The organism is Empedobacter sp. UBA7248 (assembly GCF_002472945.1).
GTDB classification, from domain to species: domain Bacteria; phylum Bacteroidota; class Bacteroidia; order Flavobacteriales; family Weeksellaceae; genus Empedobacter; species Empedobacter falsenii_C.
In genome coordinates this window covers 429,451-487,121 of record NZ_DKSU01000005.1, presented here as the reverse complement: position 1 = coordinate 487,121, position 57,671 = coordinate 429,451, and the positions used below count along the sequence as shown (strand labels likewise).

The following is a 57,671-nucleotide window of genomic DNA, read 5'->3' as shown; positions in this document are numbered from 1 at the left end:
ACTTTTTTATGAGCAAAAAAGTAATCAAAAAACTCTTGGCTGTAAACCTCACGACTAAAAATGTTCTCATTCCACTAAAGATTTTAAAAACCCTACGGGCTAAAATCTTTTTTACGTTGCATTCAACCATTTTCTTAACGCGTGAGTTTTAATGCCGTTTTCTTAATTCTTTTTCAAATACATAATACATAATACATAATACATAATACATAATACATTTCCACTATGGCAATAAAAAAATACCAAGAATAAAATTCTATTTCTAAAACCTTATTCTCGGTAATGACTAAACAAACAGTAGATAGAACTGAGATTATATGCTTGTTATAACACCTCGTGTTTCCCTAAATAGGAACTGGTACTAGCTTGTGTTCTTTTTTCTGTGTTGAGGTAAATCCACACATCAACTTCTTTGTTTTGGTAGGGAGTAGGTAAATTAACGCTTGCTACAAGGGTATCACGTGTCGCAATTTCTTCGGAGATGTAGAAACTATTCAGTTCCTCACAATAGCAAACCACGTTTACAAGATCCGTTTCTTTCGCATTCCCTTGCCCTGAGTTGTCTTCCCAACTAAAACTAAATGTACCAGCAGTTGTAGCATCAATCTCTGGAAGCTGAAAATCTAACAATTCGCCTTTGGTAATGAGAACACGTGCAACGATGATAACAGGTAAGTCTAGCACCATTTCTACAGCATTGGTTAGGGTATAAGACGTAGCATTGTTAAAACGTGATTGTTTACCTGCTTTATTCCCAAAATACCTGTTTTGGATAGAACGCAATGGTTGTAAAAAATCAATAGTTTTCCTAAACTTTACCCGTTGGATTAATTGCTCCTCTGTAGGTGCTTTTTTTGATGCTTTTGGTAGACTTCGGATAATATCCTTTCCACGCCAGTTGACACCAATCACTGTTCCTACTTTTCCTGAGAATCCGCCAAGGATTCCTTTTTTAATTTCGGCCATAATCTTAATTTTTTATGTTATGTAGCAGCAAGTTAGTGGAATAATGCATTGGTTTTAAAGTTTGCAAGATACCATGTCTAGTATAGACCATTAATGACCGCTATTGTCCATTTTTGTCCGGTATGGAGGAGAGATGAAAAAAGACAGAAAACACAACTTTCCTTTATTAGAACGGGTTTGAAGCAAAAATGATAAAACTAGAAATAGGGTTTGTTCGAGTGTTGTTCGAGTGTCCTTCGACAACGGTTCGGAAAAAGGGGTGTTTTGTCGAACAACGGTCGAACAAGTGTCGAAGGATTGTCGAACAAAATAGGGGTGAAGTGAAGGAAAAATAAATAGGTTTTTATTTGAAACGGAAGTTTATATCTTTCAAGTACATTTATTTATTTAAATACTTTTTCATAATACTCAATACATTTTTGAGAGATTGTTCAGTAATTAAAATGGTTGACTTTTCTATCATTCTAGTTGTAAAATCATCACAACAAGCAATAATTCTAAATCCATCTTTTGTTTCAATAAACTTTGGACTTTCATTGTGATCAGAACATTTTTCTAATTCAATAATATCTTTAATAAATTCGTAGTTAATTTTATCCATGGTAGAGAGCTTTTATAAAATTATTTAATTTATTATTTTTTATCTTTTAAGTTAATCCCATTATAATTTTAAAAATTGTGAGATATTATAAATTTTAACTTTACTTGATTCGAATAAAATTATACAGTTCATCATAAAAAAACATCAACTCATCATTTTATTTTTGAACATTATAAAGATCGCTAATATTTTTGAATCAAAATAATTAACATATAATTAAATCACAATGAAAAAATTTGTAAATATCATTAAGTTTATATTCATATCAATTTTAAGCATTTTTATACTTGTATTTATTTACTTTTTTATAAGTAATAAATTGTTTTTAGAATCAAAAAATGAGAGTAATTTGTCATATTTAGCTCAAAATAAAACTGACGTTACAAATTCAATTGATGAAAAACTATTTGATAATGATTTTTATAAATCAAAGGTTTTTCTGCTAGGCGAAATTCATGGATATGCAGATAATCAAAAATTAGATAAAGAGCTACTTTTTTTCTTAAATAGAAAGTTAGGTGTGAGATATTACATAGCAGAAATGGATAGCATAACAGCAAAAAAAATAAATATTTTTTTGGAGGATAGTTTGAAAGATATGGAAATATTAAAAGAAGTAGTATTAGCAATAAAGAAAAGAATACCACAACAGTCTAGTCAAGAATTATTTGATAAATGGAGTGAAATATATGACTATAATCAAAAAATAGCAGATTCATTAAAAATAAAAGTAATTGGGATTGACAAAAATTTTGACGATAACTCAAAAGAGTCCAGAGATTTAGCAATGGCAAATAATTTTAAGAATACAATCAAAAAATTGAAACTTGAAAATGAAAAATTTTATGGTCTTTTTGGTTATTATCACGTTTTGCAAAATGCAACTGAAAATGGGAGAGGAACATTCGCTTCTGAATTAAAAAAATCAAATATTAAAACAACAAGTTTTGTTAGTTATACTATAGATAGTGAAATGTATATGCCAAAAAATCCTCAGTTTCTTACTCCAGAAAATGAAAAAATAGATTGGATAAATGCAGATGGTCCTTTACAATTGGTAAAAGGAATAAATGATCTAAAAGAATTAAGCAAGCCAAATACAATAACACTTTTTAAGTTAAATTCACAAAATTCGCCTTACAACAATTCGAAGTATTTAATCAATGTAAAATCTAGAATTTTTGGAGAAAATATAGTTCCTCAAAATGGTAGATTTACAACAGATTATTTTCAATATGTGTTTGTATTGAGAAATTCGCAGGCACTTACAAAAATGAAATAGAAACAAATTTTTAAAAAATGTTAGATACAAGATCATGACAAATAACGTTTATATTTGACTTTCGTTTTTTTGATACTCTCTCCAAATCATTTTTCATTTTACAATATTTTAATTTGCATTAAGGTTTCTCCAAAGGTCACATGAACTATTTAAAAAAACAACTAAAAGTTTATAATACATTTTATAATTCTAGCACAGCATGTAGCATGTAAATAAACAATTGGTATTTTGAATAAAAAAAGGCTGAATTCCTTAGTAGGATCAGCCTTGTATGATGTATTGAATAATATTTTAGTTTAAAAACATTTAGATGTTTACGTTACTATATTATTATTAAAGTTCAATTACATTCTTCTAACGTTAGTAGCCATAAGGCCTTTTTGCCCTTGCTCTACTGTAAAAATATGTATATTCATCCTAGAGCAAATTTCTATAAAATGGACACACCCAATTGATAATTTAAGGTTAATTTTAAATCAACTCTTAATTATATTTGAAAAAAGGTTCAACTGTAATACAGTCAAATCCATTTGAAATATCATAATATAAAATTCTGAATAGCTTTTAAGCGTAATTTTTTACATTTTGAATATAATTTCTCACATCGTTTATAAAATTTGTAGATAAAAAAGAACCTTGTATACATTCTTTTTTATTTATCTCATTACACAATACAATTTCTTTTAATTCATGATTCAAATTAAAAACCGCTTCTATTGCTAATAAGTTAAGTTCTACAGTATAATTAGCATCATCTATTTGAGTTTTATTTATAGCTTTACTTAAATCAAATTGAGATTTTTGATATTTATTAATATAATATATTAAATTATCTAATTCATCATTAATTCTTCCAGTTGTCATAATTATTTTTTTAAAAGGTACACTATTATAATTAAACTTTCTATTTTATGTCTAATTATAACATAAATGGAAACATATTTTAATAAATTCAAAAAAGTAGAGAAGGACATTAATCTCATTCTATACTTTCTCACTTCAAATAATCATCATAAATGAAGGATTTTATAATTCGAAAAGTTTAATTAGACTCTTTTCAAAAAGCTTTTCTTTATCTTCAATTAACAATCTTATTTGGCTTAAGTTTTATTTTAAAAACAATTAAAGTATTTTATTTAACAAAATAGGAGATAAGTGAAAGAAAATAAATAGGTTTTTATTTGAAACAGTAGTTGAGAATATAAAAAAACATCTATCCTAAATTTTAGGATAGATGTTTTGCAAAAACAAATTAAGATTTGGCGTAATACAATTTGAATAATAGTAGAATTATTATAAACCAAAACATTAAAAAGAGTGGATAATATAACAAGAATGAACTATCGATATAACTCATAATAAATGTTATGATTCCTACAATGGAATAATAATAGAGTCCTAATATAGCTCCTGAAATTCCTAAATGATCGGTATGATTTATTAAAGCATTACTCAAGCATACTGGTAGCATACAAGACAAACCAAAAAAGATGATAAATATGGAAATTAATAAGAAACTTATGACTAAGGTAGAATAAGATAAAAGGAATGAAATTGAAATCATATACAGAATAATCCCTAATAAGAAGATTAAATTGCCAGTGAAAAGGATTTGCTGATTTGTTTTCCTTATGCTCATCTTTTTGCAATATTTAGCACCAAAAAAACTAGCTAAAGCAACAATGCAACCTAAACAGCCATATTGAATCATGCTAAATTTAAAATACTCCATAAAAATAAATGGAGCTTCACCATAGTAACTAAAAATAATTCCATTTAGAATACCTATCAATCCTCCATAAATCCAAAAAACTTTATCATTTACAATCTTTTTTGTGATTTGTCTAAAACTTAGTTTAAGCTTCTTATCTTGTTGTAATGTCTCTTTTAAACAACAAGATGACCAAAATAATGCAACTGTTCCCAATAAAATCAACAAAACAAATACCATATACACATCCCATAACGAGGCTACAATACTTCCCAATAGTGGACCAATTGCGGGAGAAAAAGCTAAAACAGCTGATATAGTGCTGAAAACAGCTGTTCGCTCTTTGTTATTAAAAGTATCTCTTAAAATGGTTTGACTTACATTAGAACCAGCAGCAGCTCCTATGGCTTGAACAAAACGCGCAAATAGGAGAGCGTTAAAATTAGGAGATTGTAAGCAAAGATATGAACCAATGATATACAAGACTATTCCCGTTAGCATAGATGATTTTCTACCAATGATATCAGAGAGTATTCCCCAAAGTAAAACACCTATTGCAAAGCCTATAAAATAAATACTAAGTGTTTTTTGTATTTGATGATTAGATACTCCATAATCTGTTGCCAAAAATGTAAGAGAAGGAGTATAAATGGTTTCACTAATCTGTGGAAACCCAACTAAGAATATAATTAGCCAAATAAATGACTTATTTTGATTTTTCATTTTTATAAAAATTAGATAATATAAACCCTGTCGAATGCAATAAAAGCATCCGAATAATAAAAATTAGGCTCGAAATGTGAGCTTAAATAAGGGGTTTATCAACTAATTTTTAAATAGAAAAACATAATTCAATAAATGATTGAGGTTGCAAATATATGTTATTAAAAAGAATAAAAAAATTGTAAAAAGCTCTTATCAATACGAATAAGAGCTTTTAATTTATAATTTGATGCGTTCTAAAAATCGTCTTCAATAATTTCCTGCACAGTCCAATTTGTCCATCAATCAAACGAACTTTTATACCATGATGATGATAAGGCGCAGAAGTCAATAAATCTTTCACGATACCCTCAGTCAATTCGCCAGTTCGTTGATCCTTTTTCAATAAAAATTAAAATTTAGATTTTTTGATAACGGTTTTTTGTGTTTATGTGTAACCATAATTTATTGTGAGATGGTTGTTGTATGTTTAGAATAATATAACGAAAAAAGCTATATTTTGCTTCGTGAAAAAGAATGTTATATGCTATTTGAAAAATAGAAGCAACAATGAAAGACAAACTTAGAAAAGCTGTAGAAGACAAAGACAAACAAAAATTATTAAGTGTCTAAACTTTGACAATTTAAATAAGTTTGAAAGCAATTGTTTCGAGTATCTTGAAAAAGCCTTATATATGGTTTATAGTATTAAAGTTAAAGATATAGCCAATGCTTCCAATTTATGTAGTTTAAAGTTTTAGATACATAAATTTAGAAAATAGGAGTGTAATATTTTTATGGTTTTACATAATTGAATTCAAATACCTACTTGCTCTCAAAATAGGACGATAAACTCATAATACGTTCGTTATTTGCCGGGTTAATATATTTCAGGAACATGTGTTCGCTACTATGTCCGGTGGCTTCCATTAATAGGGGGGTTGGAATTTTTCCGTAAAAATTGCTTGCAAAACTTCTTCTTCCGATATGACTGCTGAGCAGTTGCCATTTTTCCAGTATTAGTTCTTCTACACGATGTCCCATTCGTTTTTTTCCTTTCATTGTACAGTTTAACTCAGCCACTTTTGCAACCAACCTTATCTCTTTGTTGTATTGCTGAATATACATTGTTTTTGGGAAAGAATTTTGATTTCTTTTGAGGATGTTCATGACAATAGGATGCAGAGGTAGAATGATCTCTTTTTTTGTTTTTTGCTGAATAAATTTAATACAGGTCTTTTCGTTAATTGTGATTAATTTTTCTTGGTTAAATGTAATGAAATCAGAAAAACGTTGTCCGGTATAACAGCTGATTAGTAACCAGTCTTTTGCAGCTTGTAAATTGTTCGGAACCTTTGTTTTCTTAATTGTTGTGATTTCCTCTTCATTGAGTGTTGTCATAGTTTTCTGTTGCTTTTCGCGTCGAATTTCAATCTCTCTGATGTGGGTTCTGATGCCTCTTCTTTCTGCAAAATTTAAAATAGTCTTGACAAAATGAATGGTACGATATAAGGTATTATCGCTGTATTTTTCTTCTCTTCCGAATTTTATAAATTCAGTAATAAAATAACTGTTAATAGTATCGACGTAAAGTCTTTGAGTAGCATATCCTTCAAAACGTTCCAATAACCTTAAAAAAACCATATATCGTTTATAGGTAGAATGACAAATAATATCCTTTCTGAAAGAAATATAATTTTCCATAAATCGCAAAAGCGCATTCTCAGGCAATTGTTTTTCCTTGTTAATGCAAACTTCTTTTATTTCTTTTGAAAGTTCTCTTTTAAGTGGAATTTTATTAAGATCTCGTTTAAATAGAATATGTTCTGTAACCTGTAATTTAATTTTATCCAGTTTTCTATTTAATTTCTTGAATTTTTTCAAATAAATATTACAAGGACGTTGCTTTAGAGCATCCCACTGATCTGGAGTAATGCGAAGAGAAGTTCTAAAAGTGTACTTTTTATTTTGGGATTGATCAATTAATGAAAGATGGATGTTTTTAACATCTCCATTATCCGGCAAGAAAAAATTAAATGTCATTCAATCAGATTTAATAAATTAATAATGAACGAATTTAACAAAAAAAAGTAGTCCTTATTAGACTACTTTTATACAAAGTTATTCTTTTTCTTTAAAAAAGCAAATTATTGAAAAATAATATTTTAGGAGGATTTATTAATTTTCATAAATTATTATTCAACCTTTAATTGCTTGTTAAATGATTATTTAATTGTAAATCAAAATTATAGTTTATTGTATTGTATATCAGTGTAATGTATAAATAGTCTAATAAGGACTATTTATATAACTATGACTAAACAATTTAAAATTATGAAAAAACATTTAATCCTATTTTTTTGTTTAATAGTATCGAATTTACTCTTCTCGCAAGTGGGAATTAATACTGATGAACCCAATGTGAATACATTGTTGCATGTTTCAGAAAAAATTAGACCAACAGATGCAGATTTAGACAATAAATTAAAAGGAATTATCATTCCAAGGTTAACGGAATCGGAAAGAGATAAATTAACTTATGAAAATCCGTTAGTTAATCCTAAAGTACTTAAATTATTTGCGACCGATAACAGTTTGATGATTTACAATACAACTGAGAATTGTTATAATTACTGGAATTATTTGGAACAAGAATGGAAAAGTTTGTGCGGAAAACTCGGAAAAGCAGTGTTTACATTTGATTGTCCTGCAGATGTTGCTGTATCAGGAACTTATATTGAAGGAAAAGAGCTAACTACTTCTAATTATTTATCCATTAAAGTAAATGTGACTAAACCTGGTGAGTACACGATTTCTGCTTCAACAGATAACGGATATAGTTTCTATACAACAGGAACTTTTTTAAATGAAGGATCATATACTGTATTGATTGCAGGGCAAGGAAATCCAGTAAACGTTGGGTTTAACGATTTAGCAATAGAAGCTAATGGAACAGAGGTTTCTTGTACGCCGGTCAAACAAGTGGAAGTATTAACTGCTGCCGGAACTTATACAATTGGTTGTAAAGAGATTAAAGTAAATGGTGTATATAAATCAGGTGTGGCTTTAACAGCTAGTAATACGATAACTGTTCCAGTAAATGTTACAGCAGCCGGTAGTTGGAGTATGCATACAAATACAGTAGACGGTATCTCGTTCAGCGGATCAGGAACATTTAGCGGATCAGGAACACAATATGTTACATTAAATGGTAAAGGAACCCCAACTTCAACTGTTACAAAAAGATTAACGCTAACGCATAACAGTGAAGGATTAGAAAATTCTAGCTGTCAATTTGATGTAAGGGTTGTTATACCAAAGAAAAGAATACTAGGTATTGGTACAGGTACAACATATGGATATAATATTTCTAATACAAGACCATCAAGAACATTAATTACAACAGATACAAACTACGGAACTTTACCTACAAGCATTGTCCCTTATGAGGGTTGGGATGAAATTATTAATGGATCAAACTCTCCGTCAGCAGCCCAATTACAAAATTGGTTATTGGGGTCTAATCCGGTAGATATTGTTGTCATAGGCTATTCATATAATATGGCTCAAGCAGAAGCAGATGTTTTTTTAGAATATCTTATAAAAGGAGGTGTGATGATTGTTCATTCAGAAGGAGCTTCCGGAAATCAGATTTTGATGCGAACTATTTTTAACGACCCAACACTTAATCAATCGACTACCGGAGGAACTGGTGATGGAAGAACTTATTTATTACCTATTTTCAATGATCCTGTTATAAATGGACCTTTTGGTGATTTGAGAGGTAAATTGTGGGGAGATGATGCGACTGATGCAGTTTACTTCACCAATTTGCCTTCAGGAGATATTATTCAATATTCAAACGCAATGAATGCCAATAACAATACAGGAGCTGTAGCGAATTCGGTAACGGCATTCCGTCATAAAACATTCAATTTTGTTTGGGTCGGTGAAGGAGGATTTACATCACAATCGGGTAATTCAGGAGATATGAATAGTAGTACGATATGTCCTTTTACATTAGACGCAAATGGTTTTCCGGTTGTTAAAACATCCTATGCTAGACCTGTCTATAATTCTGTATTCTTTGCCAATACAATGGCATGGGCTTTAACCCAAGCCGAGTTTCACGGAATTAATACGAAATAAATAATTCGTGTATGAATTACAAAGAAATCCATATTGGTACATTAATTAAGCAATTAGTTGCAGAAAATGGGATAGAATTATTCCGTATTTGTAACTTTATGAAATGTACATTAGAGGAAGTGGAAGAAATGTATAACATGAAAAGCACAGATACTGAGGTTTTATTAAAGTGGAGTAAGCTTTTAGAGTACGATTTCTTTCGCCTTTATTCACAACATTTGATTTTATATGCTCCAGTAGCAAATAGTAATTATACGGATAGAGATAGAGATAACAGTTCTTCTTTACCTAGGTTTCGCAAAAATATTTACACCAAAGAAGTGATTGATTATATACTAAATAAAATAGAAACGGGAGAAATGAAAACTACAGAAGTAATCGAACGTTATCATATTCCCAAGACCACTTTATATAAATGGATTAGCAAGTATAGAAATTCAATAAAATAAACTATTACTAATTACTAATAAACCTATTCTATTAACCATTAGCTACTAATCATTTTTATAATGATTAGTAGCTTTTTAAAAATTAAAAGATGATAAAGAGAATAAATTATAAGACACTTTATATAGACATTTTAAATGATCTTTATCCTTCAAAAATTTCAGTATGTCAAGAAATTCTGGATAAAAAAGCTTTAACCGTTTTGGATATCTTAGAATTAAATAAATTGATTTTCGGAGATGAGTATAAAAAGAATATTCAAATAAATCAAAAATTCAAATCTTATTCAAGGCATGATATTTTATTGATATTGGATTATCAGAAAAAACATCAATTAAATAATTCTCAATTAGCAAATCATTTTAAATTGAGCAGGAATACTATAACAAAATGGAAAAAGATATTTTATTAATTAAGAATTTTTTAAATCATTTGTTACGTAAACAGTAAAACACCTAAATCATTACTTTCTACACTTTGACACTCGTCTCCAAATCATATGACATTTTATAATTTTTTTTTTTTCTCAGAATCTTTATAATTTAAAGGTTTTGAGAAATCTAAATTCTATTTTTTAGAATTCTATAATCACAAATCTACTTCGAAATTCTTCCATTACTACTATAGCCATTTCTTTAGAGCTAAACGGATTTTGTCCTGTGATTAGATTTTTATCTATTACCACATTTGAAGTCATTGGGATACATGCTTTTTTTAGATTAGCTTTTCGCAAATTAATTTCTGCTTCGAGATTAAAAGGAACTTCTCTTTTTCGTCTGGCAATAGTTTCTTCAAACCAATTAAAACCTGTTATGTTTTTCCCTTCAATTAGATAATTCCCGTTGGATAATTTTACATTGAGTAAACCGCTTACACCATGACAAATTGCTGCAACTTTTCTACCACTTTCATAGTGATGAGTAATGATGTTTTGTAAGGTTTCATTATTTGGAAAATCATACATTGTGGCGTGACAACCTGCCAAATACACCAAATCGAAAGTTTTATTTTTTACATTTTCTAAAGATGAAGAAGCATTTAATTCCTTTATAAAATCAGCATTTTCGTAATAGTCTTTTGAGATTTTATCTAAAACTAAAGGTTTCAAGCTTTCAGGATCTATAGGTACTTTACCACCATTTGGACTTGCGATAGTAATCTCCCAAGCATTTTCTTTTAGGGAATGATAGATATGTGTGAGTTCACTCAACCATAAACCTGTTTCCAATTTACCACTTGCATACATGCTGACGTTGGTAACGATTAATAGTGCTTTTTTCATTGTTCGACCTTGATTGATTTTTATAGATATAAATTTCGTGTCAAAAAATTTTTTTAAAGTAGCTTAATCCAAGAAATGAGTAGCAGAATCTCTGATAATAAGAGATTAAAGTACTGTTAATTGAAAGATGCCCTGTATTCCAAAGGCGATAAAGTGCTGAACTTTTTGAACAAACGATGAAACGATTGCGGATGCTCAAAGCCCAATTGATAAGCAATTTCTGATACCGAAAGATGGGTGGTTGATAGCAATTCTTTTGCTTTTTCTATCACTCGATTCTGGATATGTTGTTGTGTAGTTTGTCCCGTTTGTACACGTAACATATCACTTAAATAATTAGAACTTAAGTTAAGCTTTTCTGCAAAGAATTGAACGGATGGAATACCATTTTCTATCAAATCATTTTTAAAATAATCATCTAATAGATTTTCCAATTTTGATAGTAAATCGTTGTTATTCTTTTTTCTAGTCAAGAATTGACGATTATAGAAACGGTCGCAATATTTGAGTAATAAATCGATATTAGAAACCAATAAATCTTGTGTAAAAGCATCCATATTGGTATTGATTTCGCTCTGAACATTCTCAATAATATCAAAAATAGATTTCTCTTCTTTTTCGGACAAAAACAAAGCTTCGTTGCTTGTATAAGAAAAATAGCCGTAATCTTTGATTTTAGCTGCCAAAGGATAAGATTGTAAAAAATCGGGATGTACCACCATCACAAAACCACGAACGCTATTGAGTAACACATCTTCAAATTGCAACACTTGATGTGGAGCGATGAAATACATAATTCCTTCATCAAAATCAAAATAATTTTGTCCATATTTACATTTGCCACCTGCACAATCTTTTTTAAGAGCAATGACGTAAAAATCTGTAGTAATCGTGCTCAAAATGGTTTCTGTATCCAATTTTACATCATCAAAATTGAAAACGCTAATCAACGGATTTGAAGGACTTTTCAAACCTAAAAACTGATGCAATGCGGTAATGGAGGCAATTCTTACAGGCGTTTTCATATTTTTTTCTGCTAAACGAAACATGGTAAATTTACATTATTTAAATTAAATATTTTGTTGATTTTTAATCTGTTCAATTCCTTTTCTATAGCTAGTCGATTCAAATTCAGGAAAGCGATTTCTGAATTTGGAATCATCAAAAATGTTGTCGTGTTCATACCTCGGTAATAATTCCTGCAGTTCTTTTAGTTTATCATTGAATTTTGCACCAATCTTAAACACAAATTTTGGAACAGTAGTATATTTCAATTTTTTACCATAAACATCCGAAGCCAAATCGATAAGTTGACGATAGGTAAGATGGGATGGATCAACAGGTAAATGCCAAGTTTGGTTATAAGCATCAGGGGTATTGCCAATTAAAGCAGTCGCTCTACTGGCATCTGGCGTCCAAATAAGACTTCTTTTCTTATCCGCACAAAGAGGAACTTTTAGCCTTTTTACGTTTTTTATATTATCGAAAATAAGCGTGTTGGTGATGCTTTGTGTTTTCCTTGGTCCATAAAATTCGGGAGCACGACATATCACCGCTTCCAAGTCGCCAGATACCATTTCTTTCAGTACCATTTCAGCCATATCTCTGCGTACTTTTCCTTTTCTGCCAATAGGTTCAAAAGGCGTATTTTCAGTTTGTATGCGATCATCTTGTGGATACATATATGTGTTATCGAAAAATACCAGTTTAGTCCTGTTGATTTTACAAGCTTCAATAACATTACTCAAAATCAAAGGAAATTGTTTTTCCCATAAATCGGAACTTATCGGAAGTCCCAACGTGAAATAAGCAATTTCACTGCCTTTTATCGCTTCAATCGCTTTTTTTTTGATAGATAAGTCCGCAGAAAAAACTTCGTCTGTATCGTTTACTTTTTGGGCATCTCTGCTTACAATTCTAATATTTGAAGTATAATTTCTTTTTAGTTCTCTTGCCAATTCTTCTCCAATTTGGCCATTGGCTCCTAATATTGTTTGCATTGTCATGTTTTTTATTTTTATAATACAAATTTCAGTAACAATTTATACAAAATAGTAACCCTTTTATGGTAAGTAGTAGCCAAATCTCGGTTTTAATATTCTATTTAGATTTTTTGTTTGTGTGCATATTCTAATACCATTCTCTTAACTTTTCATATAATTAAAATTGCTTTTGTAATAAATAGTTTAAAGTCGATATACGATTTGCAGACGAGCTTCAATCCATTGTAATGAGCGTAAAAAAGATTAGTGAGCGATAGCAAGTCATTTAGTATTTTTAGTGAGTAAAATGAAGATTGAACGACGAAAATCGCAGTCTTGACGTTTTGTAATTACACACTACGTAGATCAGACTTTACATTAAGGTGAAACAGTTTAAAGAAAATGTCATTTCTATGTTGACCGAACTTATCGAAAAATCTTTAATCAATTTTTTCAGTTAAAAGAATATAAAATATAAAAACTTAGAAATGAATGAAATTCTGAAAAAAGAAATGATTTAGTAAGCAAAAAATTCAAAAGAAAATAAAATTATTGAGATTATGAAGGACAATTTTTCAGCTGATGTATAACTGTTTTTAGATAAATGATCTTAAAAAATTTCTATTCAATCATAATATTGAATAGTTTAACTACTTTTGTGTTCTGATCTTTACAAGATATTGTACAAGTAACAGTGTTAATTATGAATAAGAGAGATTTTAAAGATAAAGTATATACAGAATTGTCAAAGGTAGCTAAGGCAATGTCTAATCCCATTCGATTAGAGATTATTGATTTATTGGGTCAAGGACCATTTACGGTAGAGCAGATTGCTAATTATATAGGACAGTCTATTGCAAATACTTCCCAACATTTACAGCATTTAAAAAATGCTAAATTAGTACAAATTAATAAGAAGGGAAACTATATCAACTATTCCCTTAGTAGTGAGAATGTATATCATACCTGGATTTCTTTGAGAGAATTGGGAATTAATTCCAATGCAGAAGTTGAAAAAGTGATACAAGATTTTCGTAGTAGACAAAGTGTAGATTTACAGGCAATTGATGCAGAAACATTAAAAAGAATGATTGACAAGGATGAAGTTATTTTACTTGATGTAAGACCAGAAGAAGAATATGAAAGAGGTCATATCTATAAAGCTTTATCAAAACCTATTGATCGATTAGATGATTCATTGAAAGATTTATCTAATGAAAAAATGTTAGTAGCCTATTGTAGAGGCCCATTTTGTGTCTTTGCAGATGAAGCTGTCGCACTGCTTCAAAAAAAGGGATATCATGCCGTGAGATTAGAGGAAGGATATCCCGAATGGGCATTAAAAGGATTACCTGTTGATTCTTTATAAAGGGAAATTAATGTAGAATTTAAAGCGTTTCATTTTTTATGAAACGCTTTTTTTATTTAAATAACTGATAATCAATATGGGTGTAAATTACCACTCAACTATTCAATATATTTATTGAATAGTTGAGTGAAGTATGTATATTTGTATCGAAGTAAAAAACGATTTAATATGAAAAATCAAGAAATAAAAGTAGAAGATCTTCAAAAGATGTTTGAACATGGAGAAAAAGTAACGGTATTAGATGTAAGACCTATGGAGCAAAGAAATGAATGGCAAATTGCGGATAGTATTCATAAAGATGTTTACAAAGGTCTTGTATCAGGAGATACAACCGTCTTTGACCAAGATAATTTTGATAAAGATATACCGATTGTCACCGTATGTACTGCAGGAAAAACAAGTTTAATTGCAGCAGAATTACTACAAAATAAAGGTTTTGATGCGTTGTCTTTACATGGAGGCATGAAAGCTTGGAATTATGCTTGGAATACAGCTAGAGTAGAAGCAGATGGTGTTACTGTATTGCAAGTAAGAAGGGTTGCAAAGGGATGTATTTCTTATATGGTTGCCTCGGAAGGAGAAGCTATTGTAGTTGATGCATCACTGGATCCGAGTGTTTATATCGGTTTAGCGCAAAAAAATGGTTGGATAATTAAATATGCGATGGATACTCATGTTCATGCCGATTATATTTCTAGAACTATTGATTTAGTACAAGCTACTCATGCAAAACATTTGTTCACTGAAGGGGCTGATGTTGCTTATTCTTTTACTGCTTTACAAGATGGTCAACAGATTCGCGTTGGAAAAGCATTTATTCTGGCTATTCACACCCCTGGTCACACGCCAGAGAGTATCTCTTATTTAGTTGGTAATCAATTTTTATTAACAGGAGATACCTTATTTACCAATGGTGTTGGTCGTCCTGATTTAAAAGCTGATCAAGAGCAAGCCTTGAAAAAAGCAGATGAATTATTTACATCTTTAGAAAAGATAAAGCAGTTACCAAGTGAGATTTTAATATTGCCAGCACATACATCTAGTGCTATTGTTTTTGATCAAGTTTTAATAGCCGATACAATAGTAAATCTTTTTGCAAGTATTGAATTACTTCAATTATCAAGAGAAGAATTCATTTCGCAAACAATACAACGTATTCCAGCTACTCCACCTAATTACATAGAAATTGCTACGCTAAATAAAAGCGGAAGCTATCAAGATATAGATCCAGCAGATTTAGAGGCAGGTGCTAATAGATGTTCAGTTTCTTAATCCGTTTAACGAAAAGATTAAATTCTAAATGCTCAAAATAATTTTATAGAGTAAAAATACAATGGAAAGTATAAAGTTAGGTTTAAAAGAAAACTGGAAACAATTTACCTTATTGGTTCTAGTGAATATGATGGTTGGGGGAATGGTTGGATTAGAGCGAACTGTAGTTCCTTTAGTAGGAACAGATGAGTTTCACATTCAATCGGATGTTGTTGTTTTTTCCTTTATCATCGCCTTTGGAGTAGTAAAAGCATGTACTAATTTAATTTCTGGTGTTTTAGCAGATAAGTATACACGAAAAAAGGTATTGATTTGGGGTTGGTTCATCGGTTTACCCGTTCCGTTTTTACTAGCCTATGGTCCCTCATGGAATTGGATTTTATTTGCTAATATTTTATTAGGGGTTAGCCAAGGATTGGCTTGGTCTATGACAGTCAATATGAAGATTGACCTTGTGGGAAGTAAAAGTAGAGGGTTGGCGATGGGACTTAATGAGGCTGCAGGATATGGAGCAGTAGGATTCACCGCTTTGTTAACTGGTTTTATTGCCTCTCGTTATGGGCTTCGTCCAGAACCCTTTTATTTAGGAATAGCTTATACTATTATAGGGTTGATACTTTCCATTTTTGTTGTTAGAGATACTCGAAAATATGCTCAATTAGAAGCAACATTAATAAAACAAACCAATTCAGGTGAAGAATCACGCAAGCCTAATTTGTGGTGGGTTTTTAAGGAAACATCCTTTAAAAATAAAAATCTATTTTCAATTTCTCAGGCTGGGTTAATTAACAATTTAAATGATGGAATGTCTTGGGGCGTGTTTCCTCTACTTTTTATGTCTATGGGAGTAGGATTGGAAGGAGTTGGGTGGATTAAGGCCGTTTATCCTGTTGTATGGGGTGTGGGGCAAATTGTAACAGGTCCTTTAACCGATAAGTGGGGAAGAAAACCGCTAATTGTTTGGGGAATGTTTGTTCAAGTACTAGGTCACATCATTATTGGTTTAACAATATTTGATCCTTTAAAAGCAGGCTTAATTGGTTCAATTTTGTTGGGTATTGGTACAGCCATGGTTTACCCTGCTTTATTAGCTGCAGTGAGTGATGCTGCACATCCAACTTGGAGAGCTTCTTCTCTAGGGGTTTATCGATTTTGGCGTGATATGGGATATGCAGTAGGAGCATTAATGGCTGGAATTGTTGGAAACTATTTTGGCTTGATGTGGGCCGTTCATCTTGCGGGAATTATCACGCTACTATCAGGTATCGTAGTTTGGATTAGTATGAAGGAGACTTTGAAAAAATAGAGATAAACATATGATCAATAATCAAGAGGGATTTGTAAAGTATATTTTAGAGGGGCAACCTGATCTACCAAGTTATTATACAACAAAGAACTGGACATCCTAACTCAATTGTGAGTATAAGTTAAACATAAAACCTTAATTTTAAAATTTGCAGATTGGGAAACAAAAGGAGTGCCCCTTCGAATCAGTATAGTAGATAGAGATATGCAAAGTAATTCCGTAGAAGTCGTTTGCCGTGATACATGAGCTAAAATTCTTGTTAAACGCGAAGAACTTAGTGCATTTGTTCAAAGTGAATTGAATAATATGCAGCATAGAATGTTTCAAAAAGCCCTTGATTTTAGAGATAATCATATTACCAAAGTAACAACGATGCAAGAGTTTAAGCAGATACTTGAAAATAAAGGAGGTTTTATTTCTTGTTTTTGGGATGGTACAGTTGAAACAGTAAGAAGAGTGAAAGAGGAAACAAAAGCAACGATTCGCTGTATTCCACTTGATTCAATTGAAGAAGTAGGAACTTGTATTTATTTTTACAGGTAAACAAACAAAGTTGAAGGTATTGATTGCGAAAGCTTATTAAACGCAACTAACAGACCATAATTTGTGAGCATTAGTTTTAGATAGCCGAGGTTTTTGACCTCGGCTCTTTTATTTTTTAATTAAACAGTTTAATAGTTTAGTTAAAATTCGCTCGAAACTCCAGTGGCGACATATTCGTCTTCTTTTTAAATAACTTGTTAAAGGATTGGGGGTATTCAAACCCTAGATTATAGGCTATTTCCGCTACAGATAAGGTACTCGTAGATAAATAGATTTTAGCTTGCTCGATTAACTTATTGTGTATGTGTTGTTTTGCACTTTGTCCTGTTAAAGAACGCAACATATCACTTAAATAGTGAGGGGATAAATTGAGTTTATTAGCTAAGGACTCCACCGTAGGAACGCCTTTTTGAAGTGTTTCTTCTTTGTCAAAATAATCCGTCAACAATTGTTCTGTTTTGACTAACAAATCGTTATTTACTGCTTTTCGAGTAATAAATTGTCGTTCGTAAAAACGGTTGCTGTAATTGAGTAATAAATCCAGCTGCGAGAGAATAATATCTTGAGTGTGTCGATCAATAAACTGATATTCTTGTTCAATTTTTTGAAAGATTTCAATAATATTCGCTTCTTCTTTCTCTGAAAGATGCAAAGCTTCATTCAAAGAATAGGAAAAGAAACCGTAATTTTTAATTTGAGCTCCCAAAGGGTGATTGTACAAGAAATCAGGATGAATCATAAGCATATAGCCCAATCCACAGTTTTGCGAGATCTTGTTCACTTCGTTAACTTCCAAAGATTGAATTTGTTTAGGCGCTAAAAAATTCATCGTTCCTTTATCAAAGTCATAGTACTGTTGGCCATATTTTACCTTAGCTGTTACATTGCGCTTAAGCGAAATACTATAAAAGTCGAGTGTGAATTTCTTCCAAATGTCGTTTTCGCTAATATGCATTTGCGTGACATCTACTAGACTAATTAAAGGATGAAGAGGAGCAGGTAAATCGAGCAATTTGTGAAATTCGGATATAGAGCTTATGTTTTTCATCTTCTGATATTCTTGTATAAAATTACAAAATCTAGGTTATATAAATTCTTCTTTTGGTTGAGATTAACTAAAAATATTCTTTTTAAATTCTTGGTGCATTGCATCTTGTCCAATTTCTAAACGTCTTTCATATAGTGCTTTAGCATCTGCACCCGCTACATAACGCAATTGGTCTTTGCCATCTGTAGCGGCTTCATATACCACATCTGCAATTTGCTCGGCAGTAGAGAAGTTGTCTATATTGAACATCCCCATTAATTGATCTACAGCTCCTGCATAGCTTGGGTGTTCTACGACTTCTATAGAACGCCCACCAAAATCAGTAATAATTCCACCAGGGGCAACGGTTTTGATTTGAATATTGTGTAACCCCAATTCAAAGGACATACTTTCAGACCACCCTTCTAAGGCCCATTTCGTTGCGTGATAAATCGAATCTAAAGGCATAGATACAAGTCCACCAATCGAAGTCGTTGTTAGAAATAATCCTGCTTTTTTCGCTCTAAAGTGTGGAATAAAAGCCTGCGTTACACGTACTACCCCTAAGAAGTTGGTCGTAAGTTGACGCTCTATTTGGGTATTACTATAAGCTTCTAAAGGGCCGATTAATCCATAACCTGCATTGTTAAATACCACATCAATATCGTGAAGCTCAAGGGCTTTTTGAACCGTTAATTTGATTTGTTCTTCTTGGGTTACATCTAATGGAAGCAGAGTAACATTGGCTACGTGTACTAATTCCGTTTCTTTTTCTGGATTTCGCATGGTAGCAATGACATTCCATCCTTTAGCGGCAAATAATTTTGCAGTGGCTTTTCCCAATCCTGAAGAAGCGCCTGTAATAAAAATTGATTTCATTGTTTTTGACCTTATTTTAGAAGTTAAATAGTGCTCGCATCTTGGCGATGTAATCCGAGTCTGAATGACTCGTTCTTAAATCTACCCATCCTTTTACATCCTTTCCAACTAAGTATCTCAATTGGTTTGTTCCATCCGTTGTTGCTGTGTAGATTTCATCTGCTACTTGTTGCGCTGTAGCGATGCCATCGTGCATCCCCTCAAACTGCTTCGCAAAAGCAGTGGTGAATGCTTCATACGATTTTAGTGCTGGGTTTGCGGCAAAGTTTTTAGCGGCAGTATCGTGAAATGGAGTTTCTACACCACCCGGTTCAATTAATTTAATGATGATGTTCTGAGAGGCTAATTCATAGGATACAGATTCTGTCCAACCCTCTAAAGCAAATTTAGAAGCAACATAAGAAGAAATCATCGGAATACCCACGCGTCCACCTCCTGAACTTATATTGATAATTATTCCTCCTTTATGCTCGCGAAAATGGGGTAATATCTCGCGAATTACGTTTAATGTGCCTAATACATTTACTTCAAATTGCTCGGCAATTTGTTCTGGTGTTTGCGCCTCAAAAAGACCATATTGTCCGTAAGCTGCATTATTTATTAAGGCATCTATTTTTCCAAAACGCGCAATACCCTCGCGTAATGTATGTTGAATACTTGCCACATCGCGCAGCTCTAATTGCGTAACAAGTACATTTTCTAGCGTTGTTAACTCCGTTTCTTCTTGGGGACTTCTCATCGCTGCAATTACATTCCAACCTTTAGCTGCAAATAATAAGGCCGTTGTTTTTCCAATTCCCTTAGATGCTCCTGTGATTAATATTGTTTTAGTCATAACTATTATTTTTTAAATTACTTTTTGTTGTCAAATCCTTTAGGAGCAAAAAGCCCACGTAAGAAGTCGACATATTCTTGTTCACTTTTTTCTTTTCTCATTTCAATCATCTGCTCAATATCACTGCCTGCAACATAGCGCAATTGATGGGTACCATCAGTAACTGATCGGAAGATTGTTGCTGCTACATCTTGAGGGGTAAATGCCTCTGCTGAAGATAGATTGCCTAATAATTCCGTTGTTTGCGTTAAAAAGTAGGTGTAATCTGATAAGGTAGCATCGGTTGCAAATTCAGTTGCTGCTCTTTCGTGAAAACTGGTTTGTACATAGCCAGGCTCAATAATCTTCACCTTAATATGCTGTGAATCTAACTCATAAGCTAAAGATTCGATAAAGCCCTCAATCGCAAATTTTGAAGCTGTATAGACACTGGTTAGCGGAAAGGGTATTTTACCAACGCCAGAGGTGATGTTTGCAATTACGCTTTCTGTTTTTTGTTTGCGCAAATAGGGTAGGAGCGCTCTTGTTACATTCATTAGCCCAAAAACATTGACATCGAATTGTTGTTGAACTTGTTCAGCGGTGATCGCTTCAAATAGTCCCTGTTGACCATATCCAGCATTATTTAGCAAGGCATCGATTTGACCAAATCGCTCGATTCCTTTTTCTATAGCTGCTACAATTGATTCAGGCTGTGTTACTTCTAAAGCGGTAACTAAAATATTGGGGTGTTGAACGAGTTCAGTTTCTCTTTCAGGATTTCGCATGGTTGCAATCACATTCCATCCTTGTTGAACAAAGTACAATGAAGTAGCTTTTCCAATTCCCGAGGAAGCACCTGTGATTAAGATTGTTTTTTGCATAGTTTTATTTTTTTGATTATTACCATACAAAAGTCCGTCTACTTTAAAATAGTACTGTTTCCGAATTGCAGAAATGTGTATCCAAAATACAGATTGTTGCCGAGTAGTGGAAAGGAAGATGAAAATTGACTTTTCAAGCTTGTTTGTTTATAACGAATACTATTAGGTCAATTGGAGAGTGCGTATCTTCGATTAACCTATTTTAAAGCAATAAGATGAAGTAGAAATAGTAAAAAGAAACAAAGGCTCTTGTTATAGAGCCTCGTTTATTTTTATAAAGTACATATTATTCTAATATTGCTTTAGGTTCCAAATAAGCAGATAGTCCATATACTCCATATTCGCGTCCTATTCCAGATTGCTTAAATCCTCCAAAAGGGGCTTTTGCATCATGAGATAAGCCATTAATGCATATTCTACCTGCATCTAACTGTGAAGCGACCTTTTTTGCTCGTTCTATATCTGAAGCACTAACATAAGCAGCCAACCCATAGTCTGTGTCATTTGCAATATCAATAGCCTCTTGTTCGGTTTGGTAAGGGATAATAGATAGAACGGGACCGAAGATTTCTTCACGTGCAATGCGCATCTTGTTATTTACATTAGTGAATATCGTTGCCGCTACAAAGTTTCCTGCTTCTAATCCCTGTGGTTTTTGCGTTCCACCAGTTAATAACGTAGCTCCTTCTTGTTGGCCTATTTGGATATAGTCAATAACGCGTTCGTATTGTTTTTGGCTGACCATAGGACCAATGGCAGTATCAAGATCATTGGGATCGCCTACTTTTAAACTTGCAGCAAAGTTTTTGGCGATGGTATTTACCTCATTTAATTTCTCCATAGGCACAAGTAGGCGAGTAGCGGCTGCACAAGCTTGTCCGCTATTTAAGAAAGCAGCCATAATAGCGGTGGGAATAGCGGTTTGTAAATCCGCGTCATCAAGGATAATATTGGGTGATTTACCTCCTAATTCTAACGTTACGCGTTTCATGGTGTCCACTGCTCCTTTTGCAATAATTTTCCCTACATTCGTAGAACCTGTAAAAGAGATTTTGTGGATATCTGGATTTCTTGTTATTTCTGCTCCCACTACGTCGCCAAGACCATGGATGAAATTAACGACCCCTTTAGGCAAGTTGGCTTCATGGAAACATGCTGCCATAATTTGGGTTTGTTGTGCACTCATTTCACTAGGTTTTACAACAACCGTACACCCAGCAGCTAGTGCCGTTGAAAGCTTAGTTCCAATAAATCCATTACTCATATTCCACGGAATGATAATTCCAACAACGCCTACTGGTTGGAGTACCACTTTGGATTTTCCAACCACTTGTTCAAATTGATATTCCTTTAATAGGTCGATCATGGTAGTGAAGTCATTGATGGCAAACTCAATAGTCATAGCGCTGAATTGACGCACTCCACCATATTCTTCAATCATGACATCGATCAACGCTTCTTTTCTTTTTTCAATGGCATTTCTTACGTTTTCAAGGTAAGTAATGCGCTCTTCTACCGTAGACTTAGAATAGGTTTTAAAGGCTTCTTTAGCAGCGGATATGGCTTGTTTAGTATCTATTTCATCGCCCAGAGTGACTTCCGCTATTTTTTGATTGGTAACTGGACTAAATAGGTCTAATGTATTTGTACCATGTGGTGTGACAAATTCACCATTAATGTACATTGTATTAATTGCTTTCATTTGTATAATTTTTAGTATACAAATATCCCTTGCATTTTAGGGAACTTACTTGTCATAAAGCTCAAAGATGAGTTGTTGTATGGCTCAATTTTTTGGGTTTAATGTTTTTTTATTACAAGAAAAGAATAGGAGGTAAGTCATTTATTTTTCACTACAAGGCGGCCTAATAAAACCAGTGAGGTATTCTGAATATTCGGAATACCTCACTGGTTTTTATTGGTTTGTAATCCAATCAACGAACAGTTTTCGTTCTGCAAAAAGCCATCGTTCTTGAAGTTTGACAAATTTATCTTGATAGCGAATAGCAGCAATCATCAATTTTTGTTGACCCTCTTCTTGAGTGAGATGGTGCGCCATACAATAGGTAATTCCCGTAGCAGTTGTTCCTTCTAAGGTTACGGAATTCTGTCCATTGAAATGCATTGTACGCTGATAGACATTTAAGTGGTCAAATACGGGAAATAGGTTAGTTCTACCTTGTACTATTTCGGAAGGAATGTCCGATGTAGGATCATAATAGACCTCAAAGGTAGTGTCTTCAGTAAAAAGTGCCATTTGACCTATAGCATCTCTTGTATCTGCACAAAAGGCATATTGATCGATGAGGTTTCTTATTGCTAATCGGTCATCAGCTTCTTGGAGTTTTTGTTCTATATTCATTTTGTTCGTAATAAACTTTGACTGGGTGTAACGCCATATTTCTTTTTGAATGCGGTGTAGAAATGAGATAAATTTTCAAACCCCAGATCTAAATAAAAATCACTTGGTTTTTCCTGTTTGTGATGGATAAGATAATAGGCTTCTTCTAATCTTTTGTTTTTTAACCACTGTGCAGGAGGTAGGTCAAAGATTTTGAGAAAATCTCTTTTAAACGCGGCTAAACTTCTTCCTGTTAACTTCGCAAAATTTTCAATAGAGGAGTTATATTGATAGTTTTTGAGCATAAACTCTTCTAAATCAATTTTATGTGGTTCTGTAAAGTCAAACAAAAATTCTTTGAGATCTAGTTGGGTATGTTGCAGGAGTTCAATAATTTCTACGATCTTGCTAAATGCCATCTTTTCATTACTTTGATGGGCTTGTTCTATGTAAGGAACTAAGGATTGGAAATAGCTTTTTAAAAAACTAGTAGACTGAATCAGTAGGTTGTTTTTACCCGTATACCTACTAGGCAGGTCTATCTCATTTAGTTTCGTATAACTTTGTAAGTCTTCTTGTTTAAAAATAACAGAGATAGCCTTGTATTCCATATCAGTAGCACGTACTTTTAGTGTCTTTACAAATTGATTTCTCCGAGATAAGAGAATATCTCCTTTTTTTAGAATGAAGGTGCCACCTTGATGGTAGATATGGGTTTCTCCTGAAACTTGATATGAAATAACGTGATTGGGAACAAATTGTTCGAATCCCCACTTGTCTTGAATACTACAAGAATATACGAATGAATTATCTTGTAAAGGTGTGATCTTTTTCATTTTTTTAAAGTTAAAAGTTGGTTGCGATATCGGGTGTTTCTAGCTGCTGTTTGACTATCCACAAGCAGTAGAAAAACACACATAAGCACAAGCACAATACTAGTTGCTCTCCAAGTAGGAGAAACAGGAAAAAACAAGAGCAAAGCAGATAAAATAGCGAGGGTAGGCAATACGGTAAAGACAATTTTAAACTGGGCTTCTGACTTTGTTGTTCTAGCGATTTCACGATCAAGTAGACCGCGTTCATCTTCTAAAGCTTCTTTTTCAAATTGAGCAATTCGCGGTTTATTTGCGCTATATAATCCAATTCCCACAGTGATAAGAAAAACACCTGCTACAAATAAAGGAATTACAAAGGCTTTAACCATAATCGCTTTTCCCCAGAATAAAAAAACGGAGGCAGTTGCCAATACAAGCAGACTAAACAACCAAACGATTTTAGCTGAAACTAGTTCTGCCTTAGCCCATGCTATGCTGAATTTTAAAATATCCATTGTTTCTTTTTTTTCTTGTACAAAGTTCAGGAAGTAAAAAGAGGTATTAGTTGCTATTTAGCTCATTTTTTGTTTTCTGTGTGGCTCATAAATAAACTTAAAGATACAAAATATTTTAGGTTTAAATTAGATTTACTTGACAAGAGAAAAAATAGTTAATTTATAAGTTGGAGCCTTATATAAGGGATAATAATAAAAAGATGGATGTTATTTTGTATCATCACAAAATAACATCCATCTATAAGGTGTTACCCACAAAACTAGAATGAATTGCGTTTTTACAGGTTAGCAGTATTCTTCTATACCCTAAGGATTCTAGAAGAATCTAGTTTAAAACGTATACACTGCATTATTTTACTAGTCTAGATTGGATTAAAATGTAAAAAAATGCTACTTAACAAGAAATAGGGGCTTGCTGTACATCAACGATAGATTCTGTGGTTAGGAATTGTGCATATTCAACAAAGGCGGTAAATTCCTGAATAAATTGTTTTAGGTTATCATCGTGATTGATATGGTGATACATGGCTTGAAGACTGTGAATATCAATAATTTCAATATAATCGTATAAGGGTGCTTCATGATCATTGCCCATGACTCCAAGAGTACGCAATACTTTAAAGCTCTCATGTGAGGATAATGTCACATTGTATTGAGATACTCGATTTTCAAAGGCTTCAAACTGTTCGCGATTCACGTCTTTTTTTAACTTAATAAAGCCAATAATTACTTTTTTCATCGTTTAAACTTTTAAGAAGGCTCCGCCATCTACTATTATTTCTGTACCTATTTGAGATTCTGATCCTGGTGCGGCTAAATACAGTACGGCTTGTGCTATTTCTTCTGATTTGATTAGCCTTCCATGAGGGATATGCGCTACTAAATTGTCTTTTAATTGTTCTAACTGTTCTCCATCTACTCCAAGTTTACCAAGTAAAGCAGTATCAGTTGAGCCTGGGCTAATTACATTAACTCTTATGCCGCGTGCAACCCATTCACTACTTAGCGTACTAGCAATATTTCTGACAGCGGCTTTAGAGGCAGAATAAACACTTGATCCAATATGTGCTTTGTGCGTTCCAGAAGAAGAAGTAAGAATAACAGACGCTGGATTATTCAATAAAGGAGATATTTTTTGAAGGGTAAAAAATAAACCTTTTAAATTCGTTTGAATCACTTCATCGAATAATTCTTCTGTGATGTCTTCTATCGCTGCAAATTTTGCAATTCCCGCATTTAAAAAGGCTACGTCCAATTGAGTGAATTCCTTTTGAATAAATGTAATTAAGCGGTCAATTTCATTTATTTTACTCGTATCATAGGAGAAGAAATGCCAGTTCGTTTTGTCGAAATCGACAAGATCTTGACGAAGATGTTCTCCATTTCTACCTGCAATAATTACTTGTGCTCCTTCTTGTAAAAAGAGTTTTACAGTAGCTAATCCGATACCACTAGTTCCTCCAGTGATAAGTACTTTCTTATTTTTTAATTTCATAAATCTTTGTTTTTATTCTTTACAAAAGTAGGTTGAAGTGGGGATTAAAATACTATGGGTTCCCTGTAAGAGACTGGTTTCAAATTGGGTACCTTGCTTTTTTTTTATACTTTAGCTCAACAAGTTTTTTTTAATATATAGTTCGAATGGATAAAAAAGCAATAGAGGAAAGAAATCTAGCATGTAAAGCTAAAATCTTAGCCATAAAAGATACAACAGACCTACTTAGTGGAAAGTGGAAAGTTTTTATTTTAGGAAGCCTATTGGTAATGGGCAAAATGAGATTTATGGAGCTTCTGAATTCAATTGATGGCATAGGACGCAAGATGTTAGCAAAAGAATTGGATGATTTGCAAGTCAATGGATTAATTACCCGTACAGCATTAAAAACAAAACCAATTACAGTAGAATATGAATTAACAGAGCGAGGAAAAAGCTTTAAAGGTTTGATGGATGAGATTATTTTATGGGGCGAAAATTATCGTCGTAGTTTGTACAAATAAATAACAGTAAGCATTTTTTCCATGTAATTACATAATTTTTACCATTATTACTGATTAAATTATTTGTAAACAACTCTTAAAAAGTGTTTAATTGTTCAATATACTTTGATATTTAAATACATTAATTAGAATTATACTTATGAGTTTAATGTGCTTGATTTTAATCTAGATATTTTTTAAACTTTCTGATTTTATAATTAATTATTGGTAATCGATTTAGTTTCGATTCTTAATTTTTATATTTATCTTTAGGAATAAAGGATTATTTACATTATAGTTTATAAATTTTACTATTCCAAACAATACTACTATGAAACCAATTATTTTACTCCCAACAGATTTTTCTAACAATTCAATTGTCGCAATGAAGTATGCACAAGGTTTAGCGAATTATCTGAATGCTGATATCCATATTTTGCATGCTTACAAAGCGTTTGTAACTGCTTTTCAAAGTAAAATAGTTAACGAAGCTGATGCTTATAGGGCTAAATATGAAGCAGAAGTAGATATGAAAAAATTTTTAGCCAAATTTACAGAACAAGAAATAAATATTTTTACGACTTCCATTATTGAAGGGAACTTAGTGGATGTAATTCAAAACTACGAATCTATAAATCCATTAACTTTAATTATAATGGGGACTCATGGATCTTCTGTTCCTCGTAAGAACATTCTCGGTAGTAACAGTTATGATATTGCAAAAAATACTAATACACCTCTTTTAATTGTCCCAGAAAATAATAAGGGCTTTAAAATGGATAAACTTATCTTTTTTACAGATTATCAAAACCAAGACAATAAAGTATTTGAAATATTTAAATATATATTCAAACCGAAAAATATTATATGCACCATGGTTCATATCACACATGAAAGGTATAATGAAGAATATAAGAAATTAAAGGATTGGGTTAATAGTTTATCTAAAACTAATAATATGCAATTAGAATCCAAATTAGTATTAAATCAGGAAAAAATAAATGTAGTTAATGAAATAATAGAGGAACTTCAAGCAGATTTGTGCTTATTGACTTTAATTGAAAGACGTAACTTTTTTGAGCGACTTTTTAGTAAAAGTCTTGCGCGTAAAATTATACTGAATCCGAAAGTACCTATCTTACTGAATTTAGGATAAAATTATATAGAAGCAATAAATATTAAGTAGAGAAGAGATTATGTTTACTGAATAGTTAAACGATCAATTTCAGAATATAAAAACTCATAAGAGAGATATCATTGTTATAAACAATCCTAATTAAAGACAGTTTATATTTTGAATGTTATAGAATAAAAAAGGCTAAATTCCTTTATAGAATCAGCCTTATATGATGTATTAAATAATATTTTAGTTTAAAAACATTTATATGTTTACGTTACTATATTATTATTAAAGTTTAATTACATACGTCTAACGTTAGTAGCCATAAGGCCTTTTTGCCCTTGTTCTACTTTAAACGAAACTTTATCATTTTCTCTAATATCATCAATTAAATTTGATGTATGAACGAAAATTTCATTTCCTGTTTCTTTAATTGTAATGAAACCAAAACCTTTTGTATCGTTAAAAAACTTAACTGTACCTTCTTGCATAATATTTTTTTTAAAAAAGAGAATAATAAAAAATTTCTATAATTATACATAAAGGAACTATTTCTATTCTAAAAAAAAGAAATCGTTCATTATTCTCAATAAATTAATCAACTTAACGCGTGATAATTAACGTGAAATACTTGAGATTAAAAATCAATTTGAAATTGAATATATTGAAAAGTATAAAGTAAAAGTAAAAAAATACAATATTTTAAGAAGTAAAAGGCTTGCTGCCAAAAAAATTAAAAATGGTATGTCTAAAAAATTTAGTTTGTAACTAATTAATATCTTATCTCTGATATCGCTACAAATGTAAAGTAAATAGTTGGATAAATAACAATTTGAAAAAAACTTTTTTTATTTACTATAATTTTAAAACGCTAAATGTATAAAAGATAGATTTTATAATGCTATATATAGTTTATAAAAAAAATTACAGCTTATATTTATCCAATAATATTTTCTAATATATTTAGTTTTGGAATGTAAAAGTCTTAAATATTGTGTTAAAAAATGAATACTTTATTATAATTGTTATTTAATCCCGACATTGTAGACACTTAATAGTTTTTTATTACTATTATTTTTTTTATGGGAAATCATTTCACAGGTGTTGGCAACTACATACCAACTAAAACAATTTCAAATCTTTTTTTTGATAATCATCATTTTTTAGATGAAAAAGGTGCTACTATTTTACAAGATAATGCTACAATTGCTTACAAATTAAAACAAATAACAGGTATAGAAGAACGTCGATACGCAGAAAATAGTCAAGTAACATCAGATTTAGGGTATTTAGCAGCAGCTTCTGCAATTAAGAATGCAAAAATAAATGTTGAAACAATTGATTATATTATATTTGCTCATAATTTTGGTGATGTAAGGTATGGTACAATACAATCTGATATGGTACCAAGTCTTGCAGCAAGAGTAAAGCACAAATTAAAAATTCAAAATCCATATTGTGTTGCGTACGATGTTGTTTTTGGGTGCCCAGGATGGATAGAAGGTGTTATACAAGCCAATGCTTTTATAAATGCTGGTTTAGCCAAACGTTGTTTAGTGATAGGGGCTGAAACCTTATCGAGAGTGGTAGATAGACATGATAGAGATAGTATGATCTATGCAGATGGTGCTGGTGCAGTAATAATTGAATCAGGAGAGAAAAATATAGGTATACAGGCTCATTTATCGGCTTCATATGCTAACGTAGAAAAGGAATTTCTTTATTTTGGTAAATCTTATAATTCTGATCATTGTCCAGACACGAAATACATAAAAATGCATGGACGAAAAATTTATGAATTTGCTTTATCTAAAGTCCCATTAGCCATGAAAAAGTGTATAGATGATAGTTTATATAACATAGATGATATAAATAAAATAATAATTCATCAAGCGAATGAAAAAATGGATGAAGCCATAGTCAAACGATTTTATAGATTATATGATAAAAATACGCCAAAAGATATAATGCCAATGGTTATTCATAAATTGGGTAATAGTAGTGTAGCAACTGTTCCTATTTTATTAAAAATGATACTAAATGATGAATTAGAAAATCACCATATTAACGAAGGAGATGTAGTTTTGTTTGCTTCTGTAGGTGCCGGTATGAATATCAATACTTTCATATACCAATTTTGAATCTATATATTATAAGCTCTAGGTTTTCATAGAAATATGAATGATATTAAAATTTAATAAATACCTTCATTATTAAATAAAAAACACCCCAATATATATTAGGGCAATAATTTATTAAACGTTTTGGATTTTAAAGTTTTTTTAATAAGTAGTTTTAAAATTCTAAATTACTTCAGATTCTAAATTTTATAGAATTAATTTTTGATGATTTTCAAAATAGATGATAGTATAATATGTTTATTATTAGTGTTGATATATTTTCAACAAATACATAATTAGCTAGTATATTTAAGAGTTTTTAACAATTTAAATATTCATAATTATATGATTAATAGTTCTTTTAATTACTCGTGTATTATTTTTTTTAAGATAAAGGTTAAAGAATACATATAAGCCGATGTAGAAGCTAAAGTTATACGAATAACATCTTTTACTTTATAACCATCTTCTAAATAGATATTTAATTACGGATACTCTTTTTCGATAAATTTATTGTCTCGGTCAAGGATATTCGTATGAGTGGTTATTGTGATAATTTTTTTAATTCAATTTATCCTTTTATTACTTTGTAAGTTACAACTAATTTGTTTAAAAAAAGTTTTATTTCATATATTACAAAAAATACTTAGCTAGATATTTTGTTCGTGAAATTGAATATTAGTTTACTTATACTATATTGTATATTATAAAATAGACTACTTAATAGTTAGTATTAAAATAAAAAAATAGAATAATTTTAAATATTTTCGATTTTCATGCTATATCATACAAAATAACCTATCATTTCCAATGATAGATTTATAGATTATCACTATATTTGAAAATATTTATATTTACATATAAGTAAATTAAAGAACTCTTATTCAAATTTATTTTTCAAAGATTGTTCAATGTTTTTTTCTAGTTTTTCTAGACTTCTACTCACTTATCACTTTGATTTTAATGCCTTAATCTAAGATGTGTAGAACTATTAAAATTTAGTTGACTTCCTCTTATTTTTTTAATGAAAGTTTCTTATACTCTGTGTATATAATGTGAAACAATAGACTCATTCTTAATACCTAAAAACGAAAAAAAATAACATTGTTAACCTCTATGAAAAAAAAAATATATCTTTTAGTATGGACCATACTTATTCCTTTATTTGGATGGCTGACTTATTTTGGACACTACTATTTTTCTGGAACATTTTATTCTCTTACATTATCTTTTTTGCTCATAGGAAGTGTACTTGCTGCTGTACACCATTCTGAGGTTATTGCTTATAGGGTAGGTGAACCATTAGGTACGCTTCTCTTGGCATTTGCCATTACTGTAATTGAAGTTGCTTTGATTATTTCAATTATGTTAGGAGCAAAAGGCTTGGAAACCATTACACTTGCTCGAGATACAGTATATGCAGCTGTAATGATTATTATTACTGGAATTATAGGAGGATGTATCATTATAGGCTCAATAAAATTTAAAGTACAGAATTTTACACTTCAGGGTGTAAGTACAGCATTGATTACTCTTACTTCTATTATTATTTTTGTTCTTATTTTACCCAATTATACGATTAGTCATAATGGAGGTGAATATACATCTACGCAATTGGTTTTTGTTTCTATTATTAGTTTAGGCTTATATCTTGGTTTTACAATGATGCAGACGATTCGTCATCGTAGCTATTTTATATCACCAGAGAATAAATTATCTAAAAATACTGTGTTACATAAACGTCCAATAAAACCATCCCGAAAGGAAATGTATATAAGTATTGTATTTTTGATATTATGTCTTGGTATTGTTGTGGTGTTGGCAAAGTTACTTTCAAAAGATGTAGAACATGTTGTAAAATGGGCAGGTGCTCCAAAATCTCTAGTAGGAGTAATAATAGCAGGAATTGTACTTCTTCCGGAATGTTTGGCAGCCTTTCGAGCAGCTAGAAATAATCAAATTCAAACATCTTTAAATTTGGCTTTCGGTTCTGCCTTAGCAAGTATTGGGCTTAGCATTCCTGTAATAGCAATAACATCAGTTGTAACAGGAATAAGAATGAGTTTAGGAATTGATACTAAATCAACTATTTTACTAGGATTGTCATTATTTATTATTACGATTTCTTTAGCAACAGGAAAAACTAACATTATGCAGGGATTTGTATTGATATCAATTTTTCTAATTTATTTATTTACTATAATAATACCTTAGGGATCATTTATTAATTTTTCCGATGGTCACCAATCCTTAATTCTTTTTTTACATCATTAATTTTAGGGAGTTTTATATGAAAACTTTCTTCAATATATTCAAGAATAATCGGATCTGTTTCATTTGTTATTTTTCTTATAAAAAGATAATTCTCTTTTTTAAGTTCATTAATAAATATTTCAACAGTTTTTTTAGTATTCCATTGTACTCTTTTATTGTCATTGACAATAATGCTATGAAAAGTTGTGTTCATTAAAACAGTTTGGAAAAAAGAATTTCCAGGTAAGAATGTATTAAGGTAGAATTTTTTAAACTTTATTACTTGACTGTCTTCACTAATAAAAATACAAGTTTCTCTTGTGAAGATAAACCATTTTTCACCAATATAAGGAATCACATCCTTCATATATTCTCTTTTATAAACGAATGAAGAAATATGATAGGTAAGTTCTGTAAAGTGATTTTGTATCCTTTTTAAAGTATCTGGTCGATGAGTTTTTTGATCGTAATATAATAAGTAGTTTTTTTCTCTGTTTTCTGAAAGAAATTGACGAATGATACGTTGAGATTTTAGAGGAGAATCATCTCCACTAAGATTGATGAAAAAATCCCATTGATTACTTACATTAAGCAAAAATTTCATTGCATTTATTTCAATTTCTACAATACTGAATCCATGAATGTTAATATTAGTACTTTCTAAAATATAAACATTAGGAAAATGTATTAGAAATTGTTGTATTTCTTCTATGAATTTAGGTTTAGCCTTTCTGTCTATATGAATAAGATACCATTGATCACTGGTATAAATTTTTTCAAAAAGATTTTTAAATCGTTCTTCATTATGATGTATGATAATAAAATAAGCTATCTTGATTAAATGTCTAGAAGGAATAGATTCAGTTTTTGCCTGAGGTTGGGTTTGAGGAGAAATAGTTTGCATTTTTAAGAAGATTTTATAAATCATCCACTTAAGTAAACAATTTTAATTATCGTATTGTAAGTTAGGAATATATTTTTACAAACCACTCAATTATAATCCTTATTCTACAGCAGTAATTTTTTTTGTTTTTTCAAGAAAGAATCAATCGTTACATTGTGTATATTACAATAATCATCAAAACATTTTTTTGTAATGAAGTATACAGTTATAGGTAAAAACTTCGTAAATAGCTGTAACTTCCTTAAAGCTAAACATAAATTATATCTAAATGAAACTATACATAAAATATATGGTGAGTCTACGTTGTAAGATGATGGTAGAAGAAGAGCTAAAGAAAATAGGGCTTAAATATGTAGTAGTTGATTGGGAATGGCTGAAGTTTTAGAAGGAATAACAGAAGAGCAGCGAGAAAAGCTTAAGGAAAATTTATTGAAATCGGGATTGGAACTTTTAGATGATAAAAAAAGTATTCTGATTGAAAAAATAAAGAATGTAATAACAGAAATGATTCATCACTCAGAGGAACTTCCTAAAGAGAATTATTCAGACTATATCAGCCATAAATTGGGCTATGATTATACTTATCTTTCTAATACGTTTTCTGAAGTAAAAGGAATTACACTACAACAATTTATCATTATGCATAAAATAGAACGCGTAAAAGAATTGCTTTTATATGATGAGTTAAATCTTACAGAAATATCTTATAAGTTAAATTATAGCAGCGTTGCTCATTTATCCAATCAATTTAAAAAGATAACTGGGCTTTCTCCTTCTTTTTATAAGCAACTGAAGCAAAAACGAAAAGGGAATTTAGAAAATCTGTGATATGTGTAACTATCTTAATTATATATGTAATATATCCTATTTATTTATAACCACCTTTGTTAAGTAACAATTCAGTTACAATAAAAATCATGAATTATGGATACAAATTCAAACAAAAACGGTAGCGAAAAATTTAAAATTATTGGAGACTGGAATGAACAGTCAAAAGAACTTAAAGAAAAATTTTCGCAATTTACGGATTCAGATTTAAAATTTGAACCTGGTAAGGAAAATGAATTGATTGAAAGAGTAGGGAATAGACTTAATAAAAAGGCAGATGAAGTTATGAACATTATTAAGAAAGCTACAAATGTAAAATCGAACGGATTTACTTCATAAAATCTATTAGATAAATCATATTCAAGAAGGATAGGAATTATTTTTCCTGTCCTTCTTGTTAAAAGAAAAGTCCTTATGACTAGAATAAACAATTTTAATTACAAACAGTTATGGACAAGAACGAAAAAATACATAGATTAACGAATGAAATTCTTTTGACGACGATGAGGATTCGGAAAAAATTTCCAGAATTGTATATTCTTTTGCTAGAGACTCCTATAATTTTTTCTGAAAGTAATCATATTACTGTTGTTGAATTAAAACAATATTTATATGCAATCAAAATGCAATTAAAAATATTCGAAATCTCTTCCAAAGATTGAAAAAGAAACGAGATATAAAGTAGTTTTTTTCAAAAGTAAAACCATAAACCTACGAGAATTACTGGTTTTAATATAAAAAACTGCCAGCTATTAGTCTATTAGTAAAGTTTATACACAAATTAAAATAATTGTGAAAAAAATATTTTTCTCACATTATTCAAATAAAAATGTAAAATTATTTTCTATACTACAGATAATTTATTTTTATATTGGATTTTTAGTATTTTGTATTTTTTTATTGAGAATAAAAAAATATGATACGTTATTTATTTATAATAGCGTATATTATACTTTTCTAATAAAGTTTTTAAGAATTAAAGAATATAGTATGGCAAATTACGAAAAAAATGGATGTTTAAAACAATTCAAATTTTAGCTGTTACAGCGATACTAACTGCAATTACAATCTGGATTTTTTTTAAGTTATTTCGTTAAATGTGTTTTTACGAGTACTCTTAGATTTTATTGAATATTTTTTATTAAAATTTGAAAATAAAAAAGCCAAGAGTCTAATAACTTGGCTTGAGTAGGAGTGTAGTATTGGTGCAGCGAATTCACTTCAAAGTAATAAATATTAATATTTATTACTTTGAAGTGAATAAAAAATATATTAAGTGTAATTTTTTACTTTATGAATGTAATTTCTCACATCGTTTACAAAATTTGTAGATAAAAAAGAACCTTCTATGCATTCTTTTTTATTTATCTCTTTAGGCAATACAATTTCCTTTAATTCATGATTCAAATTAAAAACACTTTCAATTGCTAATAAGTTAAGTTCTAAGGTATAATTAGCATCATCAATTTGAGTCCTATTTATAGCTTCACTTAAATTAATTTTAGCTTTTTGATATTCATTAATATAATATATTAAATTATCCAATTCATCATTAATTCTTCCAGTTGTCATAATTATTTTTTTAAAAGGTACACTATTATAATTAAACTTTCTATTTTATGTGTAATTATAACATACATATAACATAAATGGAATTTAATAAATTCAAAAAACACAGAACGACACTAATGCCATTCTATGCTTTTTCACCTTAAATAATCATCATAAATGAATGATTTTATAAATCTACAATCTTAATACTGTTTACACGGTATTAAACGGTTAAAATGATAATTTTAAATTATGTTTAATGTTTCTTATTTTATTTAAAAGTATATCGATTATAGAATAGTTTGTATAAATTGTTTTTGAACTTAAAGGATGATTTAAAATTGATTCTATGATATTGATTATCTTATCATCAACATTATCATCAAACTTCCTAGCAAAAAGATTATTACCTAATTGTAAAAAATCAAAATCACTTTCTGTAAATGTCTTAGGTCGTAATTTTATGTCTCCATCAGGAATCCATATAATTGCTCTTTTATCATCGTTAATTATTATTCCTTCAAAAGAAGTGTTCATCAATACAGTTTGAAAAAAAGATTCGTCAGGGATTAGTGTATTTAAATAATAATCTTCGAATTTCTTCACTTCTTTATTATTGCAAATAAAATGGCAACAATCTCTAGTTAAAATCATCCATTGTCCTCCAATATAAGGAACGGTATTTCTCATATATTCTCGTTTATATGTTAATGGAGATATTTTATCATCCATTTCATTAAAATGATTTTCTATTCTATTCATTGTTTCTGGTCTAAAAATATTTTGAATAGAGAATTTTAAATAATTTTTTCCATTATTTTCTGTTAAAAACTGCCGGATAATATTTTGAGATTTTAAAGGATAGTCTTGCCCACTTAAATTTATAAAATAATCCCATTTAATATTTAATTCTAAAAGATACTTCATCCCATCTAATTCTGCTTGTACCATACTGTATCCTCCCCAAATTACATTTTTACTTTTCATAATAAATACATTAGGGAAATGTTTCAGAAAATTATTAATATCATTCTTAATAATATCTGTTGATTTATTATCTATATGAATAAGATAATAATTTTCAGGATCGTAAATTGCTTTAAATAATCTTTTAAATTGATTAGGTAATCGGTGAACCATGATAAAATAAGCAATATTCACACATTTTGTGGAAGTGTTTTTTAATACTAAATTACCGTTTGTACTATTATTCAAGACATTATTCATTTTTTTTAATTTGAATTATTAATACATAGGTATATTTTACTATTCGAAATATGTATTTTTATTAATTTACGAATAATAAATTGTTTGTTATCAATTAAATATGTTAATGTTTGATTAATTTTATATAATAAACCTTTTATGATGTTTAATATGAAGATAAATTAATAATATAGTAATAAAGTAGATTCAATATATTAATGTATGTTGTCAAAATAAATTGCACATTTCTATCTAAAAATTAAGAGAATATTAGATTTATAAATTTATTATTTTTTCTTGAAAATACATCTGCCTTCTTTTGGTAATTGTTTGTAGTTTAATAATTGCTCTTTGTTTTAAAATTTTATCTGCTCTACCAAAATACATATCCGCAGGAGTAGGTTATTCAAAGCCTCATGAAATCTACAATTATTATAATTTTCTACAAATTTATTTAAGACCTCTACAAGTTCATCAGGATGGTAATAGTGATCTAATTTGACTACATTTTAATCGTTCTGTGATACTTTTCAATTTTCATTTGTGTTTACGGCTGAAGTGATTTTTCCTATGACATGCTTCATTTTTTGTATATTTTTCAGGTAATCTTTTAGTTCACTTGACACATAACAAGATCCATTATCAGATAATAAATTTGGTTTCTGTTTGGTTTTTAATGTTGCTTTTTCCTTCGCTTTTTTTACAGTTCTTATCAAATCTTCGGCTTTCATCGAACTACATAACTTCCAATGAATAATATATCGGCTGTAATCGTACTTAAATAATACCATCCCCATCCAAAAATTTTAAAATATGTGAAATCTGTTTGCGACATCTAATCAATAAAATTCTTTGTATCACTAAATGCGTTCGCTGCTGAAATCAAGATATGATTGGGTGCTGAAATTAAATCTCGTTTCATCTGTATTCCATAAACTCTCGACTCTGAAATAAATCCCCTAGTTTATCTGTAATTTTAAATGCTAATTCTCTGGCAGATAATTCAGGATAAACTAATGCTAATTCTACAATTAAATCCTTTTATGAATCAAGAATACTGTTCCATTTTCGATGATTTGAATGTCGTGTGGATTTAAATTCCTCAAATCCTTTTTCCAAATAATAGGAATACCATTTACAAAAAGTACTTCGTACAATTCTAAATTTCTTTAAAGTGCGCTTAGCTCCAGTTTATAAACGAGTTACAATCTGAATTATATCGTCTTTTTCGCTTGCTGATAATTTCATATATATCTTAAATCTAGCTTTTAATCCAACGAGTCTAAGGTTTTTTTTACTATAACATAACGCACAACTAAATCAGCTACATTCATCTCTTTTAACGTAAGTTTTCTTTTCGTAAATCAGATACTTCATTACTTGTTGCTTTTCGAGTGATATCATCTGATAATCGCTTTTTACTAGCTTCCAATAATTCTTTATTCCATTTGTAAAACTGCGATTGTAAAATTGCATATTTTCTACAAAGTTCTGCTAGTGAAATTTCAGATTTTAAGACCTCTATTAAAATTAAAATCTATTGTTCGGCTGTAAATATTCGTCGTGTATTATAACGAATATCTTTAACAAATTTTTCTGGGGTTTTCTTTCTTAAAATTGCCATAATTAAAGTTAATGTTTTAATAAATACTAGACTAATTTAAGTCTTAGTTGTCCACTTTTTGCTGACGATTTACAATACTTTCTACTCTTTTTAAATGTGATTTTCTATTACTAGGGAAAATTTAAATTAAATGCTGTAAATCAGGATCGTTTTTAATCCTTTCTAATTCAGTTTCGACAATATTAATTACATCTAGTTTAACCTGCTTATAATTAGCTTCAATTTGTGTTTTCATTTGATCTATTCCATTTTCATCTTTAAATAATCGGATTGATGGAATTTGTTGATATTTTTTAGTTTCAGAAACTACTTTTTCTGTATCAACGACTATTTCAGCGTGAAATATTTTTTGTTCAATACGTTCATCAAAATTATCAGAAACAGCACCAACAAAGATTCCTTGTGTAAGGGTTGATATTTTTGAAGCCGGTATTAAACTATCCAATTGAGTAGATATCGAAGTTGATTTATCGTTTCTGTTAATGGTTAAACTTTGTCGTTTTTGTAAAACTTTTCCGAAACGTTCTGAAAGGATTTTAGCTGTTTCACCTACGACTTGTCCACTAAAAATATTTCCTACAGTATTTTGTATCACTTTAGCCTCTTTATCACCATAGTCACGAATCAATTGTGAATAATCTTGAAATCCTAAACATACAGCAACCTTATTACTTCTTGCCGTTGCAATTAAATTATCCAATCCTCTGAAATAAATGGTTGGTAATTCATCAATAATAACCGAACTTTTCAATTGTTTTTTTTTGTTGATAAGTTTCACAATTCTAGAATTGTACAATCCTAAGGCTGCTGAATAAATATTTTGTCTATCAGGATTATTTCCTACACACAGAATTTTTGGTTCTTTGGGATTATTGATATCCAATGAAAAATCATTACCGGTCATTACCCAATAAAGTTGAGGTGAAATCATTCGTGATAAAGGAATTTTTGCTGATGCAATTTGTCCTTGCAATTGATCTTGTGCACCTCCTTGCCATGCATCCATAAAAGGAGATAAGTAGTTTTCTAATTCAGAATATGAAGTAAGAATGGTAAATAAATCAGAATATTTTTTATTCAATAATTCTATGGCGTGAGGAAAAGTACAATATTTTCCATTTTCATAAATTTTAAGATACCAAATAATTGCTGCCAATAGAATAATGGGACTTTCCACAAAAAAATCACCTTGTTTTTGAATCCAACTTTTGTTGAGGTTTAACATGATGGTATAGGCTGCTTCATAAGCATCGGAAATATCCGTCATAAACTCAGGATTCAAGGGATTACAACGATGACTTTTAATTGGATCATCAAAATTGATGATATAAAACTTTGGTTTGACCTCATATTTATCTTGATGTTTTAATAAATGATTGTAAGCTATCAGTGAAAGATCATCAAATTTAAAATCATAGATATACATCGAAAAACCTTTTTCAATATGTTGTTTAATGTAATTATTCACTACGGCATACGATTTTCCAGAACCAGGCGTTCCTAATACAATTGTCGCACGAAATGGATTAACAATATTAATCCATCCTTTGTTCCATCTCCCTTTGTAATAAAATTTGGTAGGTAGATTAACAGAATATTCATTCTCCATCAATTTCGTTTCTTGCAGAAAGCTTTCATTTTCATTATTAAAAACGTCATTCATCAAGTTGATTCGAAGTAAACGATTCATCCAAACTCCAGCAACCATAATAGCGATATAGCCTAAACTTGATGATAAAAAATACAAGAATGTTGAAATTGGTTGAGGTAATTTTAAGAATGGATAATTAAAGAAAAACAATAGGATCCCAATGACTAAAACAATTATTATTTTAGTCCAACTTATTTTTTCATTTTTAACACCTTTTGTACCTAAACAGCTTAATCCAAGAAGCAAAATGGAGAAAGTTTTAGTGTAAATACCTTTTGAAAATAATCCAGCCGTTTGATCGAAATTGATTAAGGTTTTATTGATAATTTCAAGAGTCCAACCATTATCTAAGAAGAATTTATAACAAAACCAATACAAATGCATCAACACTAAAATGATGCTTACAGCTCGCATAAATCCCATTATTTTTGCCAAACCTCTTAAATCGTCTTCTCCCTGCATTTTAAAACTCTATAATTTGAAGTTGAAATTATTACTTGTAATTAAATAGGTTTTGATTTGGAAGTAAATGGCTTTATAAAGCATGATTTGTCCAAATAAATCATTGTTTTCTTTTCCTTTTTCGTTTTTTCATCAAATCATTATTTAATTCAAAATTCTCAAATTCTTCATGCTGAGCATGAGGAATTAAACATCCAAAAATTTCAAGTAGATTTCCTTGTTCTTTATGTTCGTTTAAGAAATCAAACAAATGGTGTTGTTCTTTTTCAATTGGAAAGTTTAGATTTTCATTCAATTTTATTGAAGATTTGTTTTCAGTAGTTGAATTATTATTCTGTATACTATCATTCTTCCAAGATTCATGGAAAGCATTAGCAGAAAATTCTTTTCCTAAACGTGATCCATTCCAAACTGTTTTAGAATGATGATCGATGAAGGTTACTCCATATATTCGATCTTCAGAGTTCTTACGGATTACTACATTGATATTTTGTTCAGCTAATCGATTCTTAAAAGTCAATTCATTAGTAGAAGTTTGTAAAGCATTTGAAATAGCATATTTTAAACTTACTTTAGTTGGATGATTTTTTAATTGTTCTTTATTTTTTTCAAAATGTTTTTCTAAAGCTAATAATCCTGTATTTTTTCCAAAAAGTGATGATTTAAATGGTAGACTAACTTTCTCTCCTTTTTCATTAAGTGCAAAATAAATTAATCCTTTTAGCAATTTACCATTTCTTTCTCCTTCCACTTTTTCAGCTGTAATATTAAACAAAGAGAGTAATGCATTGTATTCTCCAAACGTTTGAAAAAAATAATGATTTGGAAGATGTCGGACTATAGAGGCAATCTGACTTTTTATATCACCATTTTGATAGTTGACTGGTTGAAAAACCAAATGATTCTGTTTGTTTTCTGAAGAAATAGCAGGAACTAATCCAAACTTTTGTTCTAATTCTCTACATACATTCATTGAACGTCTTTTCTCAAATTTATCTGAAATTTTCTTTCCATTTTCATCTACACAAACCGAAACGATATGGATGTGACTTCGTCCTGTATCAGTATGTTTAAACACTACAAAAGGTTGATTTTCATACCCCATTTCTTGCATATATTGAACTGCAATATCTTGAAATTGTTCATCATTTAGTTCATTTTTAGGATTTGGATTAAGTGAAATATGTAACGTATGTTTTTCTGTATTACGATTCGCAATCAAATATGGAGTAAATGATTGAGCCAATTGATTGACAGAATATTGTCCATTTGGTGTTTCAATCATTTTATTGATCATTAAAATTTGACCTTTTTCTTTCTCAACTTTTAAATGATTGTAGGCTAAAACACCATATAAACTAAGACTTCTACTAATTTTTGCAATCATTTTAAATTATTTTTCAAGTGTTTTGATTCAAATTCCTCTGTTATTTTGATAATTTTTTGGCATAATAAAGCCATTTCAATTGTTTGTTTTTCTAATTTATACAGAAAAACAGCAGCTTTTTTCTCAGAAAAATGACTGTATAACATTTTAACAACTTGATTATAATTAACACCTACAGCTCTAAATTGACTATGAAACGACGTTAATCGTATATAAAAATCAATTGTTCCTTTGTCTATTTTGATTGTTTTTATTTCTTTATTAAATAAAATTGAAACAATAAATTTCGCTTTATTAGGCATTCCAGATGCTTCAAATAACGATAAGAGTTTAGCATTTTCTTCATCATTCAATCTAAAAACATGACGGTGAACACTCGGATTCGTTTTAGGAATTCGTCCACCTTTATTTTGTTTCCTGTGATTATTTTCATTCTTCATTTTATCCAATTTTTAATTTATACAAAATCCTGACTTCGGAAGATTTTCTAGCCTCGCAGAGCAAGTCGTTTTAAGGTAAGAAATTCATTTCGAGTGCCTCAAAACACAACTTGCCGTGTTCCAGTGAACACAAAAATTCGTTGGTTAAAACGAATTAATTTGAAATAGAATTAATCGGTTTTGAAAACCGACTTCTAAACGTTCATTTTATCAAAAAGTCAGAATAATATTGTTAATCATAATTATTGAACAAAGTAAAGTGTTGTTTAATAGTTTATTGTTATCTACAATTCGGACAAATACTTCCATCAAAAGCCAATCAAGTCCAAAAGATTGAAGTCAATAAAAAGGTTCTCTTTTTTTGCTTTATAGTTTTAAGAAAGGTTAAAAATAATGTACGTAAACAAGATCTGAATTTAGGTTTACAAATAAGCAGTTTACTATAAAAGTGTATGGTTTTAAAAATATAAAACTGTAAAAACGTAAAAGCAGTAAAACATTATGTTTACCACAAAATTATCAATCAGTAAAATAATACAACAAAATATAAAAAAGGTTGGAAAAGCTTTTTGTAATCTAAGCTTAAATATGGTTTAGAATAATCATTCAAAATTCTAAATGTTTAAAATCGTAAAATAAATAAAAAAATGATAAATCTTTAATTAATGAAAACAAGAAAAAAAACTTTAAAAATTAGCTTTTCAACTCCAAAAGGTGGCGTTGGAAAATCCACAATGACTGTACTACTTGCAAGTGTACTTCACTATCGATTAGGATATAACGTACTCGTAATGGATTGCGACTTTCCTCAGCATAGTTTAGCAAATATGCGAGAAAGGGATTTAAAAACAATTATGCAAAATGATTACCATAAAAAGGTTGCTATGAAACTTTATCTAAGAATTAATAAAAAGGTATACCCGATTATCAGTTGTAAAGCTGAAGATTCCTTGTCTAAGGCACTGGAATATGTCGATCAATTGTCAATAAAGCCAGATGTAATATTTTTCGACTTGCCTGGTACTGCTAACACAAAAGGAGTACTTACAACTCTAAGGTCAATGGACTTCATTTTTTCTCCAATTACTGCTGACCGTTTAGTGATGGAAAGTACGTTGAGTTTTACCAAAGCATTTATTGGACTACCTGAAACTGATGAGCGTAATAAGAAACAGAAAATATTGCTTTTTTGGAATCAAGTAGATGGCAGAGAAAAGACAGGGATATATGAAGTATACCAAAGTATAATTAAAGAACTTAAATTATCTTTAATGAATTCCAAAATAATGGACAGTAAACGTTTTAGAAAAGAAGCGGATGGTATACCAAACAGTATATTCCGTTCTAGTTTACTTCCAGCTGAACTCCAACTAATGAAAACAACTCGTCTGGATAAATTTATCGAAGAGTTTATAAAAATTATCAATATATAAAATCATTTCGTTATGTCCGTAGATAAAAAAAGAAAAGATTTTGAAAAATCTGAAGTAGATGAAGAAATGATTATGAATATTATGAGTGGTAATCAGGTTTCTGATGAACCAGAAGTAGATCAACAAAATGAAATAAAGAAAGAAATAAAAGAAAAAGTCCGTAGAAATTCTTCAAAAAAAATTGATTATGAAGAAATATTTTTGATTAATCGGTTTCCTTCAGGTCGCAGTGGCAAGGTTGTTTACATACGTCCCGAATACCACGAAAGGTTACTTCGAATTGTGCAATTAACTCGTGAAGAAAAAACTACGTTGTATTCATACATTGATAACATCCTCGAACAACACTTTAAGGAATATGGTGATGAGATAACAGCTTATTTCAATGATCATTTTAAACCAATATTATAAACTATGGAAATATTGATATTAATATGCTTAATGGTTGTCATTGCTTTATTAATCTATGACAAACTACCATTACAAAGAACTCATTCATCAAAAGATGAAGAAAATAATCACAATTTATCTGACATAATGGGGAAACCGAAACAAATTCGAAACCTTCAAATGCCAAACGCGTCCAATGAAAGCCAAATAAAAATAGAAACAATAATTCCCAATAATTTAGACATAGAATTTGATGAGAATGAAATTATTTCTCATCAAACTTCTAAAGAAGAATTGGATGAAGATTCCAATGTTGTACCTGATTTTGAAGAAGAGGAAGAAGAATGGAAATGGTATGGAATGAGCAGCGACAATGATGGTTTTGCCCAAGGGGTTACCTTCGAAGAACTTAGTCAAGTGGAAAAATTTTTAGAAAAAAATGAGCAAGAACTTTCTAAACTTGAAACCACAACAACTATTATTCAAAAACTAAATGGAACCGAATTATTCAGTTTGCTTGAAAATTCAATTGAAAATGCGTCTATCAATATTGCAAAATTATTGGATAGTAGCATTTCATCTAAATCAGATTCCAGTTCTTCTATTTTAAATAAAAATCTTGATGATTTTGATATTGGGGAGTTTGTGTGAGTAAAATAAACCTCATAGGTATTTATTTTAAAAAAAATATTTAGTATTTGAATTATATATCGTAATATTGCAATATAAAAATAACTAAAATGGGAATTACGAAAACAGAAATATTTACAGACGAGCAAAATAAGTTAGCAACGCTTTTCAAAGTATTGGGACATCCTGCTCGAATTGCAATTTTGTACTATATTATTAATCAAAAAGCGTGTATTTGTAATGACTTGGTAGAGGAACTAGGTTTGGCACAAGCTACCATTTCACAACATTTGAAAGAGTTAAAAAACATTGGAATCATACAGGGAACAATTGAAGGTAAATCAGTTTGTTATTGTATCGAGGAAAAAAAATGGAATGAAATTCAGGTTTATTTCAATCAATTTTTTAACCAAGATGTCAATGTAAAAGAATGTTGTTAAAAGCATTTTTTTTAGATAAATACATCGTTATATCGCAATATTACGTATTACATATTAAATTTTAATAAAATTATGAAACTTTCAGAAATTAAAACAATTTTACCTACATTAGAAAATGTGGCTTTTCAATTAGAAGACGGAACTTTTGTTCCAGAATATTTTCACGTAACTGAAGTAGGTCAAATCAATAAAAATTTTATTGATTGTGGTGGAACAATTAGAAATGAAAAAGTAGTCAATTTTCAATTATGGAATGCTGATGACTACGAACATCGTTTGAAACCAAACAAATTATTAAGCATTATAGAACTTTCAGAAAAACATTTAGGCATCGAAGATGCAGAAATTGAAGTGGAATATCAAGCAGGAACAATCGGTAAATATGATTTAGAATTCAATGGAAAAAACTTCGTTTTGAAGAATAAATTAACGGCTTGTTTAGCTCAAGATGCTTGCGGAATTCCATCTCAAAAACCCAAAATCCAATTGACGCAATTAAATTCAAACGCCAATACCTGTACGCCGGGTGGTGGATGTTGTTAATTAGAAAATATTTTTCAGATATTTACAGAATTAAAAGAATTTCTATTAAAACTTCAAAATTTTGATGATATTTCTACCGAAAGAAAGGCTGTTTTGCAACCTTTGGTAGATTATATTCAGCAAAAAATTAATGATAATCAGGCGATAAATCTCAATTTTATTTGCACGCATAACTCTCGTCGTAGTCATTTATCACAAGTTTGGGCGAAAGTCGCATCGTCGTTTTATGAAATTAAGAATTTGCAATGTTATTCGGGAGGAACTGAAGAAACGGTTTTATTTCCTAAAGTTGTAGAAACTTTAACCAATCAAGGTTTACATATTTTCAAAATTGCAGAAAGGGATAATCCAATTTATGCTATTAAGTTTGATGAGAATTCGTTGCCAATTATTGGATTTTCTAAAAGATATTACCATGTTTTTAATCCAATTTCAAAATTTGCAGCTATAATGACTTGTTCGCAAGCGGATGACGGATGTCCGTTCATAGCTGGTGCAGAAAAAAGAATTCCGATTACTTATGAAGACCCTAAAATTTCGGATAATAAACCTGAACAAAACGAAATTTATCAACAACGAAGTATAGAAATTGCAACTGAAATGATGTATGTTTTCTCGAAAATAAAATCTTAAATAATGCAACCAAAATTAAAATTTTTAGACAGATATCTTACGCTTTGGATTTTTCTTGCAATGTCTCTTGGTGTTGGAATTGGTTCTGTTTTTCCAAATCTATCAGAAAATATAAATAGTTTGAGTATAGGAACAACTAATATTCCTTTGGCAATAGGGTTAATATTAATGATGTATCCGCCATTGGCAAAAGTTGATTTTTCTCTATTGTCTACCGCTTTTAAAGATAAAAAAGTAGTTGGGATATCGCTATTTCTTAATTGGTTTGTCGGTACTTTTTTAATGTTTGGTTTAGCTGTTCTTTTTCTAAGAAACGAACCCGATTACATGGCAGGTTTAATCTTAATTGGTTTAGCAAGATGCATTGCAATGGTGATTGTATGGAGTGATTTAGCAAAAGCTAATAGAGAATATACAGCAATGTTAGTTGCTCTAAATAGTTTATTTCAGATACTTTCGTACGGTTTTTTAGTTTGGTTATTTATCAATGTTTTACCAAATAAATTAGGTCTAGCAAATTTTAATGTTTCTGTTTCGATGAAAGCAGTTACTGAAAGTGTGCTAATTTATTTAGGAATTCCATTTTTAACGGGATTTGTAAGCCGTTATTTTTTGATGAAATCAAAAGGAAAAGAATGGTATAATCACAAATTTATTCCCACAATTTCTCCCATTACATTGTACGCTTTATTGTTCACAATTGTTTTGATGTTTAGTTTAAAAGGAAATAAAATCTTAGAATTACCAATGGATGTAATTAAAGTAGCGATTCCTCTAATTATTTATTTTGTATTGATGTTTTTTGTAAGTTTTTTTATCAATAAATGGTTAAAAATTCCTTACGATAAAAATGCTTCAATCGCTTTTACTGCTACAGGAAATAATTTTGAATTAGCAATCGCGGTTTCTATTGCCGTATTTGGTTTACACTCATCACAAGCATTTGTGGGTGTTATCGGACCTTTGATAGAAGTACCTGTGTTGATATTGTTAGTGAAAGCAAGTTTACGGCTAAAGAATAGATATTATTAATAAAAGAGACTGTCTTATAAGGCAGTCTCTTTTATTTTTTATTGAACCTATCCTTACATCTACTATGTTGATCTTATATTCAATTTTAATATTATTATACCATTTATTTCCAAACAATTCCACCAACTTCCATTTTAACTTCTAACATCCATTTTCAGAACATCTTTGTTTTCGAAAGTTCACATCGAGTGAACATTAAAAACAAAGAAATTCAATTATGGAAAAACAAAACAACAAGTTATTTCTGACAACATTTATTTTCCTTTCAGGTATTTTAGTCTTCGCCCAAGGTAATGGATCAGCTGGAATAAATGAAGCCACCCAAATGGTTACATCTTATTTCGATCCAGCTACAAAATTAATCTATGCAATTGGTGCAGTCGTTGGACTTATTGGAGGAGTAAAAGTCTATAATAAATTTAGTTCAGGCGATCCTGACACGAGTAAAACAGCCGCTTCATGGTTTGGCGCCTGTATTTTCTTAATTGTAGCTGCAACTATTCTACGTTCATTTTTCCTTTAAAACTGGGTGTATGAAAAACTACAACATTAACAAAGGAATAGGAAGAACCGTAGAATTCAAAGGACTTAAAGCACAGTATCTCTTCATTTTTGCAGGTGGGCTTTTAGGTGTTTTACTTTTGGTGATGATTCTCTATATGGCAAATGTAAATTCTTATGTCTGTTTAATTATTGGGATTTTGTTATCTCTGTTAATTATATTTCAAACCTTTCGATTGAACAAAAAATATAGTGAACATGGATTGATGAAAAGAAGTGCCAAAAAAAAGCATCCTCAATTTATTATTTGTCGTAAAGCTGTTAAACGTTATGTGAAGTTTAATTCAAAACGTGTAATACGATGAGAAATAAAGCACGAATTACCACTCTTGAAAACAAATTTCCATTGTTAGCTGTCGAAAACAATTGTATCATTTCCAAAGATGCTGATATTACTATTTGTTTTGAAGTTCAATTACCCGAACTATTTACGGTTGAATCAGCCGAATATGAAACAATTCATTCAGTATGGCATAAGGCTATCAAAACTTTACCTGACTATACAATTATTCATAAACAAGATTGGTACATCAAAGAAAATTATGCTCCAAATTTAAATGAAGAAAATCAAAGTTTTCTTTCAAAATCTTTTCAACGACATTTTAATGAACGTCCATTTCTCAATCATTATTGCTATTTGTTTTTAACGAAGACTTCGAAAGAACGTATGCGAATGCAGAGTGATTTTAGTTCGCTGTGTAAAGGTGTACTCATACCAAAAGAGATTCGGGATAAAGAAGTGATACAGCATTTTATGGAAGCTGTTTCACAATTTGAGCGAATTATCAATGATAGTGGATTAGTTAAATTAAGAAGATTAAATGAAGATGAAATAATTGGAAATGATGGAAAACAAGGACTTTTAGAAAACTACTTAACACTTTCAAAAGAATCAACTGAATCCATGCAAGATATTGCATTAGGAACTGAAGAAGTTCGAGTGGGTAATAAAAGATTGAGTTTACATACGTTGTCTGATACAGATGATTTACCAAGTAGTGTTTCAGCAGATGTACGTTTTGAAAAACTATCAACTGACCGAAGCGATTGTCGTTTATCATTTGCTTCTCCTGTGGGATTGTTATTAAATTGTAATCACATTTACAATCAATATTTGTTCTTAGATAATAGTGAAAGTAATCTTCAAAAATTTGAGAAATCAGCTCGAAACATGTATTCATTAGCACGATATAGTAGAGCAAATCAAATTAACAAAGAATGGATAGAACAGTATTTGAATGAGGCACATAGTTTTGGACTTTCTTCTATTCGTGCTCATTTCAATGTGATGGCGTGGTCAGAAGATCCAAGCGAATTGAAGCAAATTAAAAATGATTGTGGAAGTGCTTTAGCACTGATGGAATGTAAACCTAGACACAATACTACAGATGTAGCGACTTTATTCTGGTCAGCGATTCCAGGTAATGCAGGAGATTTTCCAAGCGAGGAAAGCTTTTATACATTTATTGAACCTGCTTTATGTTTTTTTACAGAAGAAACCAATTATCATAATTCACCATCACCATTTGGAATTAAAATGGTAGATCGATTAACAGGAAAGCCTATTCAATTGGATATTTCCGATTTGCCGATGAAGAAAGGAATGATTACCAATCGTAATAAATTCATTTTAGGACCATCTGGTAGTGGAAAATCCTTTTTTACCAATCATATGGTTCGACAGTATTATGAACAAGGTGCACATGTTTTATTGGTCGATACGGGAAATTCGTATCAAGGATTATGTGAATTAATCAAAGCGAAAACAAAAGGAAAAGATGGTGTCTATTTTACTTATACCGAAGATAATCCGATTGCTTTTAATCCATTTTATACAGATGATGGGGTTTTTGATATAGAGAAACGAGAAAGTATCAAAACGTTGATTTTGACACTTTGGAAACGAGATGATGAACCACCAACACGTGCTGAAGAAGTAGCACTTTCCAATGCTGTGAGTGGATACATTGATCAAATCAAACGTGAGAATGCATTCCCTTCATTCAATGGTTTTTATGACTATGTAAAAGGAGATTACAGAAAAGTATTGGAAGAAAAGCAAGTTCGTGAAAAGGATTTTGATATTGCTAATTTTCTAAATGTATTGGAACCCTATTACAAAGGTGGTGAATACGATTATTTACTTAATTCTGACAAAGAATTGGATTTACTTTCTAAACGATTTATCGTATTCGAAATTGATGCAATCAAGGATCACAAGATACTTTTTCCTATTGTAACAATCATCATCATGGAGGTTTTTATCAATAAAATGAGAAGGCTAAAGGGTATTAGGAAACTTATTTTAATTGAAGAAGCTTGGAAAGCCATTGCCAAAGAAGGTATGGCAGAATACATCAAATATCTATTCAAAACAGTTCGAAAATTTTTTGGAGAAGCCATTGTCGTAACACAAGAAGTGGATGATATCATTCAATCACCCATTGTAAAAGAAAGTATCATCAATAACTCTGATTGCAAGATTTTACTTGATCAACGAAAGTACATGAATAAATTTGATGATATACAAGCGATGCTTGGATTAACTGAAAAAGAAAAAGCACAAATTCTTTCCATTAATATGAACAATGATCCAAATAGATTGTATAAAGAAGTTTGGATTGGATTAGGGGGAACACATTCAGCTGTTTATGCAACCGAAGTTTCGTCTGAAGAATATTTTGCCTACACCACAGAAGAAACAGAAAAAGTTGAACTGATGAAGTTGGCTACAGAATTGGGCGGAGACATTGAACTTGCCATCAAACACATCGCGATGTTGAAACGCGAAAAAATCAAGTAATTATTCAAATCACCAAAACAAAAAAAATGAAAAAATTAATCATCATGTGTTTATTGATGCTATCATCAGTACCACAAATCGTAAAAGCACAATTTGTTGTAACAGATCCAACAAATTTAGCATCAGGAATTTTAAATAGTGCCAATGAAATTGTACAAACTTCTTCAACCGTTAGTAATGTTGTTAAAAATTTCAATGAGGTAAAGAAAGTTTACGAACAAGGAAAAGAATATTACGACAAATTAAAAGCCGTCAATAATTTGGTAAAAGATGCACGAAAAGTACAACAAACTGTACTCTTAATCGGAGATGTTTCTGAAATGTATGTCCATAATTTTGGTAAAATGATGAATGATCCAAATTTTTCACCAAAAGAATTAGTGGCTATTGGAAATGGATATGCAGTTCTATTAAATGAAAGTACAGCATTATTAAAAGAACTCAAGCAAATTGTAAACGCTACAAATTTATCATTAAATGATAAGGAACGAATGGACATCATTGATCGTGTTTATAAAGAAGTAAAAGATTACCACAATTTAGTTCGCTATTACACCAATAAAAATATATCGGTAAGCTATTTAAGAGCCAAAAAGAAAAATGATGCAAAAAGAGTGCTTGATCTGTATGGAACATCAACCCAAAAATATTGGTAATCATGCAAAATGAAAATTTACATGAAGTACTACGAAGTCTATATGATGAGATGATGCCGCTCGCTGCTGATATGGCAGCGGTGGCAAAAGGACTTGCAGGTTTGGGTGCGCTTTTTTATGTAGCCATCAAGGTTTGGCAAACCATAAGTAGAGCTGAGCCGATAGATTTTTATCCTTTATTACGTCCATTTGGATTAGGACTTTGTATTTTGTTCTTTCCAACTCTTGTTTTAGGAACTCTTAACTCTGTTTTAAGTCCAGTTGTTACAGGAACTCATTCGATTTTAGAAAGTCAAGTTATTGATTTAAAAAAATTACAAGAACAAAAAGATATATTGGAATATGAAGCTATTGTACGGAATCCAGAAACCGCCTTTTTAATTTCAGATGAAGAATTTGATAAGAAATTGGATGAATTAGGATGGTCAGCTTATGATATTGGAGCAATGGCTGCAATGTATATGGATCGAACAACTTATCAAATCAGTAAAGCCTTTAAAGATTGGTTCCGAAATTTCTTAGAAATATTGTTTCAAGCGTCAGCTTTAGTAATTGATACAATACGTACATTTTTTCTAATCGTACTTTCTATACTCGGTCCAATTGCTTTTGCAATTTCTGTTTGGGATGGATTTCAAATTACACTCACCCAATGGCTCAGAAGATACATCAGTGTTTATTTATGGTTACCCGTTTCAGATTTATTTAGCGCAATGCTTGCACGTATACAATCTTTAATTCTAGAACGTGATATAGAAATGCTTGCTGACCCAAACTTTATTCCAGATAGTTCGAATACTATTTACATCATTTTTATGATCATTGGGATTATAGGATACTTTACAATTCCAACAGTTACAAGTTGGGTAATTCAAGCAGGTGGAGCAGGAAACTTTATGCGTAATGTAACTAAAACAGCTGAAACAGCTGGAAATATTGCAAGTGCTGGTGCTGGTTCGGTAACAGGAAATATCAGTGGTCAATTACTAAAATAATGTATCAAATATTTGATTATTATGGAATTTAAAACTTTACGAAATATTGAAAACAGTTTCAAACAAATCAGGCTTTACGCTATTTTGTTTGTGATTTTTTGTAGTACAGTTGTAGGAATTGCACTTTGGCAATCCTATAAATTTTCAGAAAAACAACGTCAAAAAATCTATGTACTAGATCAAGGAAAATCATTAATGCTTGCATTATCTCAAGATATTAATCTCAATCGTCCCGTTGAAGCAAGGGAACATATCCGACGTTTCCATGAACTCTTTTTTACACTTGCACCTGATAAAAATGCAATTGAAAATAATATGAAACGAGCTTTTCAACTTGCAGATAAAAGTGCATTTGATTATTACAATGATTTGGCAGAAAAAGGATATTATAACCGAATAATTTCAGGTAATGTACAACAACGATTAGAAGTTGACAGTATAGTCAGCGATTTTAATCACTATCCATATGCTGTAAAAACCTATGCAAAACAATACATTATTCGTTCTAGTAATGTTACAAAACGACAATTAATTACTACATGTCAATTGCTGAATTCAGTTCGGTCAGACAATAATCCACAAGGTTTTAATATTGAAAAATTTGAGGTACTTGAAAATAAAGACCTCGAAGTAGTTGAACGTTAAACTTTTGAAGATGAATAAAATAAAATTAAAATTATCGCAATTTCTTAAACGAATAGATAACCAATGGCAACAACTATCATTGGAAAAACAACATCAGTATTTATTGACTTTTTTTTTGGTATATGGCTTATTCAGTGTAATTGTTTTTATAAAAATAGGCTTTGATGTAGCGTCCAATAAAGAATCAATTCATGTAGAACATATCAAACAACCTTTTCAAAATAGTAAAGATTCAAATAGTGTAATTGATAGTAGTTCAACAATTCATAAAAAAATGTAACTATGAAGGAAAATAATGAAAATCAAGTCAAATTAATGGTAGGAGATGATCATCAAAACGATGATAAAACCTTTCAAAATTCACCAGACAATCAAAAACAATTGTTCGAAAAATTTAAAAAAACACTTGTTTTTAGTCTAATGATTATCGCTTGTATCAGTTGTTTTTATTTCATTTTTCGTCCTTCGCAAAATGAAAATGAGTTAGATGAAAAAGGATTGAATGATGCAGTTCCGCCAGGAACAGATGCTGGATTACTGATGGACAAAGCAAAAGCATATGAGCAAGAAATGTTGGCAATTAAAAATCAAGAAAAAGAGCATGCTTTGACCACACTTTCTGATTATCTGAATCAGGAAAGTGAAAATAGTTTGATGAATAAGCAAAATGAATTACAAAATTATCAATCAAATGATAAAAATTATGGAGGTGAAACGAACAATCAAACGTTGAATAGTTACCGAAATATGCAATCAGAATTAAGTTCATTTCATCAACCGAATCAAACAGAAACAACTGAATTAAAAAGGCAAATTTCATCACTCAAATCGCAATTAGCCAATCAAGATATTCCTAAGCCAATTACGATGAATGATCAAATTGAATTAATGGAAAAATCCTATCAATTGGCAGCTAAATATCTTCCAGTAAATGGTCAACAAGAACATAATTCTATTCCAAAAGTTTCTGAAAAAGAATCAAAAATTGAAGTAGTATCTAAACAAGAGAAAGATTATATTGTTTCAATTCTATCAGCAAAGAAAAATCCAGTTTCGAGTTTGTTTCGAGAAGTTGAAGATCATTCACTGCTGATTGAGAATAGAGAATTTACAACCATTGGTAGAAACTATGAAGCTGCGCAGTCTAAAAATACAATTAAAGCATGTGTGCACGAAACACAAACGATAATTGGAGATGCTGTTGTTAAATTACGCTTACTTGAATCCGCACAAACACTGCAACATTATTTGCCCAAAGGAACAATTATTTCAGCCAATGCAAAATTATCAAATGGTAGATTGATACTAAAAATTAATTCTATTGAAATCAATGAATCTATTCTACAAGTAGAGCTTAATGTTTATGATTTAGATGGTCAACAAGGATTAAGCGTTTCTAATTCACAAGAAATAAATGCATTGACTGAAATGGCTGCTAATATGAGTCAAACGTCTGGAGCAAGTATTATGATGACTCAATCAGCAGGACAACAATTAGCATCTGATCTTGGGCGTGGAGTAGTACAAGGAGTTTCGGGTTATTTTTCAAAAAAAATAAGAATGCCGAAAGTAACACTCAAAGCTGGCTTACAAGTTTTACTTGTAGCTAAACAATAATGTGATATTAATTTCAAAACGAAAAAAATGAAAAAACAATACAAACATATCTTATTTCTATTTTTAATTCTTGGAGCTAATCAACTTCTTTTTGCACAAAAAAAGGTTCAATCTCCATTGTCATTAGGTAAAATAGAACCTTATTTAATGAGTGTTACCTACGATAAAACATCTCATCTCATATTTCCTTCAAATATTCGATATGTGGATTTAGGGAGTGATTACATCATTGCAGAAAAAGCAGAAGATGCTGAGAATGTATTACGAATTAAAGCCGCTGTGAAAGACTTCGTACCAGAAACAAACTTTTCAGTTATCACGAATGATGGTCAATTCTATAATTTCAATGTGTATTACAGTTTATTTCCTGAAAATTTAAGTTTTTATTTATCTAAAATGGAAAAAGAATTCGGCAATATAGCTGAAAATAAAATCCATTTTGCAGAATTGGGAGAAGAGTCAATTCCTACAACAGATTTGATAATGGAGAACATTTATAAGAAGAATAAACCAATTATTAAACATATAGGAGCTGCCAAATATGGGATTCAATTTATTTTAAAAAGCATTTATCATAATGAAGGGAAATATTATTTTCATTTAGAATTCAAGAATAGAAGTAATGTAGCATTTGAAGTAGATTATATCCATTTTAAAATTGCAGATAAGAAATTGGTTAAACGCACTGTTGTTCAGAATCGACACTTAAGTCCAGTAAGGAATTATCAATCATTAGATATTATAAAAGGTAAATCAATAGTACGAAATATATTTGTGATGGATCATTTTACACTTTCAGAAGATCAGGCTCTATATATTGATATTTTTGAGAAAAATGGAGGAAGACATCAAACATTACAACTTGAAAACTCTGAATTAATTCATGCTAAATTAATTACAGACAAGAATTAAAACTTAAAACAAAATAAGATGTTTAGAAAATATAGTTTAACAGTTTTAATTCTTTTAACTGCATTATTTGATGTTCAAGCACAACGAATGATTCCAAAAAAGAAAGGAATAGAAATAGTATATAGTCAATTGTCTAATACTAAAATTGGAAATGATTACGCACTCAATATTGGGTTAATAATAAATAGAAAAAATGGAAACTATCAACTTTGGGATATAGCATATTCACATCGCTATTTCATATATAATCATCATCTAATTCCTCATGAAACGTATACGGCAGAAGGTGGATATAATTTCTTTTTGATAGGAGATTCACAACGAAATATTAGTTTAAATTTTGCTTTGTCAGCTGTAGTAGGCTATGAAACAATCAATCGAGGTGATAAGGTTTTATATGATGGATCAGAAATTTTGAATGAAGATAATTTTTTATATGGCGTAGGTTCAAGATTATCAATTGAGACCTATTTATCGGACAAATTAGTATTACTTCTTCGTGGTCAAATGAAGTTATTTTGGGGAACAACTTTAGAACAATTTCGACCATCAGTAGGGATTGGAATACGATATAACTTATAAAATCAGAAATATGAAATTACTTTATAAAAATACAAGTCGAATAATTCAATATTTAACCATTTATATATTTTCATTTCTATTCTCCTGTCAAACGGATAATGAATTAGATATTCAAGCTAATTTTCCATTTGAAGTGAATGTAATGCCAGTTCCAAAAGAAATAAGCAAAGGACAAACTGTTGAAATCCGGTTTAAAATTGAATCAACTGGTCATTATAAAGATACTGAATATAAACTTCGTTATTTCCAATTTGATGGAGATGGAATATTACAATACAATCAAGAAGATCCTTATATTCCAAATGATTTATATGTAATACCGAATGGTCAATTTAGATTATATTATACCTCTACATCATCCGTTTCTCAATCTTTTGTTGTATGGATTTCGGATCAATTTGGAAACGATAAACAAATTAGTTTTCAGTTTAATCATCGTGATAATCACAATAATATTAATGTTAGTAAGACAAATCATGCAAATAAATTTTAATACAATTTGGATAGGTAAACCACGTATAGATAAAGATGTACGACGAATACTTAATCAAAATGAAAAATTTTTAAAGTTTGATATCATATGTTTTTTGAATGATTTTGAAGTGAAAATTTCAGAGATTATACCAATTACAATCATTGTTCCTGAGAATGGATTTAACGTACAATTCGATATAAGAGATATTCAAAATATTGACATAAAATCTGCGTTATTTTATCATTTTAAATCAAGAATATTCGATCAGAACCGTAGTATATTGATTGGACATTATGAAAACCAAATTATCTAAATGGATTTTAAACATTTTGGATGGGATTAATCCGATTTAAATAACACACAATCTCTTTGTAAAAAATATTTTTATCATAGGGATTGTATCAATTTAACATACAAAAAAGCGATTATGACGAAAAGGAATAATTGCTTTTTTGTTTTTTCAATACTAAACTTTTCGGATAATGAGTATCCGAAATTGAAAATCGCAATCTCTTCGAGAAGTTTTAATTTATTGATGTGATTGTATCTGTTTTATTGCAAAAATGGGTTTCTGAATGAAGTGAGGAATTGCATTTTTACTTCCCTATTTTTAACCATTCGGATAGTGAATATCCGACGCAAAAAATCACAATATCTTCAAGAAATTTTAATTTTTTGATGTGATTGTATCTGTTTTATTGCAAAAATGGGTTTCCAGATATAGAGAGAAATGTCATTTTTGCGAAATGTAATTCGTTAAAAATATTGATTGCATAAAGTAACCGCCTATCAAGGCGGTCACTTTTTTTAATTAATTAAAATTTAAGATTTCGTTTCCGAATTGTGCAAAATCAGTACATAATTCAAATGCTTTTTGAGATTTAATTTGAGCAGTTCCTCCCAACACAATACTT

Annotated in this window: 60 protein-coding genes and 2 pseudogenes (1 of these 62 running past the window's edge); 33 read left to right on the top strand and 29 right to left on the bottom strand. The window is 30.2% G+C overall.

Annotated elements, in window-relative coordinates:
- Positions 1 to 324: 324 nt before the first annotated feature.
- The gene (locus B4A23_RS04635) at positions 325 to 966 is read right to left on the bottom strand and encodes a DUF6266 family protein (RefSeq protein ID WP_291117433.1); all 642 of its coding nucleotides are present in this window, start codon (positions 964 to 966) and stop codon (positions 325 to 327) included.
- Positions 967 to 1,345: 379 nt separating this feature from the next.
- A complete protein-coding gene (locus tag B4A23_RS04630) occupies positions 1,346 to 1,567 on the bottom strand; it encodes a hypothetical protein (RefSeq protein WP_291069013.1) in 222 nt (73 codons plus the stop codon).
- 226 nt (positions 1,568 to 1,793) lie between these two features.
- Between B4A23_RS04630 and B4A23_RS04625 the strand changes: the two genes are divergently transcribed.
- The gene (locus B4A23_RS04625; RefSeq protein ID WP_291117430.1) at positions 1,794 to 2,849 is read left to right on the top strand and encodes a hypothetical protein; all 1,056 of its coding nucleotides are present in this window, start codon (positions 1,794 to 1,796) and stop codon (positions 2,847 to 2,849) included.
- 564 nt (positions 2,850 to 3,413) lie between these two features.
- On the opposite strand, the gene B4A23_RS04620 is transcribed toward B4A23_RS04625, so the two are convergent.
- The 4 genes from B4A23_RS04620 to B4A23_RS04605 all read right to left on the bottom strand — a co-directional run bounded on the left by B4A23_RS04620 (position 3,414) and on the right by B4A23_RS04605 (position 7,305).
- A complete protein-coding gene (locus tag B4A23_RS04620) occupies positions 3,414 to 3,713 on the bottom strand; it encodes a hypothetical protein (RefSeq protein ID WP_291117427.1) in 300 nt (99 codons plus the stop codon).
- A gap of 388 nt (positions 3,714 to 4,101) precedes the next feature.
- Positions 4,102 to 5,283: a multidrug effflux MFS transporter gene (locus B4A23_RS04615; RefSeq protein WP_291117425.1), complete on the bottom strand. Its 1,182-nt coding sequence runs from the start codon at positions 5,281 to 5,283 to the stop codon at positions 4,102 to 4,104.
- 214 nt (positions 5,284 to 5,497) lie between these two features.
- Positions 5,498 to 5,668: a YwbE family protein gene (locus B4A23_RS04610; RefSeq protein WP_291117422.1), complete on the bottom strand. Its 171-nt coding sequence runs from the start codon at positions 5,666 to 5,668 to the stop codon at positions 5,498 to 5,500.
- A 419-nt stretch (positions 5,669 to 6,087) separates the two neighbouring features.
- Entirely contained in the window at positions 6,088 to 7,305 is a 1,218-nt protein-coding gene (locus tag B4A23_RS04605) for a phage integrase SAM-like domain-containing protein (RefSeq protein ID WP_291117419.1), read from the bottom strand.
- Between the two features lie 291 nt (positions 7,306 to 7,596).
- On the opposite strand from B4A23_RS04605, the gene B4A23_RS04600 reads away from it, so the two are divergent.
- The 3 genes from B4A23_RS04600 (at position 7,597) to B4A23_RS04590 (ending at position 10,270) form a co-directional block, all read left to right on the top strand.
- The gene (locus B4A23_RS04600; protein WP_291117416.1) at positions 7,597 to 9,411 is read left to right on the top strand and encodes a hypothetical protein; all 1,815 of its coding nucleotides are present in this window, start codon (positions 7,597 to 7,599) and stop codon (positions 9,409 to 9,411) included.
- An 11-nt stretch (positions 9,412 to 9,422) separates the two neighbouring features.
- Positions 9,423 to 9,860: a transposase gene (locus B4A23_RS04595; RefSeq protein WP_291117413.1), complete on the top strand. Its 438-nt coding sequence runs from the start codon at positions 9,423 to 9,425 to the stop codon at positions 9,858 to 9,860.
- Positions 9,861 to 9,949: 89 nt separating this feature from the next.
- Positions 9,950 to 10,270, top strand: a complete 321-nt coding sequence (locus tag B4A23_RS04590; protein ID WP_291117411.1) for a helix-turn-helix domain-containing protein — start codon at positions 9,950 to 9,952, stop codon at positions 10,268 to 10,270.
- 162 nt (positions 10,271 to 10,432) lie between these two features.
- Here B4A23_RS04590 and B4A23_RS04585 read toward each other — a convergent pair whose 3' ends face one another.
- The 3 genes from B4A23_RS04585 to B4A23_RS04575 all read right to left on the bottom strand — a co-directional run bounded on the left by B4A23_RS04585 (position 10,433) and on the right by B4A23_RS04575 (position 13,140).
- Positions 10,433 to 11,140 carry a type 1 glutamine amidotransferase domain-containing protein gene (locus B4A23_RS04585; protein ID WP_291117408.1) on the bottom strand — a complete coding sequence of 236 codons (708 nt, stop codon included), beginning with the start codon at positions 11,138 to 11,140 and terminating at the stop codon, positions 10,433 to 10,435.
- Between the two features lie 116 nt (positions 11,141 to 11,256).
- The gene (locus B4A23_RS04580; protein ID WP_291117405.1) at positions 11,257 to 12,165 is read right to left on the bottom strand and encodes a helix-turn-helix domain-containing protein; all 909 of its coding nucleotides are present in this window, start codon (positions 12,163 to 12,165) and stop codon (positions 11,257 to 11,259) included.
- 45 nt (positions 12,166 to 12,210) lie between these two features.
- Positions 12,211 to 13,140 (bottom strand): NAD-dependent epimerase/dehydratase family protein, encoded by a 930-nt coding sequence (locus tag B4A23_RS04575; protein ID WP_291117402.1) that lies wholly within the window; start codon positions 13,138 to 13,140, stop codon positions 12,211 to 12,213.
- Between the two features lie 685 nt (positions 13,141 to 13,825).
- Here B4A23_RS04575 and B4A23_RS04570 point away from each other — a divergent pair.
- From B4A23_RS04570 to B4A23_RS04555, 5 genes are all read left to right on the top strand, one after another.
- A complete protein-coding gene (locus B4A23_RS04570) occupies positions 13,826 to 14,491 on the top strand; it encodes an ArsR/SmtB family transcription factor (protein ID WP_019976058.1) in 666 nt (221 codons plus the stop codon).
- A 168-nt stretch (positions 14,492 to 14,659) separates the two neighbouring features.
- Positions 14,660 to 15,763, top strand: coding sequence for an MBL fold metallo-hydrolase (locus B4A23_RS04565; protein ID WP_291117397.1), 1,104 nt, complete (start codon positions 14,660 to 14,662; stop codon positions 15,761 to 15,763).
- A 61-nt stretch (positions 15,764 to 15,824) separates the two neighbouring features.
- Positions 15,825 to 17,069 carry an MFS transporter gene (locus tag B4A23_RS04560; protein WP_291117394.1) on the top strand — a complete coding sequence of 415 codons (1,245 nt, stop codon included), beginning with the start codon at positions 15,825 to 15,827 and terminating at the stop codon, positions 17,067 to 17,069.
- A gap of 138 nt (positions 17,070 to 17,207) precedes the next feature.
- Positions 17,208 to 17,315, top strand: a complete 108-nt coding sequence (locus tag B4A23_RS16545; RefSeq protein ID WP_414647058.1) for a His/Gly/Thr/Pro-type tRNA ligase C-terminal domain-containing protein — start codon at positions 17,208 to 17,210, stop codon at positions 17,313 to 17,315.
- 72 nt (positions 17,316 to 17,387) lie between these two features.
- Positions 17,388 to 17,612 (top strand): hypothetical protein, encoded by a 225-nt coding sequence (locus B4A23_RS04555; protein WP_291117391.1) that lies wholly within the window; start codon positions 17,388 to 17,390, stop codon positions 17,610 to 17,612.
- Between the two features lie 136 nt (positions 17,613 to 17,748).
- Here B4A23_RS04555 and B4A23_RS04550 read toward each other — a convergent pair whose 3' ends face one another.
- The 10 genes from B4A23_RS04550 to B4A23_RS04505 form a co-directional block, all read right to left on the bottom strand.
- Positions 17,749 to 18,660: a helix-turn-helix domain-containing protein gene (locus B4A23_RS04550; protein ID WP_019976054.1), complete on the bottom strand. Its 912-nt coding sequence runs from the start codon at positions 18,658 to 18,660 to the stop codon at positions 17,749 to 17,751.
- A gap of 63 nt (positions 18,661 to 18,723) precedes the next feature.
- Positions 18,724 to 19,518, bottom strand: a complete 795-nt coding sequence (locus B4A23_RS04545; RefSeq protein ID WP_291117387.1) for an SDR family oxidoreductase — start codon at positions 19,516 to 19,518, stop codon at positions 18,724 to 18,726.
- A 16-nt stretch (positions 19,519 to 19,534) separates the two neighbouring features.
- Complete coding sequence (locus B4A23_RS04540) at positions 19,535 to 20,353, bottom strand: SDR family oxidoreductase (RefSeq protein ID WP_291117384.1); 819 nt, start codon at positions 20,351 to 20,353, stop codon at positions 19,535 to 19,537.
- A gap of 17 nt (positions 20,354 to 20,370) precedes the next feature.
- Positions 20,371 to 21,216, bottom strand: a complete 846-nt coding sequence (locus B4A23_RS04535) for an SDR family oxidoreductase (RefSeq protein WP_291117381.1) — start codon at positions 21,214 to 21,216, stop codon at positions 20,371 to 20,373.
- A 286-nt stretch (positions 21,217 to 21,502) separates the two neighbouring features.
- The gene (locus B4A23_RS04530) at positions 21,503 to 22,918 is read right to left on the bottom strand and encodes an aldehyde dehydrogenase family protein (protein ID WP_291117378.1); all 1,416 of its coding nucleotides are present in this window, start codon (positions 22,916 to 22,918) and stop codon (positions 21,503 to 21,505) included.
- A gap of 213 nt (positions 22,919 to 23,131) precedes the next feature.
- Positions 23,132 to 23,578 carry a nuclear transport factor 2 family protein gene (locus B4A23_RS04525; RefSeq protein ID WP_291117374.1) on the bottom strand — a complete coding sequence of 149 codons (447 nt, stop codon included), beginning with the start codon at positions 23,576 to 23,578 and terminating at the stop codon, positions 23,132 to 23,134.
- Entirely contained in the window at positions 23,575 to 24,393 is an 819-nt protein-coding gene (locus B4A23_RS04520; protein ID WP_291117371.1) for a helix-turn-helix domain-containing protein, read from the bottom strand. The genes B4A23_RS04525 and B4A23_RS04520 overlap by 4 nt, the downstream gene beginning before the upstream one ends.
- Positions 24,390 to 24,887, bottom strand: a complete 498-nt coding sequence (locus B4A23_RS04515) for a hypothetical protein (protein ID WP_019976046.1) — start codon at positions 24,885 to 24,887, stop codon at positions 24,390 to 24,392. Before B4A23_RS04515 ends, B4A23_RS04520 begins: the two co-directional genes overlap by 4 nt.
- A 394-nt stretch (positions 24,888 to 25,281) precedes the next feature.
- On the bottom strand, positions 25,282 to 25,626 hold the full coding sequence (locus tag B4A23_RS04510) for a hypothetical protein (RefSeq protein ID WP_291117366.1): 345 nt from the start codon (positions 25,624 to 25,626) through the stop codon (positions 25,282 to 25,284).
- A gap of 3 nt (positions 25,627 to 25,629) precedes the next feature.
- Positions 25,630 to 26,382, bottom strand: coding sequence for an SDR family oxidoreductase (locus tag B4A23_RS04505; protein ID WP_291117363.1), 753 nt, complete (start codon positions 26,380 to 26,382; stop codon positions 25,630 to 25,632).
- A gap of 146 nt (positions 26,383 to 26,528) precedes the next feature.
- Between B4A23_RS04505 and B4A23_RS04500 the strand changes: the two genes are divergently transcribed.
- Complete coding sequence (locus B4A23_RS04500) at positions 26,529 to 26,885, top strand: winged helix-turn-helix transcriptional regulator (protein ID WP_019976043.1); 357 nt, start codon at positions 26,529 to 26,531, stop codon at positions 26,883 to 26,885.
- Positions 26,886 to 27,195: 310 nt separating this feature from the next.
- The gene (locus B4A23_RS04495) at positions 27,196 to 28,020 is read left to right on the top strand and encodes a universal stress protein (protein ID WP_291117358.1); all 825 of its coding nucleotides are present in this window, start codon (positions 27,196 to 27,198) and stop codon (positions 28,018 to 28,020) included.
- Positions 28,021 to 28,283: 263 nt separating this feature from the next.
- On the opposite strand, the gene B4A23_RS04490 is transcribed toward B4A23_RS04495, so the two are convergent.
- Positions 28,284 to 28,475: a cold-shock protein gene (locus B4A23_RS04490; RefSeq protein ID WP_135837047.1), complete on the bottom strand. Its 192-nt coding sequence runs from the start codon at positions 28,473 to 28,475 to the stop codon at positions 28,284 to 28,286.
- 591 nt (positions 28,476 to 29,066) lie between these two features.
- Here B4A23_RS04490 and B4A23_RS04485 point away from each other — a divergent pair.
- Both B4A23_RS04485 and B4A23_RS04480 read left to right on the top strand, forming a co-directional pair.
- Positions 29,067 to 30,125: a 3-oxoacyl-ACP synthase III family protein gene (locus tag B4A23_RS04485; protein WP_291117355.1), complete on the top strand. Its 1,059-nt coding sequence runs from the start codon at positions 29,067 to 29,069 to the stop codon at positions 30,123 to 30,125.
- Positions 30,126 to 31,220: 1,095 nt separating this feature from the next.
- On the top strand, positions 31,221 to 32,318 hold the full coding sequence (locus tag B4A23_RS04480) for a calcium:proton antiporter (protein ID WP_291117352.1): 1,098 nt from the start codon (positions 31,221 to 31,223) through the stop codon (positions 32,316 to 32,318).
- Positions 32,319 to 32,328: 10 nt separating this feature from the next.
- Here B4A23_RS04480 and B4A23_RS04475 read toward each other — a convergent pair whose 3' ends face one another.
- A complete protein-coding gene (locus B4A23_RS04475; RefSeq protein ID WP_291117349.1) occupies positions 32,329 to 33,261 on the bottom strand; it encodes a beta-1,6-N-acetylglucosaminyltransferase in 933 nt (310 codons plus the stop codon).
- Positions 33,262 to 33,529: 268 nt separating this feature from the next.
- On the opposite strand from B4A23_RS04475, the pseudogene B4A23_RS04470 reads away from it, so the two are divergent.
- Positions 33,530 to 34,089 (top strand): annotated as a pseudogene (locus B4A23_RS04470) (helix-turn-helix domain-containing protein).
- Positions 34,090 to 34,185: 96 nt separating this feature from the next.
- Positions 34,186 to 34,428, top strand: coding sequence for a hypothetical protein (locus B4A23_RS04465; RefSeq protein WP_291117347.1), 243 nt, complete (start codon positions 34,186 to 34,188; stop codon positions 34,426 to 34,428).
- Between the two features lie 933 nt (positions 34,429 to 35,361).
- Here the strand turns inward: B4A23_RS04465 and B4A23_RS04460 are convergent.
- The 7 genes from B4A23_RS04460 to mobA form a co-directional block, all read right to left on the bottom strand.
- Positions 35,362 to 35,661, bottom strand: a complete 300-nt coding sequence (locus B4A23_RS04460; RefSeq protein WP_291117344.1) for a hypothetical protein — start codon at positions 35,659 to 35,661, stop codon at positions 35,362 to 35,364.
- Between the two features lie 210 nt (positions 35,662 to 35,871).
- Positions 35,872 to 36,867 carry a beta-1,6-N-acetylglucosaminyltransferase gene (locus B4A23_RS04455; RefSeq protein WP_291117339.1) on the bottom strand — a complete coding sequence of 332 codons (996 nt, stop codon included), beginning with the start codon at positions 36,865 to 36,867 and terminating at the stop codon, positions 35,872 to 35,874.
- 509 nt (positions 36,868 to 37,376) lie between these two features.
- Complete coding sequence (locus tag B4A23_RS04450; RefSeq protein ID WP_291117336.1) at positions 37,377 to 37,637, bottom strand: transposase family protein; 261 nt, start codon at positions 37,635 to 37,637, stop codon at positions 37,377 to 37,379.
- Positions 37,638 to 38,185: 548 nt separating this feature from the next.
- Positions 38,186 to 38,371 (bottom strand): transposase, encoded by a 186-nt coding sequence (locus B4A23_RS16540; RefSeq protein WP_414647057.1) that lies wholly within the window; start codon positions 38,369 to 38,371, stop codon positions 38,186 to 38,188.
- Positions 38,372 to 38,591: 220 nt separating this feature from the next.
- The gene (gene mobC, locus B4A23_RS04445) at positions 38,592 to 40,583 is read right to left on the bottom strand and encodes a conjugal transfer protein MobC (protein WP_291117333.1); all 1,992 of its coding nucleotides are present in this window, start codon (positions 40,581 to 40,583) and stop codon (positions 38,592 to 38,594) included.
- Positions 40,584 to 40,683: 100 nt separating this feature from the next.
- Positions 40,684 to 41,970, bottom strand: coding sequence for a conjugal transfer protein MobB (gene mobB / locus B4A23_RS04440; protein WP_291117330.1), 1,287 nt, complete (start codon positions 41,968 to 41,970; stop codon positions 40,684 to 40,686).
- Positions 41,967 to 42,410, bottom strand: coding sequence for a conjugal transfer protein MobA (mobA, locus tag B4A23_RS04435; protein WP_276682018.1), 444 nt, complete (start codon positions 42,408 to 42,410; stop codon positions 41,967 to 41,969). Before mobA ends, mobB begins: the two co-directional genes overlap by 4 nt.
- A gap of 665 nt (positions 42,411 to 43,075) precedes the next feature.
- On the opposite strand from mobA, the gene B4A23_RS04430 reads away from it, so the two are divergent.
- From B4A23_RS04430 to B4A23_RS04345, 18 genes are all read left to right on the top strand, one after another.
- A complete protein-coding gene (locus B4A23_RS04430) occupies positions 43,076 to 43,843 on the top strand; it encodes a ParA family protein (RefSeq protein ID WP_291117323.1) in 768 nt (255 codons plus the stop codon).
- A 12-nt stretch (positions 43,844 to 43,855) separates the two neighbouring features.
- The gene (locus tag B4A23_RS04425; RefSeq protein ID WP_291117320.1) at positions 43,856 to 44,254 is read left to right on the top strand and encodes a DUF3408 domain-containing protein; all 399 of its coding nucleotides are present in this window, start codon (positions 43,856 to 43,858) and stop codon (positions 44,252 to 44,254) included.
- Positions 44,255 to 44,257: 3 nt separating this feature from the next.
- Positions 44,258 to 44,884 (top strand): conjugal transfer protein TraD, encoded by a 627-nt coding sequence (locus B4A23_RS04420; RefSeq protein WP_291117317.1) that lies wholly within the window; start codon positions 44,258 to 44,260, stop codon positions 44,882 to 44,884.
- Positions 44,885 to 44,973: 89 nt separating this feature from the next.
- Positions 44,974 to 45,303 (top strand): ArsR/SmtB family transcription factor, encoded by a 330-nt coding sequence (locus tag B4A23_RS04415; RefSeq protein ID WP_286485223.1) that lies wholly within the window; start codon positions 44,974 to 44,976, stop codon positions 45,301 to 45,303.
- Positions 45,304 to 45,375: 72 nt separating this feature from the next.
- A complete protein-coding gene (locus tag B4A23_RS04410; protein WP_291117313.1) occupies positions 45,376 to 45,846 on the top strand; it encodes a DUF6428 family protein in 471 nt (156 codons plus the stop codon).
- Positions 45,847 to 45,864: 18 nt separating this feature from the next.
- A complete protein-coding gene (locus B4A23_RS04405; RefSeq protein ID WP_291117482.1) occupies positions 45,865 to 46,479 on the top strand; it encodes a protein-tyrosine-phosphatase in 615 nt (204 codons plus the stop codon).
- A 3-nt stretch (positions 46,480 to 46,482) separates the two neighbouring features.
- On the top strand, positions 46,483 to 47,511 hold the full coding sequence (gene arsB, locus B4A23_RS04400) for an ACR3 family arsenite efflux transporter (protein ID WP_291117310.1): 1,029 nt from the start codon (positions 46,483 to 46,485) through the stop codon (positions 47,509 to 47,511).
- Between the two features lie 217 nt (positions 47,512 to 47,728).
- Positions 47,729 to 48,034: a DUF4134 domain-containing protein gene (locus B4A23_RS04395; RefSeq protein WP_291117307.1), complete on the top strand. Its 306-nt coding sequence runs from the start codon at positions 47,729 to 47,731 to the stop codon at positions 48,032 to 48,034.
- A gap of 10 nt (positions 48,035 to 48,044) precedes the next feature.
- Positions 48,045 to 48,377, top strand: a complete 333-nt coding sequence (locus tag B4A23_RS04390) for a DUF4133 domain-containing protein (RefSeq protein ID WP_291117304.1) — start codon at positions 48,045 to 48,047, stop codon at positions 48,375 to 48,377.
- On the top strand, positions 48,374 to 50,875 hold the full coding sequence (locus B4A23_RS04385; protein ID WP_291117301.1) for a TraG family conjugative transposon ATPase: 2,502 nt from the start codon (positions 48,374 to 48,376) through the stop codon (positions 50,873 to 50,875). The genes B4A23_RS04390 and B4A23_RS04385 overlap by 4 nt, the downstream gene beginning before the upstream one ends.
- Positions 50,876 to 50,901: 26 nt before the next feature.
- Positions 50,902 to 51,531: a DUF4141 domain-containing protein gene (locus tag B4A23_RS04380; RefSeq protein ID WP_291117298.1), complete on the top strand. Its 630-nt coding sequence runs from the start codon at positions 50,902 to 50,904 to the stop codon at positions 51,529 to 51,531.
- Positions 51,532 to 51,533: 2 nt separating this feature from the next.
- A complete protein-coding gene (traJ, locus tag B4A23_RS04375; RefSeq protein ID WP_291117295.1) occupies positions 51,534 to 52,526 on the top strand; it encodes a conjugative transposon protein TraJ in 993 nt (330 codons plus the stop codon).
- Positions 52,527 to 52,547: 21 nt separating this feature from the next.
- Entirely contained in the window at positions 52,548 to 53,171 is a 624-nt protein-coding gene (gene traK / locus B4A23_RS04370; RefSeq protein WP_291117292.1) for a conjugative transposon protein TraK, read from the top strand.
- 10 nt (positions 53,172 to 53,181) lie between these two features.
- A complete protein-coding gene (locus B4A23_RS04365; protein ID WP_291117289.1) occupies positions 53,182 to 53,451 on the top strand; it encodes a hypothetical protein in 270 nt (89 codons plus the stop codon).
- Between the two features lie 2 nt (positions 53,452 to 53,453).
- Positions 53,454 to 54,788, top strand: coding sequence for a conjugative transposon protein TraM (gene traM, locus B4A23_RS04360; protein ID WP_291117286.1), 1,335 nt, complete (start codon positions 53,454 to 53,456; stop codon positions 54,786 to 54,788).
- A gap of 27 nt (positions 54,789 to 54,815) precedes the next feature.
- Positions 54,816 to 55,700, top strand: a complete 885-nt coding sequence (traN, locus tag B4A23_RS04355; protein WP_291117283.1) for a conjugative transposon protein TraN — start codon at positions 54,816 to 54,818, stop codon at positions 55,698 to 55,700.
- Positions 55,701 to 55,718: 18 nt separating this feature from the next.
- On the top strand, positions 55,719 to 56,282 hold the full coding sequence (locus B4A23_RS04350) for a conjugal transfer protein TraO (RefSeq protein WP_291117280.1): 564 nt from the start codon (positions 55,719 to 55,721) through the stop codon (positions 56,280 to 56,282).
- A gap of 10 nt (positions 56,283 to 56,292) precedes the next feature.
- Entirely contained in the window at positions 56,293 to 56,775 is a 483-nt protein-coding gene (locus B4A23_RS04345) for a DUF3872 domain-containing protein (RefSeq protein WP_291117277.1), read from the top strand.
- Positions 56,776 to 57,568: 793 nt separating this feature from the next.
- Here B4A23_RS04345 and B4A23_RS04340 read toward each other — a convergent pair.
- Positions 57,569 to 57,671, bottom strand: a pseudogene (locus B4A23_RS04340) (DUF932 domain-containing protein); it runs 971 nt beyond the window's last position.

Excerpts from the sequence above, each read along its gene's own strand:
- B4A23_RS04635 (WP_291117433.1), bottom strand. The coding sequence starts at position 966 with ATGGCCGAAATTAAAAAAGGAATCCTTGGCGGATTCTCAGGAAAAGTA.
- B4A23_RS04630 (WP_291069013.1), bottom strand. The coding sequence starts at position 1,567 with ATGGATAAAATTAACTACGAATTTATTAAAGATATTATTGAATTAGAA.
- B4A23_RS04625 (WP_291117430.1), top strand. The coding sequence starts at position 1,794 with ATGAAAAAATTTGTAAATATCATTAAGTTTATATTCATATCAATTTTA.
- B4A23_RS04620 (WP_291117427.1), bottom strand. The coding sequence starts at position 3,713 with ATGACAACTGGAAGAATTAATGATGAATTAGATAATTTAATATATTAT.
- B4A23_RS04615 (WP_291117425.1), bottom strand. The coding sequence starts at position 5,283 with ATGAAAAATCAAAATAAGTCATTTATTTGGCTAATTATATTCTTAGTT.
- B4A23_RS04605 (WP_291117419.1), bottom strand. The coding sequence starts at position 7,305 with ATGACATTTAATTTTTTCTTGCCGGATAATGGAGATGTTAAAAACATC.
- B4A23_RS04600 (WP_291117416.1), top strand. The coding sequence starts at position 7,597 with ATGAAAAAACATTTAATCCTATTTTTTTGTTTAATAGTATCGAATTTA.
- B4A23_RS04595 (WP_291117413.1), top strand. The coding sequence starts at position 9,423 with ATGAATTACAAAGAAATCCATATTGGTACATTAATTAAGCAATTAGTT.
- B4A23_RS04590 (WP_291117411.1), top strand. The coding sequence starts at position 9,950 with ATGATAAAGAGAATAAATTATAAGACACTTTATATAGACATTTTAAAT.
- B4A23_RS04585 (WP_291117408.1), bottom strand. The coding sequence starts at position 11,140 with ATGAAAAAAGCACTATTAATCGTTACCAACGTCAGCATGTATGCAAGT.
- B4A23_RS04580 (WP_291117405.1), bottom strand. The coding sequence starts at position 12,165 with ATGAAAACGCCTGTAAGAATTGCCTCCATTACCGCATTGCATCAGTTT.
- B4A23_RS04575 (WP_291117402.1), bottom strand. The coding sequence starts at position 13,140 with ATGCAAACAATATTAGGAGCCAATGGCCAAATTGGAGAAGAATTGGCA.
- B4A23_RS04570 (WP_019976058.1), top strand. The coding sequence starts at position 13,826 with ATGAATAAGAGAGATTTTAAAGATAAAGTATATACAGAATTGTCAAAG.
- B4A23_RS04565 (WP_291117397.1), top strand. The coding sequence starts at position 14,660 with ATGAAAAATCAAGAAATAAAAGTAGAAGATCTTCAAAAGATGTTTGAA.
- B4A23_RS04560 (WP_291117394.1), top strand. The coding sequence starts at position 15,825 with ATGGAAAGTATAAAGTTAGGTTTAAAAGAAAACTGGAAACAATTTACC.
- B4A23_RS04555 (WP_291117391.1), top strand. The coding sequence starts at position 17,388 with ATGTTTCAAAAAGCCCTTGATTTTAGAGATAATCATATTACCAAAGTA.
- B4A23_RS04550 (WP_019976054.1), bottom strand. The coding sequence starts at position 18,660 with ATGAAAAACATAAGCTCTATATCCGAATTTCACAAATTGCTCGATTTA.
- B4A23_RS04545 (WP_291117387.1), bottom strand. The coding sequence starts at position 19,518 with ATGAAATCAATTTTTATTACAGGCGCTTCTTCAGGATTGGGAAAAGCC.
- B4A23_RS04540 (WP_291117384.1), bottom strand. The coding sequence starts at position 20,353 with ATGACTAAAACAATATTAATCACAGGAGCATCTAAGGGAATTGGAAAA.
- B4A23_RS04535 (WP_291117381.1), bottom strand. The coding sequence starts at position 21,216 with ATGCAAAAAACAATCTTAATCACAGGTGCTTCCTCGGGAATTGGAAAA.
- B4A23_RS04530 (WP_291117378.1), bottom strand. The coding sequence starts at position 22,918 with ATGAAAGCAATTAATACAATGTACATTAATGGTGAATTTGTCACACCA.
- B4A23_RS04525 (WP_291117374.1), bottom strand. The coding sequence starts at position 23,578 with ATGAATATAGAACAAAAACTCCAAGAAGCTGATGACCGATTAGCAATA.
- B4A23_RS04520 (WP_291117371.1), bottom strand. The coding sequence starts at position 24,393 with ATGAAAAAGATCACACCTTTACAAGATAATTCATTCGTATATTCTTGT.
- B4A23_RS04515 (WP_019976046.1), bottom strand. The coding sequence starts at position 24,887 with ATGGATATTTTAAAATTCAGCATAGCATGGGCTAAGGCAGAACTAGTT.
- B4A23_RS04510 (WP_291117366.1), bottom strand. The coding sequence starts at position 25,626 with ATGAAAAAAGTAATTATTGGCTTTATTAAGTTAAAAAAAGACGTGAAT.
- B4A23_RS04505 (WP_291117363.1), bottom strand. The coding sequence starts at position 26,382 with ATGAAATTAAAAAATAAGAAAGTACTTATCACTGGAGGAACTAGTGGT.
- B4A23_RS04500 (WP_019976043.1), top strand. The coding sequence starts at position 26,529 with ATGGATAAAAAAGCAATAGAGGAAAGAAATCTAGCATGTAAAGCTAAA.
- B4A23_RS04495 (WP_291117358.1), top strand. The coding sequence starts at position 27,196 with ATGAAACCAATTATTTTACTCCCAACAGATTTTTCTAACAATTCAATT.
- B4A23_RS04490 (WP_135837047.1), bottom strand. The coding sequence starts at position 28,475 with ATGCAAGAAGGTACAGTTAAGTTTTTTAACGATACAAAAGGTTTTGGT.
- B4A23_RS04485 (WP_291117355.1), top strand. The coding sequence starts at position 29,067 with ATGGGAAATCATTTCACAGGTGTTGGCAACTACATACCAACTAAAACA.
- B4A23_RS04480 (WP_291117352.1), top strand. The coding sequence starts at position 31,221 with ATGAAAAAAAAAATATATCTTTTAGTATGGACCATACTTATTCCTTTA.
- B4A23_RS04475 (WP_291117349.1), bottom strand. The coding sequence starts at position 33,261 with ATGCAAACTATTTCTCCTCAAACCCAACCTCAGGCAAAAACTGAATCT.
- B4A23_RS04465 (WP_291117347.1), top strand. The coding sequence starts at position 34,186 with ATGGATACAAATTCAAACAAAAACGGTAGCGAAAAATTTAAAATTATT.
- B4A23_RS04460 (WP_291117344.1), bottom strand. The coding sequence starts at position 35,661 with ATGACAACTGGAAGAATTAATGATGAATTGGATAATTTAATATATTAT.
- B4A23_RS04455 (WP_291117339.1), bottom strand. The coding sequence starts at position 36,867 with ATGAATAATGTCTTGAATAATAGTACAAACGGTAATTTAGTATTAAAA.
- B4A23_RS04450 (WP_291117336.1), bottom strand. The coding sequence starts at position 37,637 with ATGGTATTATTTAAGTACGATTACAGCCGATATATTATTCATTGGAAG.
- mobC (WP_291117333.1), bottom strand. The coding sequence starts at position 40,583 with ATGCAGGGAGAAGACGATTTAAGAGGTTTGGCAAAAATAATGGGATTT.
- mobB (WP_291117330.1), bottom strand. The coding sequence starts at position 41,970 with ATGATTGCAAAAATTAGTAGAAGTCTTAGTTTATATGGTGTTTTAGCC.
- mobA (WP_276682018.1), bottom strand. The coding sequence starts at position 42,410 with ATGAAGAATGAAAATAATCACAGGAAACAAAATAAAGGTGGACGAATT.
- B4A23_RS04430 (WP_291117323.1), top strand. The coding sequence starts at position 43,076 with ATGAAAACAAGAAAAAAAACTTTAAAAATTAGCTTTTCAACTCCAAAA.
- B4A23_RS04425 (WP_291117320.1), top strand. The coding sequence starts at position 43,856 with ATGTCCGTAGATAAAAAAAGAAAAGATTTTGAAAAATCTGAAGTAGAT.
- B4A23_RS04420 (WP_291117317.1), top strand. The coding sequence starts at position 44,258 with ATGGAAATATTGATATTAATATGCTTAATGGTTGTCATTGCTTTATTA.
- B4A23_RS04415 (WP_286485223.1), top strand. The coding sequence starts at position 44,974 with ATGGGAATTACGAAAACAGAAATATTTACAGACGAGCAAAATAAGTTA.
- B4A23_RS04410 (WP_291117313.1), top strand. The coding sequence starts at position 45,376 with ATGAAACTTTCAGAAATTAAAACAATTTTACCTACATTAGAAAATGTG.
- arsB (WP_291117310.1), top strand. The coding sequence starts at position 46,483 with ATGCAACCAAAATTAAAATTTTTAGACAGATATCTTACGCTTTGGATT.
- B4A23_RS04395 (WP_291117307.1), top strand. The coding sequence starts at position 47,729 with ATGGAAAAACAAAACAACAAGTTATTTCTGACAACATTTATTTTCCTT.
- B4A23_RS04390 (WP_291117304.1), top strand. The coding sequence starts at position 48,045 with ATGAAAAACTACAACATTAACAAAGGAATAGGAAGAACCGTAGAATTC.
- B4A23_RS04385 (WP_291117301.1), top strand. The coding sequence starts at position 48,374 with ATGAGAAATAAAGCACGAATTACCACTCTTGAAAACAAATTTCCATTG.
- B4A23_RS04380 (WP_291117298.1), top strand. The coding sequence starts at position 50,902 with ATGAAAAAATTAATCATCATGTGTTTATTGATGCTATCATCAGTACCA.
- traJ (WP_291117295.1), top strand. The coding sequence starts at position 51,534 with ATGCAAAATGAAAATTTACATGAAGTACTACGAAGTCTATATGATGAG.
- traK (WP_291117292.1), top strand. The coding sequence starts at position 52,548 with ATGGAATTTAAAACTTTACGAAATATTGAAAACAGTTTCAAACAAATC.
- B4A23_RS04365 (WP_291117289.1), top strand. The coding sequence starts at position 53,182 with ATGAATAAAATAAAATTAAAATTATCGCAATTTCTTAAACGAATAGAT.
- traM (WP_291117286.1), top strand. The coding sequence starts at position 53,454 with ATGAAGGAAAATAATGAAAATCAAGTCAAATTAATGGTAGGAGATGAT.
- traN (WP_291117283.1), top strand. The coding sequence starts at position 54,816 with ATGAAAAAACAATACAAACATATCTTATTTCTATTTTTAATTCTTGGA.
- B4A23_RS04350 (WP_291117280.1), top strand. The coding sequence starts at position 55,719 with ATGTTTAGAAAATATAGTTTAACAGTTTTAATTCTTTTAACTGCATTA.
- B4A23_RS04345 (WP_291117277.1), top strand. The coding sequence starts at position 56,293 with ATGAAATTACTTTATAAAAATACAAGTCGAATAATTCAATATTTAACC.